The organism is Kitasatospora sp. NPDC051705 (assembly GCF_044453265.1).
GTDB lineage: Bacteria > Actinomycetota > Actinomycetes > Streptomycetales > Streptomycetaceae > Kitasatospora.
Genome location: NZ_JBITCO010000029.1, coordinates 1 through 42,030 on the forward strand (window position 1 = coordinate 1; position 42,030 = coordinate 42,030).

Consider the following 42,030-nt stretch of genomic DNA (forward strand, 5'->3'; position numbering starts at 1 on the left):
CGCGGCCGCGGTGACGTTGGCGGCTGCGGCGAGCTCTGCCGGCGGGGCGAAACGCCGCTCCTCCTTGAGCAGGTTGGCCAGGCTCTCGTTGCTCAACGCGCACTCCTCATCGAGTCATGATCGGGGACGATCCCGTGCGTGGGGATTGTCCCGTGTGTCCCAGCGCACAGCTCACCAGGCGAACGGGGCACTTGACAAGAGGCTCCTTGGAATTGGTGTAGACCTTTGACCGACTGTCGAACGCCGTGCCGTGCGGCCCGCCGCCCTCGGGGCGACGGGCCGCACGGTGGCTGAAGCCCGTGCCCCGGCCCGCCCGGCGGGGGACACGGGCCCGGCTCTCAGGCGGCCAGCTCGGGGGCCTCCCCTCCGGCGTCGACGGGAACCCGCCCGTCCTCATTCACCCGTTCGGCCGTGTCGGCTCCCGCCGGCCCGACCGGCCCGACCGCGCTGAACGTCCCGCTGGCGCGGTCGAGCACGTAGGCCTGGGCGGTGGCGAAGTCGAAGTACATCCCGACCAGTCGCAGGGAGCCCTCCTCGACCCGGCGCTCCACGGCCGGGTTCGCCATCAGCTGGTCCAACTGCTGGACCACGTTGGTGAGGCAGAGCTGCTCCACCAGGTCGACCACCGGGCGGTCGTCGAACCCGGCGGGCACCCGGCGGAGCCGGTCCAGTGCCCCGCGGCCGTTGCGCAGCCAGCGGGCCAGCGGGGTGGGCGGCCCGGGGCGCTCGTGCACGCCGTCCAGCAGGGCCTTCATGGCGCCGCAGCCGGAGTGGCCGCAGACCGTGATCGAGCGCACCTCCAGCACCTCGACCGCGTACTGCACCGCGGCGGCCACCGAGTCGTCGGCCGCGCCCGGCTCGAACGGGGCCGGCACCAGGTTGCCCACGTTGCGGACGGTGAAGAGGTCCCCCGGGCCGCTGTTGGTGATCATGCTGGTGACCATCCGCGAGTCCGCGCAGGTCAGGAAGAGCTGGGACGGGGTCTGCCCCTCCCGGGCCAGCCGGGCGAGTTCGGGCCGGATCAGCGGGGCGGTGTGCTGCTGGAACACCCGGACGCCGTCCAGCAGCCGCCCGTGCGGGTCCTCCTGCTGCTCGATGCAGTGGTGGCCGACCCACGGTGTCCAGGCCCGGCAGCGGTGCGGGCCGGGGGAGCTGCCGGCCCGTACGGTGCCGTCGGGGTCGAGCACCTCGTCGTCCTGGCGGCGCGTCACCATCGAGACCCGGCCGCCGGCTGCCTGGTGGCCCGTCCGCCAGCTGTGCAGCGTCTCGAACGCGGCGTGGTCCAGGAAGGAGCCGTCGTGGACCACCGTGACCTCGGCGCCGGCCGGGATCCCGGCCAGCGCCCGGCTCAGCCGGGGGACGGCGGTGAAGGTGAGCGGGCCGTGCGTCTGGACGGTGACCGCGCCGTCCGGGCCGGGCAGCACGTCCACGTGGGCGCGGGTCAGCCGGTAGAGCGCCAGCAGCACGGCGGTGCCGGCGCCGAACGCGACGCCCCACAGCACGCCGAAGGCCACCACGCCTAGCACGGTGGTCAGGTAGACCGGGAACTCGCGGTGCCGGTGCACGTTGCGGATGTGCGCGAAGCTGACCATCTGCAGCCCGACCACCAGGACCAGCGCGGCCAGCGCGGAGAGCGGGATCCGGCGCAGCCCGCCGGTCAGCGCCAGCGCGGCGGCGAGCACCCAGGCGCCGTGCAGCACGGAGGCCCACCGGCTCTGGGCGCCGGCCCGGACGTTGGCCGTGCTGCGGACGGCGCCGCCCGCGATGGGCAGCCCGCCGACCAGCCCGCTGACCATGTTGGCCAGGCCCTGGCCGCGCAGTTCGCGGTCGAGGTCGCCGGTGCGGTGCGACATCCGGTCGACCGCGACGGCGGACAGCAGCGACTCCACGCTGGCGACGGCGGTGACGGTGAGGACGGCGGCCAGCACACCGGCGAGCGGACCGTGCGGCAGTGCGGGCACCAGGGCGTGCGGCTCCCAGGCGGGCAGCCCGATGTGGGCGAGCCGCAGGCCCAGGGTCAGGGCGAGCGCGGTGGCGGCGGCGACGGCGGCCAGCGGCCCCGGCACCTTGGCCAGCTTCGCGCCCAACGCGCCGGCGCGGCCGGGGAGTCGGGCCAGCCGGGGCCAGCCGAGCAGGACGGCCACCGTCACCGCGCCGACCAGCAGTGCGGGCGGGTGCGGGGCGCCCAACTGCCCGGGCAGCGCGATGATGTTGGCGATCGCGGAGCTCTGCGGGGAGCCGCCCAGGACGACGTGCAGCTGGGCGATGGCGATGGTCAGCCCGACCCCGGCCAGCATGCCGTGCACGATGGCGGGCGAGACGGCGAGCGCCGTGCGGGCCACCCGCCGTACGCCGAGGAGGAGTTGGAGCAGGCCGGCGGCGAGGGTGATGGCGCAGGTGGCCTGCCAGCCGTACTGGCCGATCAGCCCGGCGGTGATCACCGTCAGCGCGGCCGAGGGCCCGCTGACCTGCAGCGGGGTGCCGCCGAACAGTCCGACCGCGATGCCGCCGACGGCGGCCGCGGCGAGGCCCGCGGTCAGCGGGGCGCCGGTGGCGAGCGCGATGCCGAGGGAGAACGGCACGGCGATCAGGAAGACCACCAGGGAGGCCGAGAGGTCCTGCGCCCAGCGGGCGCGGCCGCCGGGGCCCGGCGGGGCGTGGTCGGTGGTGTCGGAGGCGATGGGTGCGCTGGAGATGTCGAGGGTCATGGTCTTCCCGTCTGTCCGGGGGAACGAACGCAGTCAGGTCCGGCGGTGAGTCCGGGGTGGGGCTCCGGGGCGGATCGGCTGTCGTGGGTCGCGACGGTGTGGCGGGATGGCGTGGGCGCGGCGGGGAGTGCGGGTGTCACCGGCCGGGCGTCGACCATCAGGGCCCGCCAGGGGGCCGGGCGAGGTGCGGGACGTCTCGCCGGGGCCGTCCGGAACGGACCATCAAGACTCGGTAAACCGAGGGTAATGAAAGCTTTGCACAGCGTCATTCCGGGAGGGAAGGGGAAAACCGTCTGATTCACCCCATTGGGTGGTGTTCGAACGGTCGGGAATCTGCTGGTGGCGCGGGGTGGGGCGGTGTGCGGAACGGGCCGCGGCCCTCCCCGTGATCCGGGGGAGGGCCGCGGCCCGTTCGGGTGGTGCGGGGTCAGGCGGGCGCGCCGGCCGGGGCGGGGCGCACGTCGACGGCTGCCGACCCGTCGAGCACGAAGGCCTCGTCCACCTGGGTCGCCAGGTCGATGCCGACCTTGGCGTTGGCCCAGCTCTCCGCGTTGCGCAGGTGGAAGAGGACGGCCTGCTCGGTGTAGCGGCGCGGGTCCCGCCGGCGGTGCGCCGCCTCGGCCTCGCTCCGCAGCTGCTCCAGCACGGCCCGGTTGGCCGGCTCCAGCGCCCGCAGCGGGGGCTCGGCGCCCTGCTCCAGGCGGCGCACCCAGTCCGAGTGCCCGAAGGTGGCGAGCAGGTCGTCGCCGACCTCGCGGCGCAGGAACGCGAGGTCGTCGGGGCCCTGCACCTTGTTGCCGATCACCCGCAGCCGGACGCCGAAGTCGCGGGCGTAGTCCTTGTACTGCCGGTACACGGAGACGCCCTTGCGGGTCGGCTCGGCGATCAGGAAGGTCAGGTCGAAGCGGGTGAACAGCCCGGAGGCGAAGGAGTCCGAGCCCGCCGTCATGTCGGTGACCAGGTACTCGTCGGGGCCGTCCAGCAGGTGGTTGAGCAGCAGCTCCACGGCGCCGACCTTGGAGTGGTAGCAGGCCACGCCGAGGTCCTCCTCGGTGAAGGCGCCGGTGGCCAGCAGGCGGACCGAGCCCTCGTCCAGGGCGATCGGGCGGGCGCAGGCGGCGTAGACCGGGTTCTCCTCGACGATCCGCAGCAGGCGCGAACCGCGGCCGGGCGGCGTGGTCTTGATCATCTCGTCGGCCGAGCGGATCAGCGGGTTGTCGCCGCGCAGGTACTCCTTGATCTCCGGCAGGTGCGCGCCCAGCGAGGGCAGTTCCGCGGCCTGGGCGTCCGTCAGGCCCAGTGCGGGGCCGAGGTGCTGGTTGATGTCGGCGTCGACGGCGATGACCGGTCGGCCGGCGGCGGCCAGGTGGCGGATGAACAGTGCGGACAGCGTGGTCTTCCCGCTGCCGCCCTTGCCGACGAAGGCGATCTTCATCTGGGACTCCGACTCTCGCTCCGGGCCCGCGTGCGGGGCCGCCTGCTCAGGGGTCGCGCCCGCCGGGGGCGCCCTAACTGGAAATCGTTATCGTCTCCGATAGCGGTCATGCTAGCCGGGGTTTGGGCGTGCCCGGTGGAGGGAAGTGAGGATTGCCTCTAAAGGGTGATGCGGGGTTGCTGTTCCGGGAGGGGCCGCCGGTTCATTACTCTCGGGTAGGTGAGCACTGGAACAGATCCCCTCGCCCCGCTGGCCCAGCTCCCCGGGGTGCCCGACGCCGTCGCCGAGGTCCGCAAGGCCGTCGACCGCCTCTACGGCCACCGGGTGATGCGCCGCCGCGCCGCCGAGGTCACCTCCGAGTCCGCGCTGCGCGGCGCCCGCGCGTCGGCGGCGCTGGCCGGGGCGAACTGGCCGCTGGAGGAGGTCCGGCGCCGCAGCGACTTCAGCGCGGACCCGGAGGCCCGCACGGTCGGCGCGGCGCTGCGGATCGCCGCCGAGGCCGGTCAGCTGCTCAGCGTCTGGCGGCACTCGCCGCTCCAGGTGCTGGCCAGGCTCCACCTGCTCGCGGTCGGCGACGCCGACCCGGCGGCCGGGCGGCCCCGCCGGGCGGGCGAGGGCGCGGAGGAGCTGTTCCCGCTGGAGCTGGAGCCGGTGGAGGGCGTCGGGGCCGTCGTGGAGGACGGGCCGCCGCCCGTGCTGCCGCCCGCACCCGGCGCGGAGGAGGTGGCCGCCCGGCTGGACCAGCTCTCCCGGCTGCTGGTGGCGCGCGCGGAGGGCCAGGGCGTGGGGACGCCGGCCCTGGTGGTGGCCTCGGTGGTGCACGGCGAACTGCTCGCCCTGCGCCCATTCGGCGCGCACAACGGGGTGATCGCGCGGGCCGCCCAACGGATCGTGCTGCTCGCCGAGGGGCTGGACCCGAAGTCGATCTGCCCGGCCGAGGTCGGGTTCGCGGAGCTCGGCACCGGCGCCTACCGGCGGGCCCTGGCCGGCTACCTGGCGGGCACGCCGGAGGGGATGGCGGCCTGGATCGCCCACAGTGGCAGGGCGCTGCGGCTCGGCGTGCGGGAGAGCACGGCGGTCTGCGAGGCGATGCAGCGCGGAATGGTCTGAGCGGCCGGGCGGATCCGCCCGCCGGGGCGTCCCGTCACGGGGGTCGGCGGGCGTCCCGTCGGGGTGTCGGCGGGCGCGCTCCGGGCAGACGGATGCGGCGGCACCTGATACTGCCGGGTGCCGCCGCTGGTGCAGATACCGGGTGACCATGCATGCACCGGAAGTGCCGATCAGACGGGGATCCTGCCCGTTCGTCTGGTCCGGCGGCCCGACAGCGGGTCGGCTGCATGTGGGTGCTCGGTTATCTGTACACGCGGTCCGTGGGGCCTGAACTGCGTTGTCGGTTTGACCTCTTCAGGTCCTGACCGGGTCTCGCGGGCCGTGCTTCCTTTGTATCGCGTTTCGGGCGAAAGGGGAACCCGAAACGAGAAGTCTGTGCCAATTGCCCGATTCACCCGGAACTCCGGGCGAGGAGCGGAGCCGGGCCGGCCCGATCCCGGGCCCGACCGGACGCTGCGGTCAGGCCGTCGGACGGCGCCGGCGGGCCAGGTACCAGATCACCCCGGCCGTCACCGCGGCCGCCCCGACCGCCACGGCGGTCAGCACCGAGCCGCTCGGCGCGGAGAACTCCGGGAGCCGCCGCCGCAGTTCCACCGGCCGGTCGAAGACCAGCACCGGCCACTCCCGGGCCTGCGCCTCCTTGCGCAGTGCGCGGTCCGGGTTGACGGCCGACGGGTGGCCGACGGCCTCCAGCAGCGGCAGGTCGGTGGAGGAGTCGCTGTAGGCGTAGGACTCGGTCAGGTCGTAGCCTTCGGACGCGGCCAACTCCCGGATGGCGGAAGCCTTGTTCTCGGCGTACGCGTAGTACTCGATCTCGCCGGTGTAGCAGCCGTCCTCGACCTTGAGCCGGGTGGCGATCACGTGGTCGGCACCCAGCAGCGCGCCGATCGGCTCGACCACCTCGGAGCCGGAGCTGCTGACGATCACCACGTCCCGCCCCGCCGCGTGGTGCTGCTCGATCAGCGAGGCGGCCTCGTCGTAGATGATCGGGTCGATCAGGTTGTGCAGGGTCTCCGCGACGATCTCGCGGACCTGCTGGACGTTCCAGCCGCGGGTGAGCGAGGAGAGGTACTCGCGCATCTTCTCCATCTGGTCGTGGTCCGCGCCGCCGACCAGGAAGACGAACTGGGCGTACGCGCTGCGCAGGACGGCCCGACGGTTGATCAGGCCGCCCTGGTAGAAGGGGCGGCTGAAGGCCAGCGCGCTGGACTTGGCGATGATGGTCTTGTCCAGGTCGAAGAAGGCCGCCGTTCGCAGCCCGCCCGGCCGGGGGGCGACGGCTGAGGGGGTCCGCTCGGGCCCGGTGGCCTCGCCCGGGGACTCGTCGGCGCGGTCGTCGGCGTTCTCGGTGGTGTCCACGGGAACCGAGGATAGAGGGAGCCACAAAACAGGCGGCCATTCGGCGTACTCGCGGGCGTGCGGGTTTGTGTTTCTGGCCGCTCGGGTACACCATGGAAGTCACGGATCGTTCGCGACCGTGCTAACCCGGTCCGGCTCCTCCCCCCCGAGTCGGGCTGTGGATAGACGACCCCCGCTCTCCCCCCCGGCGGGGGTCGTCGCACGTCCGGGCCCATTTTCAGGGCCTGAAGGCCGCTCGCCGCAGGTGCCGCGCCGGCCGACCGGGCGGTGTACGGGGGGTGTCGACACTTCGGCCCATCGGCCCCCTTTCGTCACTCTGCGTCGCTGATTGCTCATGGCTGCCGCTGTCGGCCCGACCGGTTCCCGCCGGCGGTCCGGGGCGGTCGCTGAGGCGTGCCGCGGGACTCGTGGAGCCGCCGCGACCTGCCGCGGGGCGGGGCGGGCCGGGGTTCCGGTTCGGCCCGGTGATCCCCGATCGTCAATTCTTTGTCGAATAGCACCCCGCCCGGGTGAACGTTTTCATCCACAGCCCCCGAGTTGTCCACAGGGATTCGGAACGTGGATGACGGAAACCGGATCTCCCCCCACCGTGATGGTCGGCGGCGGTCGCCAGACGGATCCCATCCCCTTCCTCTCCCGGGGCCCGTCAGGCGGCCGCTCGCCGCAACCGTCCGACGTGCGCCGTCGGCCGCCCCGGCGGCCCGCGGCGCGGAGGGGAGCCACCATGTCGACGCCGATCGCCGACCACACCACCACCGAGGGGCCCGGGCCCGACGGCCCGCTCGTCATCACCGAGGACGCGGGCCTGGCCGAGCACCTGCTGCGGGTCTGCGCGGCCGCCGGTACCGAGCCCCGGCTGATCCGGGGCGCCCCGCCGCCGCGCGAACTCTGGGAGGGGGCCCCGCTGGTCCTGGTCGGGGACGACCAGGCGGCCCGGTGCGCCGGGCTCGGCCGCCGCGCCGGAGTGCTGCTGCTCGGCCTCGACCTCGACGACCCCGGTGTCTGGGTCAGGGCCGTCCAACTCGGCGCCGAGCACGTGCTGTTCCTGCCCGACGCCGAGGCCTGGCTGCTCGACCGGATCGCCGACGCGGCCGAGGGCGTGGGCTCGCCGGCGCTCACCGTCGCCGTGCTCGGCGGCCGCGGCGGGGCCGGTGCCTCGACACTGGCCTGTGCCCTCGCCGTCACGGCCGCGCGGGCCGGCCGGCGGGCCATGCTCATCGACGGCGATCCCCTGGGCGGCGGCATCGACGTCCTGCTCGGCGGCGAGACGGCCCGGGGGCTGCGCTGGCCGGACCTCGCCGCCTCGCGCGGCCGGGTCAGCGGGGCCGAACTGGCCCGGGCGCTGCCGGTGCTCAGGAGGCTCTCCGCGCTCTCCTGCCTGTCCTGGGACCGCGGCGACATGCTGACCGTGCCCCCGGAGGCCATGCGCAGCGTGCTGGCCGCCTCCAGACGGCGCGGCGGGCTGGTGGTGGTCGATGTGCCGCGCCACCTCGACGCGGCCGCCGGGCAGGCCCTGGAGCAGTCCGACCTCGCACTGCTGGTGGTGCCGGCCGAACTGCGCGCGGTGGCCGCCGCCGACCGGGTCGCCGCGGCGGCGCGGATGAGGCTCGCGGACGTCCGGGCCGTGGTGCGGTCGCCGCGGGCCTCCGGGCTCCCGGCGCACCGGATCGCCCGCGGGCTGCGGATGGAGCTCGCGGGGGAGTTGGGGCCCGAACCCGGGCTGGCGGAGGACGCCGAGAAGGGCGTCCCGCCGGGGATCCGGGAGGGCGGTCCGCTCGCCCGCTTCTGCGGGGCCTTCCTGAACGAGGTGCTGCCGCCGGTTCCGGCGGTCGGAGGAGGTGTCTACTGATGGTCCGTCTGCGCAGAACGGGATCCGCGAGCGGGCCGCCGGGTGGCGGTGACGGCCCGCGGGAGCGGCGCCCGCTCAGGAGCGTCCCGCCGCCCGGCGGGCCGCCCGAGGCGGGGCCCCGGCCCTGTCCGTACGGGCGGACGGCCCGGGAGGAACGGACGGCGGCTCTGGTGGACGCGGTGCGGCTGCGGCTGGCCGAGTCGGGCGCCGCCCCGACGGCGGGCTCGGTCGCGGCGGTGCTGCGGGCCACCCGGCCGCCGCTCGGCGGGGACGAAGTCCTGGACACCGTGCGCTCGCTGCGCGCCGAACTGGTGGGTGCGGGCCCGCTGGAGCGGCTGCTGGCGGCGCCCGACGTCACGGACGTCCTGGTGAACGGTCCGGACGAGGTGTGGGTCGACCGCGGCGGGGGCCTGCACCGGGCCACCGGGATCCGCTTCGCCGATGCCGAGGCGGTGCGGCGGCTGGCGCACCGGCTGGCCACCGCGGCCGGTCGGCGGCTGGACGACGCGCGGCCCTGGGTGGACGCCCGGCTGCCGGACGGCACCCGGCTGCACGCCGTGCTGCCGCCGATCGCGGCCGGCTGCACGCACATCTCGCTGCGGGTCTGCCGGCCCCGGCCGTTCACGCTCGACGAGCTGGTCGCCGGCGGGGCGCTGCCGCCCGAGGGCGCCGAGCTCCTGGCCGGCGTGCTGCGGGCCCGGCTCTCGCTGCTGGTCTCCGGGGGGACGGGCACGGGCAAGACCACGCTGCTCGCGGCCCTGCTCGGGCTGGTCGGGCCCGCGGAGCGGATCGTCGTGGCCGAGGACTCGGCCGAGCTGCTACCGGACCATCCGCACGTGGTCCGACTGCAGAGCAGACCGCCCAACCAGGAGGGGCTGGGCGAGCTCACCCTGCGGGATCTCGTCCGGCAGGCGCTGCGGATGCGCCCGGACCGGCTGGTGATCGGGGAGGTCCGCGGGGCCGAGGTGTCGGACCTCCTCGCCGCGCTGAACACCGGGCACGAGGGCGGGTGCGGCACCGTTCACGCCAACACGGCGGCGGACGTGCCGGTCCGGCTCGAGGCGCTGGGAGCGCTCGCGGGGCTCGACCGGCCCGCCCTGCACAGCCAACTCCGTTCCGCGCTCGACCTGGTGGTGCACCTGGTCCGGGAGCCGGGGTCGGGGCGGCGCCGGGTGGCGGAGATCCACACCCTGGTGGCCGGTCGGGACGGCCTGGCCGTCACCAGCCCCGCGGTGGAGTTCCCGGCGGCCGGGGGCCTGGTCCCCGGGGCGGGCTGGGAACGGTTGGTGGGCCTGCTGGCGGCATCCGGGGTGTCGTTCCCGGCCGGGCCGGTCGGGCCGCCCCTGCGGGGGCCGTCGTGAAAGCGGCGCCGGGGTCGGCGGGAGCCGTCGTGCGGGTGGCGGGACGCGTGCCGGCCCGGTTGCCGGGCGGGTGTGCGACGGGCGCCCCGGAGCTGCCGGGGGCGTGGGGTCGCAGGGGTCGACGAGAGGGAGGTAACTGAGGTGATGGATCGTCAGACGGCTTTCTGGTGGTCGGTGGTGTTGTGCCTGCCGGCCGCCGCCGGGTGGTGGGCGGTGCAGGGCCGCGTGCCGGGCGGGCGGCGGCGCGGGTTGGTGCCGGCAGGTGGTGGTCCGCAGTCCGGGCCTGTGCCCGGGCCTCCCTTCGGGTCTTCGCCCGGTTTCCCGCCCGGGTCTCCGGTCGGCGTTGTCCCCGGCGTGTGGCCGGGGAGCCCGGGGGTGGGGCGCCGGTGGTGGTGGGCGGCCGGCCGGGCGGCGCCCGAACTGCTCCTGCTGGTGGTGGGATCGGTCGCCGGGCTGGCCACCGACTCCCCGGTGCCGGTGCTCGCCGCGCTGTTCGCGGTGCTGCCGCTGCGGCGGTGGCGGCAGCACCGGCGGCTGGCAGCGGAGGCGCGGCGGCGTGCGGCCGCCGTGGTGGAGCTCTGTGCCGGGCTGGCCGGGGAGTTGCGCGGCGGGGCGACACCGGAGCAGGCGCTGCACCTGGTCACCGTCCGGATCGCGGCCGAACCGGACGGGGCGCGTCGCCTCGGCGAGGAGGCGGTGGCGCGGCTCGCGGCGGGCCGGTACGGCGGGGACGTCCCCGCCGCGCTCCACCTGCTCGCCGAACTGCCGGGCGGGAGCGGGGCGTCGGCGATCGCGGCCTGTTGGCGGGTCGCCTCCGACGGCGGCTCGCAGCTGGCCGCCGCCCTGGACCGGGTGGCCGAGGCGCTGCGCGGCGAGCAGGCGCTGGCGGAGGAGGTCGCCGGGGAGTTGGCGGGGCCCCGGGCCACGATCGCCGTCCTGGCGGCCCTGCCGGCCGCCGGGCTGCTGCTGGGCGCGGCGCTCGGGGCCCGGCCGGTGGACGTCCTGCTGCACACGCCCGCGGGACTGGGCTGCCTGGCGGCCGGGGCGGTGCTGGAGGGCCTGGGGGTGCTCTGGACGGCCCGCATCGTCCGGGCGGCCACCAGGGGCGCGTTGGCGTCCCCTGGAGCGCCGGGGGCGTCCCGGAGGGCCGTCGTCCCCCGGGGCGGCGGCCGGGGCTGCGGGATCGCGCGGGTGCGGGCACCCGGACCGGGCGTGGTGTCGCCGTGACGCGGGGGCGGCCGGTCCCCGGGCTGCCGGCAACGATCGGGCTCCCGGTGCCCCGGCGGGCGCGGTGGGGCGGGGTGTTCGCCCGGGTGCGGGCACGGGCGGGCGGGAGGGGGTGGGAGGCGCCGGCGGCGCGGGCCGGGCCGTCGGCCGGAGGCGGCCGGGGGCGACGGCGGCGGGCCTCCCTGGCGGTCGGTGCCGGGGCCGGTGCGGCGCTGCTGCTGGGCGGGGTCGTCGGGGTGGTCGTCGGGGCCCTGACGACGGCGGGCACGTACTGGTGGTCGGCCCGGATGCCCTCGCCCGTGGACCGGCGGGCGGCACTGGAGGAGGACCAGCTGGCGCGGCAACTTCCCCTGGGTGCGGAACTGTTGGCGGCCTGCCTCGGGTCGGCGGCCTCGCCCTCCGCGGCGGTGTCCGCGGTCGGCCGGAGCCTGGGCGCACCGATCGGGCCCCGGCTGGTCGCCCTCGGCGGCGAACTCGCCCTGGGAGCACCGCCGGAACTGTGCTGGACCCGGCTGGGCGAGCAGCACCCGGCGCTGGCACCGCTGGCGCGCTGCCTGGTGCGGACGAGCCTCGGCGGGGTGCCGGTGGCCGGGCCGCTGATCGGGCTCGCGCAGGCCCAGCGGTCGGCGGCCGCCCGGTCGGCCCGGGCCGGGGTCCGCCGGGCGGGGGTGTTCGCGACCGCTCCGCTCGGGCTCTGCTTCCTGCCGGCCTTCGTGCTGATCGGCGTGGTGCCGGTGGTCATCGGCCTCACCACGCGCTTCACCCAGGGGATGTGAACGGCGGCCGGCACCGACCCGGTACCGGCAGCGTGCGACGACCGGATCCACGGCGGCTTCGACCGCTGGATCGACATCGGAGACAGGAGAGGTCCATGACGGCAGTGACGACAGCGACAGCGGTGACGGCGGAGACAGGGGTGACGGCGGAGACGTCGGTGACGGCGACGGGGTCCGGTTCCGGGCGGGCGCCCCGGCGGTCGCCGGCGGCGTGGCGGCGCCGGCGGCGGTCGGACGCCGGGATGACCACGGCGGAGTACGCCGTGGGCACCCTGGGCGCCTGCGCGCTCGCCGCGGGCCTGTACAAGGTGGTGACCAGCGCGACGTTCACGGCGGCGCTGACCGAGGTGCTGGAGCGGGCCCTTCATGCGACCTAGGACCTGTCTTCGGACCCGCGCCTGCGGGGCGGCGTCGGGGCACGCGCTCCCACGGCCTTCGGCCGGGGGCACCCCCACCTCGCGTTGTCGCCGGTCGGCGGTACCCCACGGCCGTCGGTCGTGGGGTGCCCCCACCGCAGTGGCTCTCCCCCGGCCCGTCGGCCGGGAAGTGCCCCCGTCCTCCGCCTGGCGGTCCACGCACCCCGGTGCCGCCCCGCCCGCCCTCCGGGCGGACGACGGGGGTGCGAAGACGGACCCTGGGGGGCCTCGTCGGACCGGAGTGCCCCGGCACGGGCGCGGAGGCGTGGGTCCGAGGACGGATCCAGAGGTCCGCCGGGCCCACCGGGCCGCCCGGTGGCGGTGGTCGCGACCGAGCGGGCGGCGGTGGCGGGGCGACGCCGGATTCGTCACGGCCGAGACGGCGGTGGCGCTGCCGGCCCTGGTGCTGCTCGCGGCGCTGCTGATCTGGGGCGTGCTGGCGGCCGCCGCGCAGATCCGCTGTGTGGACGCGGCGCGGGTCGGGGCGAGGGCGGCCGCCCGCGGGGAGGTGGACGCCGCCGGGCTCGCCCGTGCGGCGGCTCCACCGGGGGCGCGGGTGCGGGTGGAGCTGGCGGCCGACGTCGTGCGGGTCGAGGTCGACGCGCCGTGCGCGGCGCCGGGCCGGCTCGGCGGCCTGCTCGCGGTACGGCTGGGCGCGGCCGCCGTGGCGGCCAGGGAGGACACCCTCGTGGGCGCCGCCGGAGGGCCGATCGGAGGTGGTGGCGCATGAACGGGCCGAACGGGCCGGCCACGCCGAACGGACTGAACGGGCCGGGTGGGTCGGCCGGTCGGGCAGGGCCGGCCGGACGGGCGGTGGGGCGCTCGGCGGTGGGTTGGCAGGCGGTGGTGTGGCCGGCGGCGCGGGGCGTGGCGCGGGCCCGAACCGCCCGGGCCGCCGCCCTCGGCGGGCGCGGGCCGGACGCCGGCTCGGCGACGGTCTGGCTGCTCGCCCTGGCGGTGCTGGGCACCGCGGTGTTCGCCGGGACGGTCGCGGTCGGGGCCGCGGTCACCGCCCGGCACCGGGCCGAGTCGGCCGCCGACCTGGGCGCCCTCGCGGCCGCCGACCGGTTGCTGCTGGACGGGGACGGCGGGTGCGGGCGGGCCGCGGGGATCACCGCGGCCCAGGGTGCCGCACTGGTGTCCTGCACGGTGGACCGCGACGCCGACGCCGTCGAGGTGGTGACCGAGGTGGCTCCCCGCGGGCTCCCGGCGGGTCTGCCGGTCGGCCCTGCCCGGGCGCGGGCCCGGGCCGGACCGGTGCGGGCCGCGGTCACCGCCACCGAGGACGGTTTCGGCGGGGCGGCCGTTGGACCGGTGGCGGGGTCATGAACCGGCCGGCCCCGTACCGTCGGCGTCGTCCGGCCCGGAGCCCATCGCGGAGCCGCCGGACGGGGCGGTCGGGTCCGCCAGGTCCGCCGGGTCCGCCGCGCGCTGCTGGTCCGCCCCGTCTGCCCCGTCCGCCGCGCTCGCCCCGTCCGCCGGGCCGGGGGCGCCGGACAGCAGGACGTCCAGCAGCCGGATGGCGGCCGCCTTGTCCAGCGGCTCGTTCCCGTTCCCGCACTTCGGAGACTGGACGCAGGACGGGCAGCCGCGCTCGCACTCGCAGGAGGCGATGGCGGTGCGGGTGGCCGTCAGCCACTCGACGGCCCGTCGGAAGCCGCGTTCGGCGAAGCCGGCCCCGCCCGGGTGGCCGTCGTAGACGAACACCGTGGGCAGTCCGGTGTCGGGGTGCAGCGGGACGGAGACGCCGCCGATGTCCCAGCGGTCGCAGGTGGCGAAGAGCGGCAGCAGGCCGATCGAGGCGTGCTCGGCGGCATGGGCGGCGCCGGGCAGCCGGTCGAGCGGGATGTCCGCGTCGAGCAGCTGGTCCTCGGTGACGGACCACCAGACCGCGCGGGTGCGCAGGGTGCGGGGCGGCAGGTCGAGCTTGCTCTCGCCCATGATCTCCCCGGTGGAGATCCGCTTCCGGAGGTAGCCGACCACCTGGTTGACGACCTCCACCGAACCGAAGGTGAGCCGCCCCTCGCCCCACTCGACGGTGATGTCGGTGCTCAGCACGGAAATGGAGGTGATGTCGCGGGCGGACGTGGTGTACGGCGGATCGGCGGCCTCGACCAGGGCGACCGAGTTCTCCAGGTCGAGCTCCCGGACCAGGAAGGTGCGCCCCTGGTGGAGGTGCACGGCCCCGGTGTGCACGGTGGTGTGGGCGGCCGCGGCGTCCACCGTGCCGAGCAGCCGACCGGTGTCGGCCTCGACGATCTGCACCGGGTCGCCGCCGCTGCCGCGCAGGTCGACGGCGTCGGCCGCGCGCTCGCGGCGGGTCCAGTACCAGGAGCCGTCGCTGCGCCGGCGCAGCAGCCCGCGTCGCTCCAGGACCGGCAGCAGGGGAGCGGTGGACGGCCCGAACAGGTCCAGGTCGGCGTCCGTGAGCGGGAGTTCGGCGGCGGCCGCGCACAGGTGCGGGGCGAGGACGTGGGGGTTGTCGGGGTCGAGCACGGTGGCCTCGACGGGCGCCGCGAACAGCGCCTCCGGGTGGTGCACCAGGTAGGTGTCCAGCGGGTCGTCCCGGGCGATCAGGACGGCCAGCGCGCCCTGCGCCTCGCGGCCCGCCCGCCCGGCCTGCTGCCACAGCGAGGCCCGGGTGCCGGGGTAGCCGGCCATCAGGACGGCGTCGAGCCCGGAGACGTCGACGCCGAGCTCGAGCGCGGAGGTGGAGGCGACCCCGAGCAGCCGGCCCGACTGCAGGGCGCGCTCCAGCGCCCGGCGTTCGTCGGCGAGGTATCCGCCGCGGTAGGCGGCCACCCGCTCGGCGAGCGGCCGCCCGAGCTGGTCCTGGGCCTGCAGGGCGACCAGTTCGGCGGCCCGGCGGGAGCGGACGAAGACGACGGTGCGGGTCTGCTGCTCCACGAGGTCGGTCAGCAGGTGCGCGGCCTCGGCGGTGGCGGTGCGGCGGACGGGCGCGCCGTGCTCGCCGACGTTCTCGGTCAGCGGCGGCTCCCAGAGGCCGAAGACCATCGGTCCGCGCGGCGAGGCGTCCTCGGTGACGGCCCGGGCGGGCAGCCCGGTCAGGCGCTCCGCGGTGGCGGCCGGGTCGGCGGTGGTGGCGGAGGCGAGCAGGAAGGTGGGTGACGACCCGTAGCGGGCGCAGACGCGGCGCAGCCGCCGCAGCACCTGGGCGACGTGCGAGCCGAACACGCCCCGGTAGGCGTGGCACTCGTCGACCACCACGTAGCGCAGCACCTTGAGGAAGGAGGACCAACGGGCGTGGGCGGGCAGGATGCCGCGGTGCAGCATGTCCGGGTTGGTGAGCACGTACGAGGCGTACTGGCGGACCCACTCGCGCTCCTCGGGCGGGGTGTCCCCGTCGTAGAGGGCGGCCCGGACCCGGGGCGGGGCGAGTTCGGCCGCCCGGCGGCGCTGGTCGGCGGCGAGCGCCTTCGTCGGGGCCAGGTAGAGGGCGGTCGCGCCGCGGCCGTTGCGGGCCTCGGTGCCGTCCAGCAGGTCGCTGAGCACCGGGGCCAGGTAGCCGAGCGACTTGCCCGAGGCGGTGCCTGTGGCGATCACCACAGTCTGACCGGTTTTGGCCAGTTCCATCGCTTCTGCCTGGTGCGCCCAGGGCTGTTCCACCCCGACCTCGTGCGCGGCGGCCACGATCTCCGCCCGGATCGATCCGGGCCAGGGTGCATAACGTGCAGGTCGGGCGGGAAGGTGCTCCGTATGGGTGAGCCGGTCGGACCGCCCTCTGCTGGTGGACAGGGTCGTGAGCAGTGCCTCGGGCAGGCTGTGTCGGGGCGGCATGGGGACCCAGTGTGTCACCGGCGTGACGGAGAATCGTCGTAAGCCATCGTGCGGTCATGGTCACAGGTGGTTGAATGTGGCCGTGACGGCCGGATGGCCGTGGGTCGCAGCGCCGGGGTTCGCCACGCGTTGCTGGGCGTGCCCGGGCTCGCGACCATGCGGTGGCGGCTGCCCGGCCGAGGATCGCACATGACGTAGCAAGGCAAGGTGCTGGAGGTTCCGTGGACCTGTCCCTGTCGACCCGTTCAGTCGGCGATCGTACGGTCGTCGAGGTTGGCGGCGAGATCGATGTGTACACCGCCCCGAAGCTGCGGGAGCAGCTGGTCGAGCTCGTCAACGACGGCAAGTACCACCTCGTCGTCGACATGGAAGGCGTGGACTTCCTCGACTCGACCGGCCTGGGTGTGCTGGTGGGCGGTCTGAAGCGGGTGCGCGCCCACGAGGGCTCGCTGCGCCTCGTCTGCAACCAGGAGCGCATCCTGAAGATCTTCCGCATCACCGGCCTGACCAAGGTCTTCCCGATCCACACCTCGGTGGACGACGCGGTCAACGCGACCGACTGACGCGGCCGGGCCGGCCCGCGGGCCGGCCCGTTCGTTTCCACGCGTCCGGGTGCGCCGGGGTCTCGACGGCCCCGGCGCCCACCCGGCCGCCCGGGGCCGGTTCGACCGGCCCGCAGGGGCCGCACTGCCGGCCCTTGGCCGGAGCACCCCGAGGGGGAGAGATGGCAACCGTCGAACTTCGATTCAGCGCGCTTCCCGAGCACGTGCGGACGGCCAGGCTGGTCGCCGCGGCCGTCGCCAGACGGGCCGGGGTCGACGAGTCGGTGCTCGACGAGGTGCGCCTCGCGGTCGGCGAGGCGTGTTCCCGTGCGGTCGGCCTGCACCAGCGCGGTGGTGTCGGCGGCACGGTCCGGGTCGCGTTGACCGACCAGGAGAAGCGTTTCCTCATCGAGGTCGAGGACGAGGCCGGTCCGGTCGGCGTCCCGGCCTCCGGGGCCGCCGAGGGCGACCCGGACGAGGACACCCTGGGCCTCGCGGTGATCACCGGCCTGGTCGAGGACCTGGAGGTCACCGACGGCGCCGAGGGCGGTCTGATCCGGATGAGCTGGCCGCTCTCCGTCGAGTCCGTCGCGGTCTGACCGGCCGTCCGCGCCGGTCCGTACCGGCCTGCGCCGGTCCGCGGTCTCCTGCGGCCCTTCCCGGCTCTCCGCCGCCACGCCCGTCACCGGACGCCCCACAGCCCTGCGTCCGTACCGCCCCCGCACGGCTCGTGCGGTCGCACGGCCCGCACGGCCCCTGCGGTCGTACGGCCCCGCACGGCTCGTGCGCCCGTGCCCGGCGCGATCGGCACGGGCCGCTCGGCAGCCGCTCGCGGAGCGGTCGCGCGGTGGTCCAGTCCCTGGGAACGCGTTGACAAACCGTCGCGCACGGCGGTTCGCTGCTTCCGGCACGACCGGCTCCGATCACTGATCGGACCTGTCGCGGAAGAAGAAGAGCATGCGGATCCGCATCCTGTGGCCGGCCGGTCAGGCCACCGCCACGCTGGCGAGCACGCCCACCGCCGAGGCGCTCTGGGCCGAGCTGCCGATCAGTTCCTCGGCCAGCACCTGGGGCGAGGAGGTCTACTTCGGCACGCCAGTCAGCGTGCCGCGCGAGGCCGGCGCCCGGCAGGTCGTCGAGCCCGGCACGGTCGCCTTCTGGACGGACGGCGACAGCCTCGCGCTGCCCTACGGGCCGACGCCGATCGCGCGCGACGGCGAGTGCCGGCTGGCCAGCCCCTGCAACGTCCTCGGCGCCCTGGACGGGGACGCCCGGGTGCTGCGCACCGTCCGGCCCGGTGACCCGATCCGGGTCGAACGCGCCTGAGCCGGCGCCGGGGCGGGCGGGCGGCGGCCGGAGCCGGGAACCGGGGTGCGGGTGACGGCCGTGTAGGTTCGACGACCGAAGACGACCGAACCGAAAGGCTTCTCCCGGTGAACAAGCGACTGCTGGCCGTACCCGCCCTCGGCGCGCTGCTCGCGTTCGGCGCCGTCGGCTGCGGCGACGACAACGCCAAGCAGCTGGAGTCCTGGGCGTCCAACGTCTGCGGGGCGGCCAAGGACCCGATCGCCCAGGCGCAGACGGCCCTCGCCGACACCGGCCAGGTGAAGACCGGTGAGGTCCCGGCCGATCTGCAGAAGCGGCTCTCCGCCGACATCGGGCGGCTGGCCAAGACCAACCAGGACATCGCGGCGGCCATCAACTCGGCCGGTGCGCCCAAGGTGGACTCCGGCGCGAACCTGCAGCAGGACACCGTCGCCGAGCTGACCAAGGCGGCCGACGGCTACCAGGACGTCCAGAAGAAGCTGGACGCGCTGCCCAACGACGACCAGGCGAAGTTCGCGGACGGGCTGCGCAGCGTCGCCGACCAGGTGCAGAAGCTGGCCTCGCTCTCCACCCAGGCGCAGGCCAAGCTGCAGCGCGGCGAGCTCGGTGCGGCGATGGCGAAGCAGGAGGGCTGCAAGCCCGGGGCCGCCACGGCCCCGAGCGGCGGCGCGACCGGCTCGCCGGACGCCGGGGCGACCGGGGCGACGGGTTCGCCGGCGGCGACCCCCGCGCCGGGTGCGACCGACGGCGCCGGCGCGTCCGGTTCCCCCGCCGCGGGCTCCCCCTCCGCCGGTGCCACCGGTGCTCCGGCCGCGCCGCCGGCCGGCCCGGGCAGCCCGGCGCCCAGCGCGAGCTGACCTCAGGACCGGTCCCGCGCCGGACCGGTACCGGCCCCGCACCGGCCCCGGAACCGCAGCCCCTGCGGGCTTCGGGGCCCGGGCCCCGAAGCCCCGCCGCCGGGCGGCCCGGTGTGCGGCGGCCGGGGCCCGTGGGGCGGGGGACAATGGCGGGGTGACCAGTAGCCCCGTTCTCGACCTGACCCGCCTCGCCAAGCTGCGGGAGGCGTTGCTCGCCGCCTCGTTCACCGCCGACGGGTGCCTCGACCTGCTCGGGCCCACCGGGTACGCGGCGCTGGCCCGCAGCGAGGCGGTGCCCGCGCTGCGCGCGACCCGGGGCGGCAGCCCGCTGGAGACCCTGGTGCGGCTGTTCCTGCTGCAGCAGCCGGTGCCGTACCGGGCGGCGGCCGCGGCGCTGCCGGTGGAGGACTGTCTCGCCGACGGCTGGCTGCGCCCCGACGGCGACCGGGTGCGCGCCACGGTGGACGTCCGGCCGTACGCCAACGAGGTGGCCGGCCTGCCCAGTTCGGACGCCTGGGTGGTCTCCGACCTGGGCTGCGCGGTGGGCGGCGCGGGCGGCATCGGCTCCGGCGAGACCGCGCACGGGGTGGCCCGCAGGGACTTGGTGCTGGGGGTCGGCGGCGCGTCGACCACGCTGGCCAACGTCACCGTGCGCCGCCCCGTGCGGGCCGCGCTGGACCTCGGTTCGGGCTCCGGCGTGCAGGCGCTGCACGCGGCCCGGCACGCCCAGCGGGTGACCGCCACCGACCTGAACCCGCGTGCGCTGCGCTTCACCGAGCTGACCCTGGCGCTGTCCGGTTACGACCACGCCGAGGCGCTCGCCGGGAGCCTCTTCGAGCCGGTCGGGGAGCGGAGGTTCGACCTGATCGTCTCCAACCCGCCGTTCGTGATCTCGCCGGCCGGCCGGTTCACCTACCGGGACGGCGGCATGGCGGGCGACGACCTGTGCCGCAGCCTGGTCCGCTCGGCCGCCGCCCACCTGGAGCCGGGCGGCTACTGCCAGTTGCTCGCCAACTGGCAGCACGTCAAGGGCGAGGACTGGCACGAGCGGCTGGCCGGCTGGGTGGCCGGCACCGGGCTGGACGCCTGGATCGTCCAGCGCGAGGTCCAGGACCCGGCCCAGTACGCCGAGTTGTGGCTGCGGGACGGCGGCGACCACCGCGGCCCCGGCGGTGACTACCAGGCCCGCTACGGCGAGTGGCTGGACGCCTTCGAGGCGGGCGGGGTCGAGGGCGTCGGCATGGGCTGGATCACCCTGCGGGCGAGCGGCGCCGAGCGCCCGACCGTCCGGGTGGAGGAGTGGCCGCACCCGGTGGAGCAGCCGCTCGGCCCGCACATCGAGGAGTGGTTCGACCGGCAGGACTTCCTGCGCTCGCACGACGACGCGGGCCTGCTCGCGGCCCGGTACGTGCTGGCCGACGAGGTGGTGCAGGAGCAGGTCGGAGCGCCGGGCGCGGAGGACCCGGAGCACGTGATCCTGCGTCACAACCGCGGCATGCGGCGGGCCACCAAGGTGGACACGGTGGGTGCCGGTTTCGTCGGGGTCTGTGACGGGACGCTGTCGGCGGGCGAGATCGTGGACGCCATCGCGCAGCTGCTCGGCGAGGACCGGGTGGTGCTGCGCGACCGGGTGCCGGAGTCGCTGCGGCTGCTGACCGAGCAGGGCTTCGTCCGCCCGGTGGGCTGACCGGGGCCGCGGGCCCCGGAGGAGGGGCGGCGGGGTACCCGGTTCACCCGCTCGTACCCGCCGGTTCGTCCGGTGGTCGCCGGGCGGCCGCCGCCCGTTGGCCCCCGGCTGTGAGGCTCTGTCCACAGGCTGTGGACAGAGCTGGGGAGCCGGGGGCCAGGGGTGGACACGACGACGGCGACGGTGGGCGGGCTGGTGCTCGCCCTCTTCGGTGGCGTGCTGCTGCTCTGGTGCGCCGCCGAAGTGCGCCTTCGCCACCGCGTGCGCCGCAGGGGGGCCGCGGCGGTGGCGACGGTGGTGGCCGAGGACGAGGCGCACGGTCACCTCGACAGCGCGCCGCTGCTCTCCTTCCCCGTCCTGCCCGTGGTCGGCGGACCGGGTGGGGGCCGGATCGCCGAGCTCGTGCTCACCCGTCCGCGCGGTCACACCCCGTTGCGCCGACCGGACCGCTTCGTGCCCGGTGCCACGGTGCGGGTCTGCTACGACCCGAGCCGGCCGGAACGGGTGGTGCTGGCGGCCGGGGAGCTCCGCCGGGCCGTGCTCGCCGACCTGCTGTGGGGCCTGCTGGGCGCGGGCTGCCTGGTGGCGGGTGCCGGGCTGCTCGTCGCGGCCGGCGGCTGAGCTCCGGGCGGCCGGCCCGGAGCGGCGGTGCGGCGACGCTCCGCCGGGGCGTCGGCCCGGCGCGGACACGCCGTGGACGCGGCGTCGGCGCGGGGGCGGGGGCCGTCCGCGGGGCGTCGCGGCCGTGGTGCGCGGGGGGTGGGCCTCGGGGGCGGCGATTTTCCGTTGACAGATTTTGAAATCCGTCATTCCATCCTCCGGAACCCGCCGAAGCCCCCCTCCGCGGGGCGCGAACCTCCGTCATCGGGTTACCGTTCGAGTGGCGTCGGTGAGCCCGGCAAGCGAAAACGCGGGATCCGTCCGTTTGACAAGGGTGGCCGGGGTACGGTCACACTCCGCTGGTGGGGTCGTCGTGCAGCGGCAGCCCCGGGACGGTTGCGGGGTCGGGCGGAGCGCAGCCCGTGCTGCCGGCGCCGACCAGCCACATAACGACCGGGAGAGAAGAGCGAAGGTGTCCCCGAGCAGCGAGACCGCGCACGGACAGCGACTCGTCATTGTCGAGTCGCCGGCCAAGGCGAAGACGATCAAGGGCTACCTGGGCCCCGGCTACATCGTCGAGGCGAGCGTCGGGCACATCCGCGACCTGCCCAGCACCGCGGCCGAGGTCCCGGACAAGTACACCGGCGAGGTGCGCCGCCTCGGGGTGGACGTCGATCACGACTTCGCGCCCATCTACGTGGTCAACGCGGACAAGAAGTCGCAGGTCAGCAAGTTGAAGTCGCTGCTCGCGGAGTCCGACGAGCTCTTCCTCGCCACTGATGAGGACCGCGAGGGCGAGGCCATCGCGTGGCACCTCCAGCAGGTGCTCAAGCCCAAGGTGCCGGTGCACCGGATGGTCTTCCACGAGATCACCAAGTCGGCGATCCAGGAGGCGGTGGCCAACCCGCGCGAGCTCAACCAGCGCCTGGTCGACGCCCAGGAGACCCGCCGCATCCTCGACCGCCTGTACGGCTTCGAGGTCTCGCCGGTGCTGTGGAAGAAGGTCATGCCGAAGCTGTCGGCCGGCCGCGTGCAGTCCGTCGCGACCCGCCTGGTGGTGGAGCGCGAGCGGGAGCGGATGGCCTTCCGCAGCGCCTCCTACTGGGACCTGGTCGGCACCTTCGGCACCGGCCGCACCCCGGCCGACGCGGCCAACCCGGAGACCTTCGGCGCCCGGCTCTCCTCGGTGGACGGCAAGCGGATCGCCAGCGGCCGCGACTTCGGCTCGGACGGCCGGCTGAAGGCCGCCAGCACCAACACCCTGCACCTGGACGAGCAGGCGGCGCGTCAGCTGGCCGCCGCGCTGGAGCAGACCTCGTTCAGCGTCCGCAGCGTCGAGTCCAAGCCCTACCGCCGCTCGCCGTACGCGCCGTTCCGCACCACCACGCTCCAGCAGGAGGCGAGCCGCAAGCTCGGCTTCGGCGCCAAGCGGACCATGCAGGTGGCCCAGAAGCTGTACGAGAACGGCTTCATCACCTATATGCGCACCGACTCGACCACGCTGTCGGAGACGGCGGTCTCCGCCGCCCGGGCGCAGGTCACCCAGCTGTACGGCGCCGACTACCTGCCGGACGCCCCGCGCACCTACGCCAGCAAGGTCAAGAACGCGCAGGAGGCGCACGAGGCCGTCCGCCCGTCCGGCGACCGCTTCCGCACCCCCGCCGAGACCGGCCTGGCCGGGGACGACTTCCGGCTCTACGAGCTGATCTGGATGCGCACCGTCGCCTCCCAGATGAAGGACGCGACCGGGCAGTCGGTGACCGTCAGGGTCGGCGGGGCCGCCGCGGACGGCCGGGACGCCGAGTTCTCCGCCTCCGGCAAGATCATCACCTTCCACGGCTTCCTCAAGGCCTACGTCGAGGGCGCCGACGACCCGAACGCCGAGCTGGACGACCGGGAGCGCAGGCTGCCGCAGGTCGCCGAGGGCGACCCGCTGGCCGCCGAGCAGCTCACCCCGGAGGGGCACGCCACCAAGCCCCCGGCGCGCTACACCGAGGCCTCGCTGGTCAAGGAGCTGGAGGACCGGGAGATCGGCCGCCCCTCCACCTACGCCTCGATCATCGACACCATCATCCAGCGCCGCTACGTGTTCAAGAAGGGGACGGCGCTCGTTCCGTCGTTCCTCTCCTTCGCCGTGGTCAACCTGCTGGAGAAGCACTTCGGCCGGCTGGTCGACTACGACTTCACCGCCAAGATGGAGGACGACCTCGACCGCATCGCGGCCGGCGAGGCGAAGTCCGTGCCGTGGCTGAAGCGCTTCTACTTCGGTGAGGGCGAGGGCGTGGCCACCGGCGGCGCCGCCGAGGCCGGCAACGGCGACGGCGACCACCTCGGCGGTCTGAAGGAACTGGTCACCGACCTCGGCGCGATCGACGCCCGGGAGATCAGCTCCTTCCGGATCAGCGACGACATCACGCTGCGGGTCGGCCGCTACGGCCCGTACGTGGAGCGCGCCTCCGAGGTCGAGGGCGAGCCCGGCCAGCGCGCCGACATCCCGGACGACCTGCCGCCGGACGAGCTCACCGTCGAGCTGGCCGAGGAACTGCTGGCCAGCCCCAGCGGAGACTTCGAGCTGGGCGCGGACCCGGTCAGCGGCAACCAGCTGGTCGCCAAGAAGGGCCGCTTCGGCCCGTACGTGACCGAGATCCTGCCCGAGGGCACGCCCAAGACCGGCAAGAACGCCGTCAAGCCGCGCACCGCCTCGCTCTTCCAGTCGATGTCGCTGGACACCGTCACCCTGGAGGACGCGCTGCGGCTGCTCTCGCTGCCGCGCGTGGTCGGCGCCGACGCCGAGGGTGTGGAGATCACCGCGCAGAACGGCCGCTACGGCCCGTACCTCAAGCGCGGCACCGACTCCCGCTCGCTCACCAGCGAGGACCAGCTCTTCACGATCACCCTGGACGAGGCGCTGGCGATCTACGCCCAGCCGAAGCAGCGCGGCCGGGCCGCCGCCGCCCCGCCGCTCAAGGAGCTGGGCACCGACCCGGTCAGCGAGCGCCCGGTGGTGGTCAAGGACGGCCGGTTCGGCCCGTACGTGACCGACGGCGAGACCAACGCGACGCTCCGCAAGGACGACGAGGTCGAGACCATCACGCCGGAGCGCGGCTACGAGCTGCTCGCCGAGAAGCGGGCGCGCGGGCCGGTGAAGAAGGCGGCCAAGAAGGCCCCCGCCAAGAAGGCGGCGGCCAAGAAGGCGACGGCGACCAAGACCACCGCCACCAAGACGGCCGCGAAGAAGACCGCCGCCAAGAAGACGGCGGTGAAGAAGACCGCGGCCAAGACGACGGCGGCCAAGAAGACCGCCGCGAGCAAGACCGCGACCACCGACGAGGGCTGATCCCCCGCCAGTGCCGCCGGGCCCGCGCCCCCCGCTCGGGGGGCGCGGGCCCGTGGTCGTCCGGGCTACGTGCGCGAATCGTCACAGGCCGGTGATGAGCGCGAACCGGAACCCCGTTCATCTCATTCCGGTCAAGCCCCGCCCGCTACGCTGACCGTATGACGAGCGAGGAGCAGCCCACCCCCAGCGCCGCCCCGGCCGCCAGAGCCGCGGCGCCGGACCTGCCCGGGGTCGCGCCCGCCGGTACCCCGGTCGACCGGGCCCGGGCGCTGCTGCGGACACGTCCCTACCGGCGCCTGTGGACCACCCAGCTGATCGGCGGCACCGGCGACCGGCTCGGGCTGCTGGTGCTGCTCGTGCTCACCGTGGTCTCCGCCGCCCTCGGCGGCCAGTTCGGCGACCTGCCGCGCAGCCTCGCCTTCGCCGTGACCGCCGTCCTCGCCGTGCGGCTGCTGGCCGCCGGACTGGTCGGGGTGGCGCTGCTCGGCCCGGTGCACCGGCTGGTCGCCGGGAAGCTGGACCGGCGCTGGACGCTGCTCGGCGCCGACGCGCTGTGCGCCCTGCTGATCGGCCTCGCGCCCTGGTGGACGGTCTGGCTGTCCTCCGGTGCGCGGCCCTCCGCCGCCGCCACCTACGTGCTGCTCGCCACGGTGTTCCTCACCGGCGGTGCCGAGCGGGTCCGGGCGATCGCCAGGGACGTCGCCGTCCCGGGCCTGCTGCCGCCCGCCGACCCGTACGCGCCCGCCGCCGAGCAGCGGCCGGCCGCCGTCAACCTGGACACCGTCCGGAGCATCGACCGCTTCACCGGCTGGGCCACCGCGCCGCTCGCGGCCGCCGGCCTGGTCGCCCTCACCCTCCTGAACAACATCGGCGCGGCGCTCGGCTCGGACTGGCTCCGCGCCCACCAGGTCACCTTCGCCGCGCTCGGCGCGGCCGGCCTGTTCGCCGCCGCGGCCGTCCGCGACCACCTCCAGCAGCTGCCCGTCGGCCCGGTGACCGCCGCGCCGCACTCGCCGCTGCAGGGGCTGCGCGCCCCGACCGACGCCACGCCCGGGCCCGCGCTGGGCAAGGGCCGCACCGGCAGCGCCCCGTACTTCACCTTCGCCGTCGCGGCCGGCTTCGCCTCGATGGCCGGCGTCGCCGCGCTGGCCCTGCTCACCGCCGCCGAGCACCGCGCCGGGCCGATCGGGTACGGGCTGCTGGTGCTGGCCGCCACCGCGGCGCCCGCGCTCGGCGCCCGGCTGACCCGGGCCACGCTGCCCGCGCTCTCCCGCCGCCGGCTGCTCGCGCTGGCGCTGCTCACCGAGGGCGTGGCGCTGATCCTCGCCGGGCTGGTGCTGGACTTCGTGCTGGTCCTGGGGCTCACCGTGCTGGCCGGCCTGACCGCCGGGATCATCGTCTCCACCGGCCGCACCCTGCTCGCCCAGGAGGTCGAGGAGGCCCGGCTGCCGAAGGTCACCGAGCACCTGTACGCGGTGCTGCGGGTCGTGGTCGGCGCCGCGCTGGTGGTCGTCCCGCTGATCGCCGCGGCCTACGGGGACGTCGAGTACGGCACGGTCGAGCCCGGCTCGTTCACCTTCATCCACGGCGGCGCGGCGCTCGCCGTCGCCACCTCGGGGCTGCTCACGCTCGTGCTGGCCGCCGTCGTGCTGCTGCGGACCGACGACCGGCGCGGCACCGCGCCGTTCGGCCGGGACCTGCTGGACGCGGTGCGCGGCGCCGGCGGGCCGACCCCGCACCGGGGCGCCGGCACCGGCTTCTTCATCGCCCTGGAGGGCGGCGACGGGGCCGGCAAGTCCACCCAGGCGCAGGCGCTCGCCGAGTGGATCCGCGGCAAGGGGCACGAGGTCGTGCTCACCCGCGAGCCCGGCGGCAGCCCGGTCGGCCAGCGGCTGCGCGGCCTCGTCCTGGACGTCGGCAACACCGGCCTGTCGCACCGCGCCGAGGCGCTGATCTACGCCGCCGACCGCGCCGAGCACGTCGAGAACGTCATCCGGCCGGCCCTCGCCCGGGGCGCCGTGGTGATCACCGACCGGTACATGGACTCCTCGATCGCCTACCAGGGCGCCGGGCGCGACCTGGCCGCCACCGAGGTCTCCCGGATCTCGCGCTGGGCGACCGGCGGGCTGCTGCCCGACCTGACCGTCGTGCTGGACGTCGACCCGACCAAGGCCCGCGAGCGGTTCACCGAGGCGCTCGACCGGCTGGAGTCCGAGCCGACCGAGTTCCACCAGCGGGTCCGGGCCGGCTTCCTCGCCCTCGCGGCCGCCGACCCGGCGCGCTACCTGGTCGTCGACGGCAGCCAGGCGCCCGGCTCCGTCACCACCGCGATCCGGCACCGGCTCGACCGCGAGCTGCCCCTCTCCGAGCAGGAGAAGGCCGCCCGCGCCGAGCAGGAGCGGCTCGCCCGTGAGGAGGCCGAGCGCCGCGCCGCCGAGGAGGCCCGCAGGAAGGCCGAGGCGGAGGCCGCCGAGCGCAAGCGCCAGGAGCTGCTGGAGCAGCTGCGCGCCGAGCAGGCGGAGAAGGAGCGGCTCGCGAAGGAGGAGGCCGAGCGGGTCGCCGCCGAGGCCCGCCGCAAGGCCGAGGAGGAGGCGCGCCGCCGGGCGGAGGAGGAGGCCCGGCTCAGGGCCGAGCAGGAGGAGCAGCGCCGCCGCGCCGAGGAGGCCCGGCTGGCCGCGGAGGCCGCCGAGCGCAAGCGGCTCGCCGACGAGGCGGCCGCCCAGGCCGAGCTCCAGCGGCAGCGCGAGCTGGCCCGGGAGGAGCAGCGCCGCCGCGCCGAGGAGGCGCTGCAGCGGGCCGAGGAGGCCCGGCTGGCGCAGGCCGCCGCGCTCGCCGCCGCGGCCGCCGCGGCCAAGACGGCGGCGGAGCGGGCGGCCGGCACGCCCGGGGCGGGTGCGCCCGGGGACGGCACGCCCGGGGACGCCGTGACCACCGAGCTGCGGGCCGTCCGGGAGGACCGGCCCACCGACGACGCGACCCGGGAGCTGGCGCTGCCGGACCACCGGGCGGGCGCCGGGGCGCCGGAGGCCGTCGAGACGACCGCGCCGCTGCCGGCGGTCCCGCCGGCGGCCGTGGACGAGACCGCGGTGCTGCCGAAGGTCTCGGCGGAGACCGAGCGGACGGCGCTGCTGCCGAAGGTCCCCGCGGACGCCGAGCGGACGGCGCTGCTGCCGCGCGTCGAGCCGGACCGCCCGCAGCCGGAGCGTGCGCAGCCGGGCCGTGCGGAGTCCGGCCGTGCGGAGCGGGCCGGGGCCGAGCCCGTCCGGCCGCAGCCGGGCGGCGCCGGGGCGGACCGGACCGGGGACCGGGTGCCGCCGGGGCTGTGGCGCGCGGAGCCGGCGGACGGCACCCGTGAGCTGCCCGCGGTCGACGCGGACCCGCAGGCCACCGCCGAGCGGCCGCGGCCCGAGTGGGCCGAGGAGACGCCGATGGACGACCTGCCGAGCCTCACCGACACCCTGCTCGGCTCGCGAGACGAGTGGGCGGACTGGGAGCAGCGCGGCGCCCGGCCCCCGCAGGACCCGGGCGCCGGCCGCGCCGGGGACGGCGGAACGGACGGGGACGGGGACGGCGGCAAGGGCAAGGGCCGCCGCTGGGGCCGCCGGGGCTGACCCCGGAGCGGACGCGGACGACGGGCGGCGCCGCCCGGGGTGGGGAACCCCGGCGGCGCCGCCCGTCGCCGTTCTGGCCCGGACGGGCCGGGTCGGGCCGGCTCGGGGCGACGGCGCCGGGGGTGTCGCAGCGGACCCGTATGCTCGACGGCGGGGAAGGGGCGCCAGGAGCGCCGCCGTACGGAGCTTGGGAGCAGCAGTGGCCGTCTGGGACGACCTGGTGGGCCAGGAGCGGGTGGTCGAGCAGCTCACCGCCGCGGCCCGGGCGGCCGGGGCGACCGTCGCGGCCGGTCGCGGTGCGGCCCCGGAGCCGGGCGGGAACGCCTCCCTGATGACGCACGCCTGGCTGTTCACCGGCCCGCCCGGAGCCGGTCAGGTCACCGCCGCGCGCTCGTTCGCCGCCGCCCTCCAGTGCACCAGCCCGGACCTCGCGCTCGGCGGCACGCCCGGCTGCGGGTTCTGCGACGGCTGCCACACCGTGCTGGCCGGCAGCCACGCCGACGTCAAGTACGTCCGGACCGACGGTCTGTCCATCGGCGTCGGGGACATGCGCGAGCTGGTCCTGCGCGCCTCCAGCTACCCGACCGGCGGACGCTGGTCGGTGATCCTCGTCGACGCCGCCCACCGGCTCACCGAGGCCGCCGCGAACGCCCTGCTCAAGGGCGTCGAGGAGCCCTCGCCGCGCACCGTCTGGCTGCTCTGCGCCCCCTCCGTCCAGGACGTGCTGCCGACGATCCGCTCGCGCTGCCGCCTGCTCGTGCTGCGCACCCCGGCCGCCGAGGCGGTCGCCGACATGCTGGTCCGCCGGGACGGGGTCGAGCCCGAGACGGCCCGGCTGGCGGCGCTGGCCGGGCAGGGCGACGTCGAGCGGGCGCGCCGGCTGGCCGTCGACGACCAGGCCCGCAGCCGGCGCACCGAGGTGCTGCGGATCCCGCTGGAGGTCGGCGACATCGGCGGCTGCCTGGCCGCCGCCCAGCGCCTGGTCGACACCGCCAAGGCCGACGCCGAGGCGCTCGCCGAGACCCAGGACGCCAGGGAGACCGACGACCTGAAGGCCGCCTACGGCGCCGCCGAGGGCAGCAAGGCGCCGCGCGGCATGGCCGGGGCGGTCAAGGAGCTGGAGAAGCGGCAGAAGAGCCGGGCCACCCGGACCCGCCGGGAGACCCTCGGCGTCGCGCTGCTCGACCTGCTCGGCTTCTACCGGGACGTGCTCGCGATCCAGCTCGGCTCCACCGGCGCGCTCGCCAACGAGGACCAGCGGCAGGCACTGAACCGGGTCGCCCAGGCCGGCCCGCCGGAGGGCACGCTGCGCCGGATCGAGGCCGTGCTGGCCTGCCGCCGCGCGTTGGACCGCAACGTCGACCCGCTGCTCGCCGTCGAGGCGATGACGGTGGCGCTGCGCGCCGGCTGACCCCGCCCGTCGGTGCACCCGCCCGTCGGTGCACCCGCCCGTCGGCGCACCCCGCGGAGGGCCGACCCTAGGCCTCCCGGCGCTGGCCAGCTGTCCCACCTTCGAGTGAACGAGCGCCACGCGCCGGGCACACCCGCGTGTGACCGCCCGCCCGTTGTGCACGCTGGGGGCCGACTGCGCCCCGGTGCCGGGGCCGTCGTCTCCCGACGGAGCCGGGCCGCGCCCGGCCCCGGCCCTCCTCCCGAGGTGGTGCGTCCCATGGTTCGTCCGCTCCTCGTCATCCCCCTGCTGGCGGCCGCGCTGGGCGGGATCTGGCTGGCCCGCGGCGCGCTCCAGCGCTGGCGGGACCTGCGGGCCGCCGAGACCTACGAGCTGGCCGGGGACCGCTGGCCGATGCTGCTGCGGGCGGCCGGGGCGATGGTCTGCGGGGTCTGCGTCACCGCGCTGACGCTGCTCACCGCACTCGGGGCCTTCGGTGGCTTCGGCCACGGCGACCGGCCGACGGACCGGGCGGAGTCGGCCGTCGACGCGGCCGAGACGGTGCCGAGCGCGGTCGCCGCGGCGCGGCAGCAGGCGGCGCCGCCGGCCGCCGCCGAACCGGCCGCGGCCTCGACGCCCGCCGCACCGCCCGTCGTCGCCAGCAGGTTCGACAGCGTCGGTCGCCCCGGCGGCGGGGAGCTGCTGCAGTCCGCGGTGCTCGGCCCGGACGGGCGCCCGCGCAACGTGCGGGTCTGGTTGCCGCCGCAGTACGCCAAGGAGCCGAACGCCCGCTTCCCGGTGGTGGTGATGCAGGCGGCCGCGCCGAGCAGGACCGCCGACGCCGAGGTCCCGGACGTCTTCGACGGGATCGCCTCGGCGCTGCAGGTCGGCCGGGCCCGCCCGTTCATCCTGGTCGCCCCCGAGGCGCCGAACGGCACCGCGCACCCCTGCGAGCTGGTCGCGGCGGCCCCGGCCGCCGTCGCCGACGACGCGGCGCTGCGCACCACCGTCGCGGCCTCCTTCCGGACCCTGCCGCCCGGCCCGGCCTCCTGGGGGACCCTCGGCGTCGAGGGCGGCGCGCCCTGCGCGGCCGCCGCCGGGCTGGCCCGCCCCGACCTGTACGGCGCGGCCGCCGCGGTCTCCGGCCGGTACGACACCGCCGCGCTGGCCCAGACCGGTGCCGAGGCCCCGGCCGGCAGCGCTGCGAAGCTGCTGCTGGCCGCGGCCAAGGGGGACGCCGCCGGGCTGGACGCGGCCCGCAAGCTCCAGGCCGGGCTGAAGGGCGGCGCCGGTGCGGCAGCCAAGGCCGACGTGCGGATCTCGGACAACGTGCAGGACTACACCCCCGACCGGGAGCGGCTGCGGCTGGTCCGGCAGGCGGCGCAGTTCCTGGCCGAGGCGCTGGCCAAGGCGTCCTGACGGCCGCGCGAGCGGGCTACGCTGCCCGGTACCCGGAGCGGGTACCGGGCGGCTGCTTTTCCGCCGGGCCCGACCGGGCGCCCCGGCGGACTTCTTCGTCTTCGTCGGACCGAGCGCTGGAGAGGAACCGGATGAGGGCCACCGGGCGGGTACTGGCCGCGGCGCTCGCCGCCGGGCTGCTGACGGGCGGCTGCGGCGCGGGCGCGCCCGGGGGGTCGGGGGCCGGGCCGTCCGGCCCCGCCGGGGCGGCCGCCACGGACGCGGCCGGTGCGGGGGCGGCCTCCGCGGCGGCCGGGGCCACGCCGCTGGAGCCGCTGCCCGCGGCGGTGCCGGCCGCGCTCGCGCCCTACTACGCGCAGCGGCCGGGCTGGCAGCCCTGCGACGGCGGGTTCGAGTGCACCACCTTCCGGGTGCCGCTGGACTACGACCGGCCGGGCGACGGCGACCTCACCCTGGCGGCCGTCCGGGCCCCGGCGGCTCCCGAGGGGGCCGGCCGGGAGGGCCGGCTCGGCTCGCTGCTGCTGAACCCGGGCGGGCCCGGCGGGTCGGCGGTCGAGTACGTGGAGGCGGTGGCCCGGACGTACGACGGCGGCGTGCGCGCCCGGTACGACCTGGTCGGCCTCGACCCGCGCGGGGTCGGCCGGAGCAACCCGGTCACCTGCCTGAGCGGGGAACGGATGGACGCCTTCACGGCCGTCGGCCTCACCCCGGGCGACCAGGGCGGGATCGACGCGCTGGTCGCCGCGGACAAGGAGTTCGCCGAGGGCTGCCGGCAGCGGGTCGGCTCCGCGCTCGGCCACCTGAGCACCGTCGAGGCGGCCCGCGACATGGACGTGCTGCGGGCCCTGCTCGGCGACGAGCGGCTGAACTACGTCGGCAAGTCCTACGGCACCTTCCTCGGCGCCACCTACGCGGGGCTCTTCCCCGGCCGGGTCGGGCGGCTGGTGCTGGACGGCGCGATGGACCCGGCGCTCGACTCGGTCACCGGCAACCGCACCCAGGCGGGCGGCTTCGAGACCGCCTGGGCGGCCTTCGCCAGGGACTGCGCCCGGCGGGAGGACTGCCCGCTCGGCCGCACCGAACAGCAGGTCGGCGAGCAGCTCACCGCCCTGTTCGCGACCGTCCGGGCGCAGCCGCTGCCGAGCGCGGACAACGGCCGCCGGCTCACCGGCGCGCAGGCGACCACCGGCGTCATCGAGGCCATGTACGCCGACTACCTCTGGCCCAAGCTGCGCGCCGCGCTCGGCGACGCCAGGGCCGGCGACGGCACCGCCCTGCTGCACCTGTCCGACGCGTACTACGGGCGGGAGGCGGACGGCTCGTACCCCAACCTGATGTTCGCCAACACGGCGGTGAACTGCCTGGACCTGCCCGCCCCGTTCGCCGGGCCGGGGGACGTGCTGCGCGCGGTGCCGGACTTCGAGCGGGCCTCGCCGCACTTCGGCCGCGACATGGCGTGGATGGCGCTGACCTGCGCCTACTGGCCGGTCCGGGCGACCGGTGCGGCGCACACCATCCGGGCCGCCGGGGCCGCCCCGATCGTGGTCGTCGGCACCACCCGGGACCCGGCCACGCCGTACGCGTGGGCGCAGTCGCTGGCCGGGCAGCTGGAGTCGGGGCGGCTGCTCACCTACGACGGGGACGGGCACACCGCGTACGGGCGGCACGACGCCTGCGTGGACGGGGCGGTCAACCGTTTCCTGCTCACCGGCGAGGCCCCTGAGCAGGGGAAGCGCTGCGGCCGCTAGCGCGCGCCCCGGGCGCGGGGCGGTGCCGCGGGTGCGGCCGCGGGGCCGGATGGTTGCAGCTTCAATCGATCACCGGTGCGACGTTACGATGAGCGCCCCCCTGCCCCCGTCCCCACCGGAGCGCACCGTGCTCGGAGTCAACGACCTGGCGACCTACGTCCTCGGCGCCCTCGTCATCATCCTGCTCCCCGGACCCAACTCCCTGTACGTGCTGTCCGTCGCCGCCCGCAAGGGCGTCCGGACCGGCTACCGGGCCGCCGCCGGCGTCTTCGTCGGCGACTTCACGCTGATCAGCCTCACCTCGCTGGGCGCCGCCTCCCTCCTGAAGGCCAACCCGGCCGTCTTCGCGGTGGTCAAGTTCGGCGGCGCCGCCTACCTGCTCTGGATCGGCTTCGGCATGCTGCGGGCCGCCCGCCAGCTCTGGCGCGAGCGCCGGGCCGTCGCCGACCCGGAGGCGCAGGCGGCTCCCGAGGCCGTCGAGCGGCCGTTCCGCCGAGCCCTGGTGATCAGCCTGCTGAACCCGAAGGCGATCCTCTTCCTGCTCTCCTTCTTCACCCAGTTCGTCGACCCGGGCTACGGCCGGCCGGTGCTCTCCTTCGCCCTGCTCGGCGGGATCCTGCAGACGTTCAGCATGCTCTACCTCTCGCTGCTGATCTTCGCGGGCACCACCCTGGCCACCGCCTTCCGCCGCCGCCGGAGGCTGTCCGCCACCCTCACCAGCGGCGTCGCCGTCCTGTTCGCCGGCTTCGCCGCCAAGCTCGCCGTCTCCTCCGCCTGACCGGCCCGGCCCGGGTGCCCGGCGGCCGCCCGGTCGGCCGCCGGACCGTCCCGTTACGGATCACCCGCGAACCTGTGTAGACTGGCCCGCGTTGCCGCCGCACGCGGCATCGGTGCCGCCTTAGCTCAGTTGGCCAGAGCAACGCACTCGTAATGCGTAGGTCGCGGGTTCGAATCCCGCAGGCGGCTCGGTGAAGGCCCAGGTCATCCACGTGATGACCTGGGCCTCTTGCGTTCCCGCCGCCGGTGAGTCGCCCCGGCCGGCCCTTCGCGTGTTCGAGGCCCCGGGCGTTTTCGAGGACCGCGGGCTTTTTCAAGACCCCCGGACGTGTTCAGGAAAAGGGGCGGAGCACGGATTCGGATATTCGTCCACAGTTGTTCCAGGCCATTGCGGACGGTGAACGTATGTGTTCAGATCACCGGCACTACTCGAGTCGAGCGCGATGTGCGAAAGTCATTCTGCTGCTTGGTTCACACGTAGTGAGGTGACATATGGATACTGCAGTAGAAAGGGCCATCGAGTGCATTCGGGCGCGTTACGGCGATCCGCTTACTCTCACCGAGATCGCCGAAAGCGCCCTGCTCAGCCGCTTCTATTTCACGCGGCTCTTCAAGGAGGAGACCGGGCTCACTCCCGGCAGGTTCCTGGCCGCGATCCGCATCCACGAGGCCAAGCGGCTCATCGCGACCACCTCGATGAGCATCACCGAGGTGTCCTTCGCGGTCGGCTACAACAGCCTCGGTTCCTTCACCAACTCCTTCACCGCCGGGGTCGGGGTGTCGCCGAGCCGGTACCGCCGGCTGGCGCGCGGAGGGGGGGAGGGACTTCCGGAGCCCGATCCGGGAACGTGGACGGGATTCGGGACGGTCGCGGGCACCATCAGCCTGCCGGAGGGCCACGGGAACGCCCGGGTGTTCCTGGGCGCCTTCCGCACGCCGGTCGTCCAGCACCCGTCGCTCGCCGCGGCGGTGATCGACGTGCCGAGCGGTAGGCCGTCCTGCTACTCGCTGACGGACGTCCCCGAGGGGACCTGGCACCTGCTCGCGGTGGCGGTGGCCGACGGGGTCGGGCCCGACGCCAGGGCCCGGCGGACCGCGCTCTTCGGCGGGCACGGCCCGGGGCCGGTGACGGTCACCGCCGACACCGTCACCAGTGCGGCGGTGCGGCTGCGCCCGGGCCGTCCGTCCGACCCGCCGGTGCTGCTGGCGCTGCCGGAGCTCGAACCGCCGGCGAACGTCACGGCCCACCCCGGGTGCGCCTCCGTGGTGCCGGCCCCGGAGCGCGCCGAACGGCACCGGGCCGCGGGCCACCTCCGGGTGGCGTCCGCGGCACCGGTGCCGGCGCGGTCGTGACCGGGCGGGATCACCGCACCATTTCCTGGTTGGTCTTGAGCTGCTCCGCGAGCAGGCTCCACTCCCGGCCGATCCGCTCGGCGATCGAGGCGATGACGCCGCGCCAGTGCGGCGGGACCGCGTCGACCAGGTCGCGCCAGTCCTCGTCGAGGTCGGTGGCGTGGAGCTGCATCCAGCGGAGGAACTCCCGGCCGCCGGTGGTGTAGCGGATGGCGGGGTCGCCGGCCATCTTGGCCGCCACCGTCGCCCACGCGGGCGGCGCGTCGGTGTGGTTCCGGCGGTGCGTCGAGGCGGAGTCGACGCTCGGCGCCACCCGCAGCGGCACCCGGGTGGCGCCGCCGGGGACCCCCACGGGGACCCCGGCGGGCCGGACCGCCCCGTCGACCGGCCGCACGGCCTGCACGGACCGCACGGGCTGCACCGCCTGGACGGCCTGCGGCCGTGCGGCCGTCTGGCGTCCGTCCCGCTCCGGGCTGTCGCCGCGCCGCAGCCGGGCGCTCACGTCGTGGACCGTGCCGAGCGACACGTCGGTCTCCCGGGCCACCTGACGCAGCGGCGCGTTCGGGTTGGCGGCGATGTACTCGGCCGCCCGGCGCCGCCCCTCGCCCGCGTCCACCGGGCGCCGCCGGCCGTCCCGGCCGATCCGCTTGCCGCCCAGCTGCGCGCCCCCGGCCGACTGGTCGCGCAGCGAGGCGATCGTCTTCGCGCTGAGCCCGGTGATGCCGGCGATGGCCCGGTCGGACCAGTCGGGGTGGGAGCCCAGGACCCGCTGGGCGCCGGAGACCCGGTCGGCCTTCGACAGCGGCAGCCCGTGCGAGCCGTTCGCCTTCATGGCGATGACGAGCGCCTCGGAGTCCGAGCAGTCGAGGAAGCGCACCTTGATGCTGTCGTCGCCGCGCAGCCGGGCGGCCTCCAGCCGGTGCAGCCCGTCGATGACGCGGTAGCCGTCCATCTGGACGAGGATGGGCGGCAGTTCGGCCGAACCCGCCGCGTCGATGAGGAGTTGGATGTGGGCGGCGTCCGTGCCGCCCTGGCGCAGGGACACTCCGGGCGACAGCGCGGTGATGGGGACATCGCGTGCCGGCAGTTTCTCGAAGTTCTTCAGATCGAATTCGGTGTGGGCCGATGATTCGGCGTTGCCGGTCCTGACGGGGCTGAATGCACTCGTCACCAGGACGGCGTGCCCGTTGCTCTGAGCCATTCCGTTCTCTCCCTCTCTGCTGCCGCTGCGTCGAGCGTCGCAAGCGGCTCTTCAGCGGCAGTCGAGGGCAGGTGGACGTTCCCTGGAAGCACGACACCGCGGGCGTCCGCCGGTTCGGCGGACACCCGCGGTGGACGCGGAGGGCCTGGTCAGGCGTCCCTGCGCTGGAGCAGGACACCCGCGATGACCAGCACGGCGGCCGTCCAGAGGGCGAGCACCCCGAGGCCCTGCCACGGCCCCAGGACGTCGGAGGCGCGGGAGTGCTGCTGGGTGATCAGGAACCCCGCCTCGGTGGGGAGGTAGCCGTGGACGTGCTTGCCCACACTACCGGGCAGCATCCGGGTCATCGGGGCGATCACCAGGACGAAGGCGATGACGCCGGTGATGCTCGCCGCGGTGTGCCGGATGATCGCGCCGACCCCGAGCGCGAACAGGCCGAGCAGGGACAGATACAGGCCGCAGCCGAAGACGGCCCGCAGGACGCCCTCGTCGCCGATCGAGACCGGCGCCTTCTCGTTCAGGATCGGCGCGCCCAGGAAGAACGAGAGGAAGGCGGTCAGTTCGCCGACGACCAGGACCACCAGGCCGAAGACCGCGCCCTTGGCCACCAGGACCGGCACCCGCTTGGGCACCGCGAGGAGGCTGGCCCGGATCATTCCGGTGGAGTACTCGGAGGCGATCACCATCACGCCCAGCACGCAGACCGCGAGCTGGCTGAGCAGGATGCCGCTCCCGAGGATGGTGCCGGTCGGGTCGAGCCGCATCTCCGCCTGCTGGGCCGCGTCGCTCTTGTCCCAGTTGGCGACGCCCATCTGCATGAACAGCACGGTGGCGATCAGGGTCAGCACGATCAGGATGACGAGCGACCAGACGGTCGAGCGGACCGAGCGGATCTTGGTCCACTCGGAGAGCATCAGGTCGGCGAAGCCCGGTTCGCGGGCCCCGCCGGTGACGGTGGTCGCGGGGGCGGGTGCGGTCACGGTCGTCACTTCACACCTCCGGCGGTGGTCACGCCGGCGTCGTACTCGACGGCGTCCTTGGTCAGTTCCATGAAGGCGTCCTCGAGCGAACCGCGGCGGGTCGAGAGCTCGTGCAGGACCAGGCCGCCGGCGGCGGCCAGTTCGGCGATGCGCGGAGCCTCGAGCCCGACGACGTCCAGGTCGCCCTCGTCGGTGTCGGTGACGGTGGCGCCCTCGGAACGCAGCAGCTCGGCGAGCCGCTCGCGGTCGGGGGTCTTCACCAGCACGCTCTGCTCGGTGCTGTGCTCGATGAACTCCTCGGTGGAGCAGTCGGCGACCAGCCGGCCCCGGCCGATCACGATGAGGTGCTCGGCGGTCACGGCCATCTCGTTCATCAGGTGGCTGGAGACGAAGACGGCGCGGCCCTCCGCCGCGAGCGACTTCATCAGGTTGCGGATCCAGACGATGCCCTCGGGGTCCAGGCCGTTGAGCGGTTCGTCCAGGATCAGCGCGGCGGGGTCGCCCAGCAGCGCGGCGGCGATGCCCAGCCGCTGCCCCATGCCGAGCGAGAACCCGCCGGCCCGCTTGCGGGCCACCGAGCCCAGGCCGACCTGGTCGATGACCTGGTCGACCCGGCGCTTGCCGAAGCCCTGGGTCTGGGCCAGGCAGAGCAGGTGGTCGTAGGCGCTGCGCCCGGTGTGGACCGCACGTGCCTCCAGGAGCGCGCCCACCACCCGCATGGGGGCGGCGAGTTCGCGGTACGGCACGCCGTTCACGGTGGCCGTGCCGGCGTCGGCGCGGTCCAGGCCCAGCAGCAGCCTCATCGTGGTGGACTTGCCCGCGCCGTTGGGGCCTAGGAAGCCGGTGACCCGGCCGGGCTCGACGGTGAACGACAGGTCGTTCACCGCGGTCTTGTCGCCGTAGCGTTTCGTGAGGTTCTTGGCCTCGATCATGGTCACCTCGGTTGAAGGGGCTGCGAGAGATTCCGGGGGATAAATCCGCCCCGCCCACCTGTGGTACCAGGAATCCGAATCCGTTCAGTAGGGGCCGGCCCGCTCCGCCGTGAACGGCGGCCGCCGCCCACGATGGCCTCGGCCGCGTCGGCGTGGCAATTTTGACGGCGGTGACGGCCGGCCCGAGCGGCCGTTTCATCTGCTCGTTTTCCTCAGTTGAACCCGGAACCCATGAGGATGTCATGAATTCAGTCGTGAGTGATCCGGCCGCCGCCCGGCGGCCGGTGATCGGGGTCTGCGCCCGGACGGCGCCGGTCACGCTCCAGGGCACCGACATGGTCGTCAGCCTCGCGCTCCAGGCGCACCTGGCCTTCCTGGCCGGGGCGGGCTGCACACCGCTGCTGCTCCCGCTGCTGCCCGGTGTCGAGGAGGTGGTCGACCGGCTCGACGGCCTGCTCGTCCCGGGCGGCCCCGATCTCGATCCGACGCTGTACGGTGAGGCCCCGCACCCGGTGACCCGGGCGGTGACCCCGGACGCCGATCGCGTCGAACTGGCCTTGGTCAGAGCGGCACTTGACGCCGGGTTGCCCGTCCTGGCGATCTGCCGCGGCATGCAACTGCTGAACGTGCTGCACGGGGGCAGCCTGCACCAGCACCTGCCGGAGGTCACCGGCCACGAGGGCCACCGCCCGGCGGATCCGTCCTTTACGCTCGGTCGGCACCGGTTGAAGCTCCAGCCGGGCAGCCGGATCGCCGGCGTCCTCGACGAGGATGAGCCGGAGACGGCCTGCCACCACCACCAGGCCGTCCACCGGCTCGGTGCCGGTCTCACCGCCACCGGCTGGGCGGAGGACGGCACCGTCGAGGTCGTCGAGGTCACCGACCACCCCTTCGCGATCGGTGTGCAATGGGAATCCGGGCACACCGCCGACAAACGACTCCATCAAGCACTCGCACGAGCCGCAGGTCGCCCGAAAAACAACTAGCCGCCGAAATTCGGATACTTGAGAAAAAGGCGGCCCTGAGGGCAAGCTGTTTCCTGATCCCAATCCGAAGGAGAATTGCAGATGTCGCCGCGGATGCCTAACCCGTCACTGGTGGTTCCCGATGTCCTGCCGCCCATGCGCGAGCTGGTCAAGGCCGTCAACAATGTCGGCGTGCCGTTGCAGACCCTCGTGCTCATCCACCTGCGGGTGAGCCAGATCAACGGCCGCGAGGTCCAGATCCCCGTGAAGCAGCGCGAGTTCGAGGAGGCCGGCGAGGAGGACTTCCGCCTCCCCCTGGTGGCGACCTGGCGGGAGCAGACCTGCTTCACCGACGCCGAGCGCTCGGTGCTGGCGCTGGCCGAGGGTGCCACCCGCATCGCCGACCGGGAGAACCCGGTGACGGACGAGGTGTGGAACGAGGCCGCCAAGCACTGGAACGAGGTGCAGCTCGGTGCGGTGGTCCTGCACATCGGCCTGGTCAACCTCTGGAACCGCGTCAACGTCGTGACCAAGCAGGAGCCGGTGGACTGGCGGATCAACCCCAAGAAGTGGACCCCGATGACCTCTCGGCTCGCCACGACCACCAAGTAAGCGCTCCACCCCAAGAGGCCCTGTCCGGTGATTCCGCCACCGAACAGGGCCTCTTGGTGTGCCCGGCCGGTCGCCCGGCCGGGCAGCAGGATCAGCGCGGCAGCGGGGCGCGGCCGACGGCACCGGTGTTGATCGCCGCGAGCAGGCTGCGCGCCTGCACGTTGACGTAGCGGCTGTGCCCGGTGAGCACGTTCAGCTGGCCCGGGGTGACCCACTGGTACCCCGCCGGGGCCCGGGTGGGCGTCGTGGCCTCGTCCGTCTCGACGACCAGGTAGCGGCTCTCGGCGTCGAGGAACCGGCCGCCCTCCTCGGAGTGGACCGCCGAGTAGCGGACGCGGTCCGGGGCGGCGTTCAGGAACAGGTCCAGGAACGGCGGCCGGTGCCCGGCCGGCAGGTGGGCGTAGTTCTCCGGGACGTACTGCACGGTCGGCGCGAGCTCGACGGTGTCGAGGAAGCCGCCCTCGACCCGGGCGTGCACCAGGACGTGCGGGACGCCGCCGAACTCCCGGTAGGCGAACCCGACGACCCCGGTGCCGACCGGTTCGATGATCGGCTGGGTCCAGCCGGCGACCTCGCGGCCGGCGCCCTCGACGGAGACCGCCACCACCCGGAAGAACCGCTCGTCGACCCGGTGGACGGAGTGCTCGTCGCGCCGCCACCCGGAGATCCCGCGCAGCGGCACCCGGCGGACGTGGACGTCCTGCCGGGACCGCTCACCGGTGAACCAGGCCAGCAGGTCGGCGTCGGAGGACAGCGCGCCAGGCTCGGGGGGCGCCATCGGGGCGCTCGCCAGCACGGTGCGCGCGTCCATGTTGACCACGTTGTCCAGCCGCAGCAGCGCCGCGATCTGGCCGAGCGTCAGCCAGCGGAAGTCCTCGGCGACCGGCACGTCCCCGTGCACCTCGACGATCATGTTGCGGTTGCGCTTGCGGTAGAACCAGGCGCCGTGCTCGGACTGCAGGACGTCGGTGAGCACCCGGCGCCGGTCCGGGTCGAGGAAGTGCTCCAGGTAGCGCACCTCCGCCCCGCCGTGCGCCTTGGTGTAGTTGCTGCGGGTGGCCTGCACGGTGGGGGAGAGCTGCACCAGGTTCGGGTTGCCGGGCTCCATCTTCGCCTGCATCAGGAAGTGCAGGACGCCGTCGAACTCCTTGGCCAGGATGCCGAGGATGCCGATCTCCGGCTGCACGATGATCGGCTGCTGCCACTCGGCCTCCGGGCGGACGACGTGCAGGCCCTCGACGGTGAAGAACTTCCCGCTGCGGTGCCGCAGGTCGCCGGTCTCCGGGGCGAACGACCAGGCGTCGAGCTCGGCGAACGGGATCCGGCGGATCTCCGTGCCGCAGCTGCGCCGGTGGTGGTCCAGCCAGCCGGTGACGTCGGCCGTCGCGATGTGGACGCCCTCGGCCGCGGCGGCGGACCGGGCCAGCCGGTCGGCGACCGAGGCGCTGGAACGCGGGATCAGCAGGGTGCTCACGACCGACCACCGCTCTCCTTGACCGGCTTCCACCACTGCGGGTTCTCCCGGTACCAGGCGACGGTCTCCGCGAGGCCGCGGTCGAAGGCGGTGAGCGGCCGGTGGCCGAGCTCCTGCTCGATCTTGGTCTGGTCGAGGGCGTACCGCCGGTCGTGGCCCTTGCGGTCGGCGATGTGCCGGACGAGGTCGGGGGACGCCCCGCACAGCTCGACCAGCCGGTGCGCCAGCGTCAGGTTCGGCACGGCCGTGCCGGAGCCGATGTTGTAGGCCTCGCCGGCCCGGCCGCCGGTGAGCACCCGGTGCACCGCGCGGCAGTGGTCGTCCACGTGCAGCCACTCGCGGATCTGGCCGCCGTCCCCGTAGACCGGGATCGGGCGCCCTTCCAGCAGGTTGGTGACGGACAGCGGGATGAACTTCTCGGGGTGCTGGTAGGGGCCGTAGTTGTTGGAGCAGCGGGTGACCGAGACGTTCAGGCGGTGGGTGCGGAAGTAGGCCAGCGCGATCAGGTCGGAGGCGGCCTTGGACGCGGCGTAGGGGGAGTTCGGCAGCAGGGGGGACTCCTCCGTCCAGAACCCCTCGTCGATCGAGCCGTAGACCTCGTCGGTCGAGACGTGCACGACCCGCTCGACACCGAGCGCCAGGCAGGCCTCGAGCACGGCCTGGGTCCCCTCGACGTTGGTGCGGACGAACGCGGCGCCGCTCTCGATCGAACGGTCCACGTGGCTCTCGGCGGCGAAGTGCACCACCGCGTCCTGCCCCTCCAGCACCGAGCGCAGCAGCCCGCGGTCGAGGATGTCCCCGTGCACGAAGGTGAGCCGGGGGTGGGAGGCCGGGAGGTTGTCGCGGTTCCCCGCGTAGGTCAGCGCGTCCAGCACCGTGACGTGCGCGTCCTCGTAACCCGGGTATCCCCCGTCGAGCATGGTCCGTACATAATGCGAGCCGATGAATCCGGCGCCGCCGGTGACGAGGATTTTCATGAGACCACGCCGCAGTCGGAATTCCACGATCGAAGCATGTGCTTGCCCTTTTCGGTGAGGGGGGTGGATGCCGTGCAATTACGCTAAAGAATCGCCTGATTCCGGGCATCTTTCAAATTGCGTTCAGCCGCCGAAAACGCCGCAGGGGGTGGTGGGGGGGGGGGCGGGCCCCCCCCCCCCCCCCCCCCCCCCCGGGGGCCGCC

General features: G+C 75.2%; 32 protein-coding genes and 1 tRNA gene. 24 read left to right on the forward strand and 9 right to left on the reverse strand.

What is annotated here, in order from left to right:
• Nucleotides 1-338: 338 nt before the first annotated feature.
• On the reverse strand, nt 339-2,708 hold the full coding sequence (locus ACIA8Q_RS28045) for a SulP family inorganic anion transporter (protein ID WP_396317900.1): 2,370 nt from the start codon (nt 2,706-2,708) through the stop codon (nt 339-341).
• 427 nt (nt 2,709-3,135) lie between these two features.
• A complete protein-coding gene (locus ACIA8Q_RS28050) occupies nt 3,136-4,143 on the reverse strand; it encodes an ATP-binding protein (protein WP_360217159.1) in 1,008 nt (335 codons plus the stop codon).
• A 219-nt stretch (nt 4,144-4,362) separates the two neighbouring features.
• Between ACIA8Q_RS28050 and ACIA8Q_RS28055 the strand changes: the two genes are divergently transcribed.
• Nucleotides 4,363-5,253 carry an oxidoreductase gene (locus ACIA8Q_RS28055; protein ID WP_360217156.1) on the forward strand — a complete coding sequence of 297 codons (891 nt, stop codon included), beginning with the start codon at nt 4,363-4,365 and terminating at the stop codon, nt 5,251-5,253.
• A gap of 459 nt (nt 5,254-5,712) precedes the next feature.
• Here ACIA8Q_RS28055 and ACIA8Q_RS28060 read toward each other — a convergent pair whose 3' ends face one another.
• Complete coding sequence (locus ACIA8Q_RS28060) at nt 5,713-6,510, reverse strand: HAD-IB family hydrolase (RefSeq protein WP_360217168.1); 798 nt, start codon at nt 6,508-6,510, stop codon at nt 5,713-5,715.
• Nucleotides 6,511-7,336: 826 nt separating this feature from the next.
• Between ACIA8Q_RS28060 and ssd the strand changes: the two genes are divergently transcribed.
• From ssd to ACIA8Q_RS28095, 7 genes are all read left to right on the forward strand, one after another.
• The gene (gene ssd, locus ACIA8Q_RS28065) at nt 7,337-8,461 is read left to right on the forward strand and encodes a septum site-determining protein Ssd (protein WP_360217153.1); all 1,125 of its coding nucleotides are present in this window, start codon (nt 7,337-7,339) and stop codon (nt 8,459-8,461) included.
• Nucleotides 8,462-8,631: 170 nt separating this feature from the next.
• Entirely contained in the window at nt 8,632-9,822 is a 1,191-nt protein-coding gene (locus tag ACIA8Q_RS28070; RefSeq protein ID WP_396317901.1) for a TadA family conjugal transfer-associated ATPase, read from the forward strand.
• A gap of 375 nt (nt 9,823-10,197) precedes the next feature.
• Entirely contained in the window at nt 10,198-11,049 is an 852-nt protein-coding gene (locus tag ACIA8Q_RS28075; RefSeq protein ID WP_360217150.1) for a type II secretion system F family protein, read from the forward strand.
• A 287-nt stretch (nt 11,050-11,336) separates the two neighbouring features.
• Complete coding sequence (locus tag ACIA8Q_RS28080; protein WP_360217147.1) at nt 11,337-11,825, forward strand: type II secretion system F family protein; 489 nt, start codon at nt 11,337-11,339, stop codon at nt 11,823-11,825.
• Between the two features lie 95 nt (nt 11,826-11,920).
• A complete protein-coding gene (locus ACIA8Q_RS28085) occupies nt 11,921-12,202 on the forward strand; it encodes a DUF4244 domain-containing protein (RefSeq protein WP_360217144.1) in 282 nt (93 codons plus the stop codon).
• A gap of 424 nt (nt 12,203-12,626) precedes the next feature.
• The gene (locus ACIA8Q_RS28090) at nt 12,627-12,971 is read left to right on the forward strand and encodes a TadE family type IV pilus minor pilin (RefSeq protein ID WP_360217141.1); all 345 of its coding nucleotides are present in this window, start codon (nt 12,627-12,629) and stop codon (nt 12,969-12,971) included.
• 137 nt (nt 12,972-13,108) lie between these two features.
• Nucleotides 13,109-13,570: an Rv3654c family TadE-like protein gene (locus ACIA8Q_RS28095; protein WP_396317902.1), complete on the forward strand. Its 462-nt coding sequence runs from the start codon at nt 13,109-13,111 to the stop codon at nt 13,568-13,570.
• Here ACIA8Q_RS28095 and ACIA8Q_RS28100 read toward each other — a convergent pair.
• Nucleotides 13,565-16,039: a DEAD/DEAH box helicase gene (locus ACIA8Q_RS28100; RefSeq protein ID WP_396317903.1), complete on the reverse strand. Its 2,475-nt coding sequence runs from the start codon at nt 16,037-16,039 to the stop codon at nt 13,565-13,567. The two genes, ACIA8Q_RS28095 and ACIA8Q_RS28100, sit on opposite strands and share 6 nt — an antisense overlap.
• A 221-nt stretch (nt 16,040-16,260) precedes the next feature.
• On the opposite strand from ACIA8Q_RS28100, the gene bldG reads away from it, so the two are divergent.
• The 14 genes from bldG (at nt 16,261) to ACIA8Q_RS28170 (ending at nt 34,686) form a co-directional block, all read left to right on the forward strand.
• The gene (gene bldG, locus ACIA8Q_RS28105; RefSeq protein ID WP_049659132.1) at nt 16,261-16,602 is read left to right on the forward strand and encodes an anti-sigma factor antagonist BldG; all 342 of its coding nucleotides are present in this window, start codon (nt 16,261-16,263) and stop codon (nt 16,600-16,602) included.
• A gap of 161 nt (nt 16,603-16,763) precedes the next feature.
• Nucleotides 16,764-17,180 carry an ATP-binding protein gene (locus tag ACIA8Q_RS28110; RefSeq protein WP_360217132.1) on the forward strand — a complete coding sequence of 139 codons (417 nt, stop codon included), beginning with the start codon at nt 16,764-16,766 and terminating at the stop codon, nt 17,178-17,180.
• Nucleotides 17,181-17,538: 358 nt separating this feature from the next.
• On the forward strand, nt 17,539-17,907 hold the full coding sequence (locus ACIA8Q_RS28115; protein ID WP_360217129.1) for a cyclophilin-like fold protein: 369 nt from the start codon (nt 17,539-17,541) through the stop codon (nt 17,905-17,907).
• A 107-nt stretch (nt 17,908-18,014) separates the two neighbouring features.
• Entirely contained in the window at nt 18,015-18,764 is a 750-nt protein-coding gene (locus tag ACIA8Q_RS28120) for a small secreted protein (RefSeq protein ID WP_360217126.1), read from the forward strand.
• 154 nt (nt 18,765-18,918) lie between these two features.
• Nucleotides 18,919-20,451: a methyltransferase gene (locus tag ACIA8Q_RS28125; RefSeq protein ID WP_360217123.1), complete on the forward strand. Its 1,533-nt coding sequence runs from the start codon at nt 18,919-18,921 to the stop codon at nt 20,449-20,451.
• Nucleotides 20,452-20,613: 162 nt separating this feature from the next.
• Entirely contained in the window at nt 20,614-21,072 is a 459-nt protein-coding gene (locus tag ACIA8Q_RS28130; RefSeq protein ID WP_360217120.1) for a DUF3592 domain-containing protein, read from the forward strand.
• Nucleotides 21,073-21,523: 451 nt separating this feature from the next.
• A complete protein-coding gene (gene topA / locus ACIA8Q_RS28135) occupies nt 21,524-24,388 on the forward strand; it encodes a type I DNA topoisomerase (protein ID WP_360217117.1) in 2,865 nt (954 codons plus the stop codon).
• Between the two features lie 158 nt (nt 24,389-24,546).
• Nucleotides 24,547-27,999 carry a dTMP kinase gene (gene tmk, locus ACIA8Q_RS28140; RefSeq protein WP_396317904.1) on the forward strand — a complete coding sequence of 1,151 codons (3,453 nt, stop codon included), beginning with the start codon at nt 24,547-24,549 and terminating at the stop codon, nt 27,997-27,999.
• Between the two features lie 199 nt (nt 28,000-28,198).
• Nucleotides 28,199-29,410, forward strand: a complete 1,212-nt coding sequence (locus ACIA8Q_RS28145) for a DNA polymerase III subunit delta' (RefSeq protein ID WP_360217111.1) — start codon at nt 28,199-28,201, stop codon at nt 29,408-29,410.
• A 258-nt stretch (nt 29,411-29,668) separates the two neighbouring features.
• The gene (locus tag ACIA8Q_RS28150) at nt 29,669-30,808 is read left to right on the forward strand and encodes a hypothetical protein (RefSeq protein ID WP_360217108.1); all 1,140 of its coding nucleotides are present in this window, start codon (nt 29,669-29,671) and stop codon (nt 30,806-30,808) included.
• Between the two features lie 131 nt (nt 30,809-30,939).
• Nucleotides 30,940-32,556 (forward strand): alpha/beta hydrolase, encoded by a 1,617-nt coding sequence (locus ACIA8Q_RS28155; protein WP_396317905.1) that lies wholly within the window; start codon nt 30,940-30,942, stop codon nt 32,554-32,556.
• A gap of 127 nt (nt 32,557-32,683) precedes the next feature.
• Complete coding sequence (gene leuE / locus ACIA8Q_RS28160; RefSeq protein ID WP_387900716.1) at nt 32,684-33,334, forward strand: leucine efflux protein LeuE; 651 nt, start codon at nt 32,684-32,686, stop codon at nt 33,332-33,334.
• A gap of 114 nt (nt 33,335-33,448) precedes the next feature.
• Nucleotides 33,449-33,522 (forward strand) — tRNA-Thr (locus ACIA8Q_RS28165).
• Between the two features lie 303 nt (nt 33,523-33,825).
• The gene (locus ACIA8Q_RS28170) at nt 33,826-34,686 is read left to right on the forward strand and encodes an AraC family transcriptional regulator (protein ID WP_360217084.1); all 861 of its coding nucleotides are present in this window, start codon (nt 33,826-33,828) and stop codon (nt 34,684-34,686) included.
• 10 nt (nt 34,687-34,696) lie between these two features.
• On the opposite strand, the gene ACIA8Q_RS28175 is transcribed toward ACIA8Q_RS28170, so the two are convergent.
• The 3 genes from ACIA8Q_RS28175 to ACIA8Q_RS28185 all read right to left on the reverse strand — a co-directional run bounded on the left by ACIA8Q_RS28175 (nt 34,697) and on the right by ACIA8Q_RS28185 (nt 37,799).
• On the reverse strand, nt 34,697-35,887 hold the full coding sequence (locus ACIA8Q_RS28175; RefSeq protein ID WP_360217081.1) for a ParB N-terminal domain-containing protein: 1,191 nt from the start codon (nt 35,885-35,887) through the stop codon (nt 34,697-34,699).
• A 149-nt stretch (nt 35,888-36,036) separates the two neighbouring features.
• The gene (locus ACIA8Q_RS28180; protein WP_360217078.1) at nt 36,037-36,876 is read right to left on the reverse strand and encodes an ABC transporter permease; all 840 of its coding nucleotides are present in this window, start codon (nt 36,874-36,876) and stop codon (nt 36,037-36,039) included.
• Entirely contained in the window at nt 36,873-37,799 is a 927-nt protein-coding gene (locus ACIA8Q_RS28185; RefSeq protein WP_360217075.1) for an ATP-binding cassette domain-containing protein, read from the reverse strand. Before ACIA8Q_RS28185 ends, ACIA8Q_RS28180 begins: the two co-directional genes overlap by 4 nt.
• A 242-nt stretch (nt 37,800-38,041) precedes the next feature.
• Between ACIA8Q_RS28185 and ACIA8Q_RS28190 the strand changes: the two genes are divergently transcribed.
• On the forward strand, nt 38,042-38,785 hold the full coding sequence (locus ACIA8Q_RS28190) for a gamma-glutamyl-gamma-aminobutyrate hydrolase family protein (protein WP_360217072.1): 744 nt from the start codon (nt 38,042-38,044) through the stop codon (nt 38,783-38,785).
• A gap of 111 nt (nt 38,786-38,896) precedes the next feature.
• Nucleotides 38,897-39,376 carry a carboxymuconolactone decarboxylase family protein gene (locus tag ACIA8Q_RS28195; RefSeq protein WP_360217069.1) on the forward strand — a complete coding sequence of 160 codons (480 nt, stop codon included), beginning with the start codon at nt 38,897-38,899 and terminating at the stop codon, nt 39,374-39,376.
• Nucleotides 39,377-39,467: 91 nt separating this feature from the next.
• Here the strand turns inward: ACIA8Q_RS28195 and ACIA8Q_RS28200 are convergent, their stop codons facing one another.
• The gene (locus tag ACIA8Q_RS28200; protein WP_360217066.1) at nt 39,468-40,850 is read right to left on the reverse strand and encodes an NDP-hexose 2,3-dehydratase family protein; all 1,383 of its coding nucleotides are present in this window, start codon (nt 40,848-40,850) and stop codon (nt 39,468-39,470) included.
• On the reverse strand, nt 40,847-41,827 hold the full coding sequence (rfbB, locus tag ACIA8Q_RS28205; protein WP_360217063.1) for a dTDP-glucose 4,6-dehydratase: 981 nt from the start codon (nt 41,825-41,827) through the stop codon (nt 40,847-40,849). Before rfbB ends, ACIA8Q_RS28200 begins: the two co-directional genes overlap by 4 nt.
• Between the last annotated feature and the right edge of the window lie 203 nt (nt 41,828-42,030).

What these genes read in the sequence shown, in the direction of transcription:
- ACIA8Q_RS28050 (WP_360217159.1), bottom strand. Translation starts at nt 4,143, where the DNA reads ATGAAGATCGCCTTCGTCGGCAAGGGCGGCAGCGGGAAGACCACGCTG.
- ACIA8Q_RS28115 (WP_360217129.1), top strand. Translation starts at nt 17,539, where the DNA reads ATGCGGATCCGCATCCTGTGGCCGGCCGGTCAGGCCACCGCCACGCTG.
- ACIA8Q_RS28185 (WP_360217075.1), bottom strand. Translation starts at nt 37,799, where the DNA reads ATGATCGAGGCCAAGAACCTCACGAAACGCTACGGCGACAAGACCGCG.
- ACIA8Q_RS28045 (WP_396317900.1), bottom strand. Translation starts at nt 2,708, where the DNA reads ATGACCCTCGACATCTCCAGCGCACCCATCGCCTCCGACACCACCGAC.
- tmk (WP_396317904.1), top strand. Translation starts at nt 24,547, where the DNA reads ATGACGAGCGAGGAGCAGCCCACCCCCAGCGCCGCCCCGGCCGCCAGA.
- ACIA8Q_RS28155 (WP_396317905.1), top strand. Translation starts at nt 30,940, where the DNA reads ATGAGGGCCACCGGGCGGGTACTGGCCGCGGCGCTCGCCGCCGGGCTG.
- ACIA8Q_RS28080 (WP_360217147.1), top strand. Translation starts at nt 11,337, where the DNA reads ATGCCCTCGCCCGTGGACCGGCGGGCGGCACTGGAGGAGGACCAGCTG.
- ACIA8Q_RS28110 (WP_360217132.1), top strand. Translation starts at nt 16,764, where the DNA reads ATGGCAACCGTCGAACTTCGATTCAGCGCGCTTCCCGAGCACGTGCGG.
- ACIA8Q_RS28100 (WP_396317903.1), bottom strand. Translation starts at nt 16,039, where the DNA reads ATGCCGCCCCGACACAGCCTGCCCGAGGCACTGCTCACGACCCTGTCC.
- ACIA8Q_RS28190 (WP_360217072.1), top strand. Translation starts at nt 38,042, where the DNA reads ATGAATTCAGTCGTGAGTGATCCGGCCGCCGCCCGGCGGCCGGTGATC.
- ACIA8Q_RS28170 (WP_360217084.1), top strand. Translation starts at nt 33,826, where the DNA reads ATGGATACTGCAGTAGAAAGGGCCATCGAGTGCATTCGGGCGCGTTAC.
- rfbB (WP_360217063.1), bottom strand. Translation starts at nt 41,827, where the DNA reads ATGAAAATCCTCGTCACCGGCGGCGCCGGATTCATCGGCTCGCATTAT.
- ACIA8Q_RS28150 (WP_360217108.1), top strand. Translation starts at nt 29,669, where the DNA reads ATGGTTCGTCCGCTCCTCGTCATCCCCCTGCTGGCGGCCGCGCTGGGC.
- ssd (WP_360217153.1), top strand. Translation starts at nt 7,337, where the DNA reads ATGTCGACGCCGATCGCCGACCACACCACCACCGAGGGGCCCGGGCCC.
- ACIA8Q_RS28175 (WP_360217081.1), bottom strand. Translation starts at nt 35,887, where the DNA reads ATGGCTCAGAGCAACGGGCACGCCGTCCTGGTGACGAGTGCATTCAGC.
- ACIA8Q_RS28085 (WP_360217144.1), top strand. Translation starts at nt 11,921, where the DNA reads ATGACGGCAGTGACGACAGCGACAGCGGTGACGGCGGAGACAGGGGTG.